Genomic DNA, 57,344 nt, shown 5'->3' on the forward strand with positions numbered 1-57,344 from the left:
ACGGGCGACTCGAACACCTCCGCGGCTCCGCCCTCGGCTTCCGCAACCTCACCCACTACATCGCTCGGTCGCTGCTCGAAGCCGGAGGGTTTAGACCCGCGCTACACCCTCGTTCGTGAAGAGCCCGCCCCGCCCAGTGGAGCGCACTCATCGACCACGCCATCGTAGACGAGGATACGATCCGATTCGTATTTCGCACCGGTGAACAGGTGAGCATGACCCTGCAAGGGTGATATTGTAGCGGTTGACGTGCACGGGTAGACACACCTCCCAGAAATCAAGTAAGGTTAGACTTACCTAATAAGGACGGTGTTTACGTGAACGATAGTGTAACAGATCAGGTTGTTGAAGGCGAGTATGGGTCGGCGAAGGAAAAATCTGTCGCTGGCCAGAACGCGATCCGTCAGCTATCGCAGCCGGTGAAAGGCAAACTGTTCGTCGCGCAGGTCTTAGCGTTCGCCTCCGGGGTGTTGGCCATTGCCCCGTATGTGGCTCTGGTGGAGCTTGGCAGAGAACTTATGCAAGACCAGGTGGACCCGGCGCGGGTGAACTGGATCGTCATACTCCTCGTCAGCGCATACATGGCCCGGTTGAGCTTATATTTTGTTGCATTGGGTGTGACGCATTTTATTGACCTGTCGTTGCGTAACCAGATGCGCCGGCAAATTGCCGCCCGAATGTCGACTGCTCCGCTGTCGTGGTTTACCCGCGAGGGTGAGGGGAAGATCCGCAAGACCATTCAGGATGATACGGCCACGGTGCACACAGTAATCGCGCACGGGCCGATAGAGAAACTGAACGCGATCGTATCCCCGCTCGCCTTGTTGATGTATGCGTTTGTGGTGGATTGGCGACTCGCGTTGCTGTCGATTGCGACGATCCCGCTCTATGTGGGCATGTATGGCATGTCGATGCGTGGGATGAATGAGAAGACCGCGCAAATGGATACCAAGCTCGCTCAGGTTTCGGCAACGATGGCCGAGTTCGTTGCCGGTATCTCAGTGGTGAAAGCGTTCGGCAAGGTCGGCCAAGCACATAAAGCCTATTTAGATGCAGCTAACGAGTTTTCTAAGTTCTACCGGGCGTGGTGTATGCCGCTGGTGTCGATGTCGGTCGCCTCATTTTCGTGGGTGTCGATCCCGGTGTTGTTGATCGTGAACCTTGGCGGTGGCGCGTTGATGATGAACGCCGGTTGGGTGAGCATCTACGAGGTGATAGCGACGACGTTGATTGCCTTGGTGTTGCCGGGCGCATTGATGACGGTCGCAACCATCGCCTGGTCTTACCAGCTTGCGGGATCGGCTGCGGTGCGCCTCGTTGCGGTGATGGAGCTACCGGCATTGAGCCAACCCGATGCACCACAGACACCACACGGTCATGATATCGAGATTCGGGGTGTGTCGTATGCCTATGACGACACCCAGGCATTAGACGAGGTAAGCCTGAGCATTCCGGCAGGCACGGTGACCGCGCTGGTTGGCCCGTCGGGTGCGGGGAAATCGACGTTGGCGAGTTTGATGGCCCGCTTTGATGACCCGGACGCTGGCACGATCACTATCGGCGGGGTTGATCTAAAGAGCATTTCCCAGGATGTGTTGTATTCGACGGTCGCATTCGTCCTGCAAGATGCACAGCTTATTCGCGACACCATCCACAACAACATTGCCCTGGGCGCGCCAGACGCAACCTTGGATCAGGTGCGGCAGGCGGCGAGAGCAGCGCAGATCGACGAGTTCATCATGAGCCTGCCAGATGGTTACGACACCGTGTTGGGGGAGGATACCCACGTTTCGGGCGGGCAGGCAGCCCGTATCGCAATCGCCCGGGCGCTCATGGTTGATGCCCCAGTGTTGGTGCTGGATGAGGCGACGGCGATGGCGGACCCGGAATCGGAATCGAAAATCCAACAAGCTCTCTCGACTCTTGCCAAAGGCAGAACCGTGATTGTGATCGCCCACCGACTGGCCTCGATCAGAGGGGCAGACCAAATCGTCGTCATGGAACGCGGGCGCATTGCTGTGGTCGGTAAACACGACGAGCTGTTGGGTAATGCGCACTATCAGGCACTTCTTGCCCAAGGTGCATGCGAGGAGATGACACGATGAATCAACTATTGCTACCACGCTTTAAGCGTTTGATGGAACCCGCCTCGTGGCGAGACCTCTCGGTCGGTCAAGCGTGGGGTGCGGTCTCAGGACTGTGTCACGGCTTTGCCCTGCTGACTCTGCTTCCCGCAGCAAGTGCCCTAGCAACCGGAATGCCGGTGTGGGGGCTGTCGTTTTCGGGCTGGCTCATCGCCTTGGCGGTAATCGCGATGCTGGGCGTGGGCACGGAGTTTTATGGCATGCGCACCGGCTATATCGGCGCGCTCGGATTCATTCACGACGTCCACCAAGCGGTCGGCAACAAGGTAGCCCGCCTACCGTTGGGAGTGTTCGATTCGGGTAGCTCTGGACGGCTGTCGCGCATGGTCACCCAGGAAATGATGAACCTGGGCGAGTCGGCGGCACATTTCATTTTCTCCCTCGTCCAAAAACTCTCAGCCGTGCTGGTGATCACTGTGGGAACCTGGTTCTGGGATTGGCGACTGGGACTGACCTTGACGATCGCCTTCCCGATCATGCTCGCCTTCCTCCATATCTCCCGCGTGCTTCTTGATAAAGGTAAGCAGGTTTCCGAACCAGCCGAGTCAGAGTTGGCGGCTCGCATGGTCGAATTCGCCACCTGCCAAGGCGCGCTGCGCTCCTGCCATGTCGCCGACGACTACCCGGCCCTTGATCGGGCATTCAAACAGGCTGACCGCAAAAGCCGCAAAGCATTGTGGATCGAAACATTAGCGAACCTGATTAATGGAATGTTCGTCCAAGCGCTCATTGTGGTGATGATCTGGCTGACCGCCCAACTCGCCCTCGGCGGGCAAATGAATGCGCTGAACGCCGTGGTCACAATCGGCATGTGCCTGCGGTTCACCACCATGCTCCAAGACATCGGTGGCTGCATGACCGGGCTGGAAGAACGCCGCCAGCAGATGAACCACGTCGACAAGGTCATGGATGCCCCCGAACTGTCCGAGCCCGATGCCTCCACACCGATAAACGCCCCTGGTGATGTTCGTTTCGAGGACGTCACCTTCAGCTACGATCCGGACACCCCGGTTCTCCGTGATATTTCCTTCCATGTCCCGCAAGGCGGCATGTGTGCCCTGGTTGGTCCATCTGGGTGCGGGAAGACGACGATCGCCCGGTTGGTTGCACGTTTCTGGGATGTGCAGTCCGGCAGCGTGCGCGTTGGCGAAGTGGACGTGCGCGAGCAGACCACCGAAGATTTGATGCGCCAGGTGTCTCTCGTCTTCCAAGACGTCTACTTATTCAACGACACTCTCGAAGCCAACATTCGCCTTGGCAACCCAGAAGCCACCGATGAAGAAATCAGGTGGGCCGCTGACCTGTCGGGCGTGACGGAAATCGTCAACCGGCTCCCAGACGGCTGGAATTCATTGGCGGGTGCTGGCGGGCGTGCACTGTCAGGTGGGGAACGCCAACGAGTGTCCATCGCTCGCGCTTTGGTGAAGAAGGCCCCGATCGTGCTGTTCGATGAGGCCACCAGCGCGTTGGACGCGGAAAATGAAGCCAACATTGTTGCGGCGATGAATGAGCTACGCAAACACTCCACACTGATTGTCATCGCCCACAAACTTGAAACCATTCGCCAAGCTGACCAAATCATTGTGCTCTCCCACGGTGGGCGTATCGCTCAGCGCGGGCCTCACGACGAGCTGGTCAACCAGCCAGGTCAATACCGCGATTTCTGGCAAGAACGCATCAACGCAGCCGGATGGCAACTCGTCTAAACACAGTACGTATAAGCACATGAAAGGAAAAACTATGTCCACACCCACATCTTCGCGCCTCAACGCGCGCGACTTCATCAACATTGGCGTCTTCACCGCCTTGATGTTCGTCATCGTGTTTGCATTCGGAATGCTCGGGTTCATCCCCGCCGCCATGTATGCCGGTTTCTTGCTTTCTATCCTCGTTAACGGCATCGTCTTTGCGCTGTTCACAGCACGCACTCCGAAGATGGGGGCGTTGACAATCATGCTGATTATCATCGAAATCCTCTTTTTCGTGACCGGCCACTGGGTGGGCGGCGTCGCGGTGGCCGCTGTATTCGGCCTGCTCGCCGACCTAGTCATCACCAAGGGACCGAAGAACGTGAAAGTTCGCGTTCCGCTGGCATACGCACTGTTTATTCTGCCGATCTACGTGTCACCGTGGATGCCGCTATTTATGAACCAAGACGCATATATGTCGCAAATCGCCGAACAAATGGGTGCCGAGTATGCCGCCAAGATGGCACAGGTCGTCACGATTCCGATTCTGTTGGGCTTCTTCGTCGTGATGCTCATCGTGGGCTGGCTTGCTGGTCTGTTGGGAACCAGGGTCGCGCGCAAACACTTTGAACGGGCCGGTCTTGTCTAAACTTCCCGACCCGCGCACGATTATCGCAGCGCTCGTCATCGTCTCCACCACGATCTACAGTGCCTACTCGCCGTGGTTCGTGTGTACTCTGGGCGGATTCGCCGCCGTGATGCTGGCGAGCGCTGCAATCAACCCCAACACGCTCGTGCGCCCGAGCTGGGTGGCCGTCTACCTGGCCACGTTTGCGGTCCTCGGCGGGCTCGTCTTCGTGATACCACTGGTGTGGAAGTCAACGGCCAGCGCGTTCCTCATGCTGTTTTTGCAGTGGATGTGGCGATTCAGTGTCAGCGCAGGAATGGGAGCCTACGCGATCGGCGTAATCCGACCCGCCACCTTGCAAAAAGCACTCGCCAGCTCACGGATCCCGACCTGTTTCACGATCCCAATCTCGGTTGCCTTACGTGTGCTGCCCGTGATCGGCCACGAGGTTAAAGCGATCTCAGATGCCATGAAACTACGCGGGATGTCCGTGCTCTCACTGCGTGCGGCGCAATACTTCACAATCCCTCTGCTATCGACCGTGGTACGCAGCGGGGACGAACTGGCATCGGCCGCCCTCGTGCGCGGACTGGGCGGAACCGCAAAGCCCACCTCAGTCACAGTCGTGAAATTCCGAGTGGTCGACGCAGTCATTCTGCTCATCGTTATCGGCTTCGCGATATGGAGAATCGTCCTATGACAATAGCCCAAGCAACTAGGGTCACCTTCACCTATCGAGGAGCAGACCACCCCTCAATCAACGACGCAACCATCACCATCACACCCGGAACCGTCACCTTGCTGTGTGGCGCGTCAGGGTCAGGAAAAACCACCGCACTACGGCTATTTAACGGGCTCATCCCGCACTTCCACGACGGCGACCTTACCGGAAACGTCACAGTCGACGACATTGACGTGGCACAAACAGACCTGCCACGCCTTGCCCACCATTGTTCGACAGTGTTTCAAAACCCGCGCACCCAGTTCTACACCACCCACGTGCGCCAAGAACTCGCCTTCGGCCCAGAAAATCTCGGCCGCGACCCGCAGGAGATCTGTGCCCGCATTGACGAGGTCGCAGCCGAGTTAGGTATCGTCGACCTGTTGGAATCCCGCGTCACACAACTATCAGGCGGACAAATGCAGCGCGTGGCCTGCGCCGTCGCCATGTGCAACAACACGTCGCTGATCGTCTTTGACGAGCCAACCGCGAACTTGTCCGCTGACGTTATCGACCAACTCGCCACACTCATCGCCAGGCTCAAAGCTGATGGACACACCATCATCATTGCTGAACACCGGCTAAGTTTCCTTTCCGGGATCGCTGACCGTGTCTACTGCTTCGATAAAGGCAAGATCGCCCTCACCGCAACCGGCGAAGAGTTCTACGCTACCTCGGATGAGGAGCGCAAACAGCTTGGGCTGCGATCCCTAGTGCCCGTATCCATGCCGAGCCTGCCCGAACCAGAAGGTGAAGGGCTCACGATCGACAACCTCGCCTTTGCCTACCGCCACGGAAACACAGTCCTCAATATTAACCACGTGTTGTTTCCGGCAGGGAAAATCACGGCACTCCTTGGCCCGTGCGGTTCAGGGAAATCAACTCTGGCACGCATTGTTTGCGGACTAGAAAAAGTCAAACATGCATCCATCACACTCGGCGGACAAAAATTCACCAGCCGTGACGCCTACCTTGTGATGCAAGACCCAACCCGGCAGCTATTCTCGGACACAGTCATCGACGAAGTCACGCTCGGCACGACCAAAGCCGAAAAGCAACACATCGATGCCCACGCGATCCTTGCAGAACTCGACCTTGCCGACCACGAGGCTGATCATCCCCAAGCACTCTCTGGCGGGCAACGTCAACGTCTGGTTATTGCTACAGCGCTTGCTGCGAACAAGAAAGTTTACATCTTCGACGAGCCCACATCCGGTGTTGGCTACAAGCACCTTGTCGCGATTTCCCGAGTAATGCGTAAACTCGCTGATACCGGTGCCGTCGTCATCGTCATCACCCACGATGCCGAACTCGTTACCGAGGTCGCCGATCATAGCGTCCGCCTCGATCAAATCAACGCCTGCTAACGCAAACGCTCGCTCAACCGAAAGGGAGGAAAGCGTTTCCGCAGGTCAGAGCTAACGCGCTATACACTCGCTAACGTTTTGACCCCCTTGGGGTGTACTCGCTAACGCAAACGCCTACTTATCATTTTCGACGTCATAGTGGAGCGGGTGACGGGAATCGAACCCGCGCTGTCAGCTTGGGAAGCTGAAGTTCTACCATTGAACTACACCCGCGCGCTCACCTTCCGGTGAGGTGCGGGAGCAGCATACCCTACGCAGGACCCTGTTCTGCAAATGACCGAGAGGCAGCAATGACCATCACGCCCCAGCCCTCCGACCCCCTGTCCTCAGGTCCGGATCCCTTGTCCTCAGGTCCGGATCCCTTGTCCTCAGGCTCGGCCCCGCTGTCCTCTGCGTCCGCCGACGTCAGCGGCGACCAGCTCGGCCAGCTCAACGCCCAGACCTACGGGCAGCCGGCCGCGGGCTACACCGACCCGGCCTACTCCCAGCAGCCTTACGGTCAGCAGGCCTACACGAACCCGGCCTACGCCCAGCAGCCATACGCCCAGAGCGCCCCGGCCTACCAGCAGGGCTACACCCAGCCCGGCTACGTGACCAACCAGAAGTCCAAGCTCGCCGCCGGCCTGCTCGGCATCTTCCTGGGAAGCCTGGGCATCCACAACTTCTACCTCGGTCACACCGGCAGGGGCGTCATCCAGCTGCTCATCTCGCTGATCTCGCTGGGCTTCCTCTCCTGGGTCTCTGCCATCTGGGGCATCGTCGAGGGCATCCTCATCCTCACCGCCCAGCCCGGCGCTCAGCCGTGGGGCGTGGACGCCCGCGGCGTTCCGCTCAAGGAATGACGGCTGCGGCCCGCGAACCTGGTGATCACGCCGGCGCCCCGCTGGCCGCTCTGCCAGCCCCGCTGCTAGGCGAGAGCGCCGACGCAAGCCGCCTGCGCCGTCGTCCCTGACCGTGGCACTGTGCCCGGCCGGGGACGACGGCGTCTTCGCGCCGATTCTCATGCCACATCCAGCCACGGCTGGCACAATCAGCCCCGTGCTGCTCTCCGACCGTGACATCCGTGCCGAGCTCGACGCCGGGCGTGTGCGCCTGGACCCGTATGACCCGGCGATGATCCAGCCCGCGTCCATCGACGTCCGCCTGGACCGCTGGTTCCGCCTGTTCGACAACCACCGTTACCCGGTGATCGACCCCGCCGTCGACCAGCCCGAGCTGACCCACCTGGTGGACGTCGGCCCCGACGAGCCCTTCATCCTCCACCCCGGCGAGTTCGTTCTGGGCGCCACCTACGAGCGCGTCACCCTGCCAGCCGACATCGCCGCGCGCCTGGAGGGCAAGTCGAGCCTGGGCCGCCTGGGTCTGCTCACCCACTCCACCGCCGGCTTCATCGACCCCGGCTTCACCGGGCACGTCACCCTGGAGCTGTCCAACACGGCGACCATGCCGATCAAGCTCTGGCCTGGCATGAAGGTGGGGCAGCTGTGCTTCTTCCGCTTGTCCAGCCCGGCCGAGGCTCCCTACGGCGCCGGCGCCGCGGGCTCGCGCTACCAGGGCCAGCGTGGCCCCACGGCCTCGCGCTCCTACCGCAACTTCCTGCGCACCCGTATTGAGGACCCCGGCCCGCTGGCCGACGGCGTCGCCTCCTTGTCGGACCTGCCCTCCTCGGCGGGTGGCCTCGATGGTGGCGCCGGCGCGCAGGCGAGCCAGGGCCAGGCATGAGCGCCGACGCTGAGCACCGCCCTGACCTGTCCGTCTCTCTGCCCACGGACACCCTGACCTTCTCCGTGGCCGGGATGCTGCCGGTGGGGCGGTTGGAGGAGCGGCACGCCCTCATCCTGGCTGACGACGTCTCGGCCGAGGAGGTGGAGGCGCTCGCGGTCTCGCAGGACGCCCAGGCGGGGTGGGTGGGGGCCTCGCGCCTTCAGCTGCTGCCGGGCGTTGAGCTGCAGGGCCCCTGGCCTCTCGACGGCGAGCTGCGCGCCCTCATGGGGCTGCCCGAGTGGGCGGCCAGCCTCATGATCTTGGAGTGCGAGCCCGAGCGTCGTGGTGCGCTGCCGCCCGAGCTGGCTGGCACCGACCCTGTGGCCGACGCCTTCCCTGTGGCCCAGCCGGCTGGCACGGAGCTGGTGGCCCTGACGCGTCTGCAGGCCATTGCCCGCCGGCTGGCTGGTGCGCTCCTGCTGCGCGCAGACGCGCCGGCGGGGTCGGCAGGCGGTGCTGGAGCCGACGGCGCAAGCGCGCGAGGCGCCGGCGCGGGCAGCCAGAGCATGAGCGTGCTCGTCCAGCCTGACCCGGACGCCAACGTCAACCTCGACGTCTACGCGCCGGTGTGGCTGACCCCGGATGCCTGCCAGGCGGTCCTGGCTGGTGTACTGCCTGGAGCTCGCTCGCAGCTGGACCCGCGCCTGCCCGAGGGGCCCACGGGGCTGGCTGCTATTCCCCAGGCGGAACTGGATCGTCTGACCGAGCTGCTGGGGGCCGACCTCCTGGACCAGGCCTGGACCGCCGCCCGCGAGCGGGAGGAGGCGGCTGCCGCTCTCGCTGCTGAGGCTGCTCAGGCGGGCAGGACGCTGGAGGAGGTGCGCACGGGCTACGCCGTCGTCGCGCCGGTGGACGAGGCGCGGCCCGGGTGGGGGCACGTTGAGGTCCAGGTAGAGGCGGCGGAGTACCTGCCCCTGGCGGTGGCTGGCGAGCCGTGGGCCGTACACGGGGTGGTGGTTCACCAGATCGTGTGGCGGCCGCTGGAACTGGCCGACCGTGACCCCGCGCGGTTGACGCGGACGCGGCGTGGCGAGCGTGCGGAGGCGGCGGCGCTGATCGAGGCAGCCGCACGCGCGCTGGTGGAGGCTACTGGCGGCCGGGCCCTGGATGAGGACGGATTCCTGGTCTCCCTGTAGCCGGCTTGGTCTGCGTTGGCTCCGTGCGCTGGTGTGGCCGGCAGAGTGATGCAGGGGCGCGGCCTTGTGTTGATTGCTGCGTGCTTTGGCCGGTTGGAACGGCTCTTGGTGATTGTGGCGTGCTCTACGGGCCGCGTGCGGCGCTGCGCGGTTGTGGAAGTACGTTCCAATCGGGGTGGCGCTGGTTTGGGGGCGCTTTCTCAGTGGGCGCGCGGCACGCCTGGGCCCGGGCGCCGGGTCAGGCGCTGCTCCTGGGCGCGCGCTGCGGCGTCGTCCCACGACCATCCGCGAAAGGCGGCGGCGTCAGCGAGCGTGCGCGACCACGCCAGCGGCTCCTCGCCGCGCTGCCTACCCACCGCCATGTAGTGGCGCAACAGGCCAGCAGCGGCCTCGGCGTCGTCGAGCGCGCTGTGGTGGCGGCCGATCTCGACGCCGGCCACCTCGCAGCACGTGGTCAGTCGCCGCGAGGGCGTGGTGATGAAGTGCCGTGCCCACTCCATCGTGCACACGCGAGGCACGCGCGCGCCGCGGGCGAGGTGGCCGCGCGTGCCCAGCGCCTGGGTGAGGAAGCCGACGTCGAAGCGCGCGTTGTGCGCCACGACCACCCGACCGGCGAGGTCGCGCACCAGGAGGTCGGCGACGTCGTCGAGGCTGGGTGCGCCGGCAAGGTCGTCGGGTAGCAGCCCGTGGATGAAGGTGGGGCCAACCTCGATCGCGCCGTCAGGCCCTGCGCCGGGGTTGATGAGAGTGGACCAGGTGCGTTGAGGTGTCCCGTCGGGTGCGGTCAGGACCAGGCCGATCTCCAGGATGGCGTCAGTAGCGGGGGACAGTCCCGTGGTCTCCAGATCGACGACGGCGTAGCCGACCTCGCAGGGGTCGGCCGGCTGCGAGGCTGGCGTGGCGGCGGAGTGCAGCACCGAGGCGTTGGCGGACTGCGGCGCTGGGCCGACCGTGGGGAGAGGACCAAAGCTGCGTGAACGACGGTAGAAGGGCATCGCGGACATGCTAACCGGGACTGAGGGCGCCTCCTCTGACCACCCATGCCTCCACCGGCCACCTCTCTGCCGACGGACCACTCATGGCTCGACCGACCACTGCAAATGCGCGAATCCGGTGGTCGGTCGAGGATTAGACGGTCGGTCGGCGCATTGACGGTCGGTGGGCACCGGCACCCGGCACAGGCCTCGCCCAGGGCATCGGCCTCGCACCCGGTGCAGGCTTTGCCCCCGGCGTTAGGCTCGCCTCATGACTGACGCCGCATCCGCACTGCGCACCGCCCCCGAGGCTCCGGTCCTCAACAGCACGATCCGCGCCCAGCTCGCCCACCGCACCATTCGCTCCTACACCGACGAGCCGGTCAGCCCGGAGGTCATGGAGACCCTGCTGGAGGTCGCCCGTCACTCAGCCACCTCCTCCTTCCAGCAGCAGGTGACCATCATCCGCGTCACCGACCCGGCTCTGCGCGAGGAGCTGCGTGAGGTCTCCGGCCAGCCCTACGTGGGCGGGACCAACGGGGAACTGCTGGTCTTCGTCGTCGACCTGCACCGCAACGCCGTCCTGCGCGAGCGTGCCGGCGCGTCCCTGGAGCCGCTGGAGCGCACCACCTTGTTCCTCCAGGGCGTGGAGGACGTGGTGATCGCGGCGCAGAACGTCGTCGTCGCGGCGGAGTCGCTGGGGCTGGGCACCACCTACCTCGGCTCGATCGGCACCGACCCGCGCCGCGTCATCGCCGCCCTCGGCCTGCCCGAGCGCACCTACCCGCTGCTTGGTCTCCTGGTAGGCCACCCCGGCCAGGAACCCCAGTTCAAGCCGCGCCTGCCGCGCGAGATCACGGTGGGCACCAACTCCTACCCGGATCTGGAGGCGCACGAGGAGGCGCTCGCGGTCTATGACGACGCCGTCGAGCAGTACTACGACATGCGCGACACCGGCCGCCGCGTGGACTCCTTCACCACCCAGATCGCGCGTGCCCTGGGCAAGGGCGGGTCCTCGACCTTTCCGGTGGCGGAGGTCCTCCACGAGCAGCGGCTCTGCCTCGACTAGACCTGGAGGCGCGTCCATGACTGTCTCGACCACGCACGACGGTCGTAGCCTGCCGGCGCTGGAGGCCTTCGACTTCCCGGTGGGCCTGGTGCTCACCGGCGACGGCCAGGTGCTTGCCGAGGCCGGCGAGACCGACGAGGTCTTCCCCTTCGCCTCCGTCACCAAGCCGATTGTCGCCTGGAGTGCGCTGGTCGCCGTCGATCGTGGGCTGCTGAGTCTGGACGATCCGGCGACGCCGGCCAGCAGCGGTGACGGTGGCGGTGCCGGCGGCAGTGACGACGGCGGGGCTCGCGCAGGCCACCAGGTTGCGCTGCCTGGGGCCACGATGCGCCACTTGCTATCGCACTCCTCGGGCATCGCCTTTGACTCCGACGCCGTCCTGGCCCCGCCAGCGCGACGACGCGTCTACTCCAACCGCGGCATCGAGATCCTGGGGGAGCGCCTCGTCGAGGCCACGGGCACGCCGCTGGAGGAGTGGGTGGAGACCACCGTGCTGGAGCCGCTGGGGATGGCGAGCGTGAGCGTGCCTGGATCGCCGGCCTACTCCGGCCAGGGCAGTGCCGGGGACCTGTCACTCTTCGCCCGCGAGCTCGCCGCGCCCACGCTCGTCTCGCCGTCGCTGGCCCGGCAGGCCTGCGACGTCGTCCTCCCGGAGCTCGACGGCGTGCTGCCGGGGTACGGGCGCCAGTCTCCCAACGACTTTGGCCTCGGCGTGGAGATTCGCGGCTCCAAGCACCCGCACTGGACGGGGGCGGGCAACAGCCCGCAGACCTTTGGCCACTTTGGCCAGGCCGGCTCCTTCATCTGGGTGGATCCGGTGGCCGGGCGGCAGGCCGTGTTCCTGGGGGCTCGGCCCTTTGGTCGCACGCATGTGGAGGCATGGCCCGCGCTGAGCGACCAGTTGCTGGCGCTGTGACGACGGCGGACGCTCCGGACGGCGGGCTGCGCCGTCGGGCGGGCTGCTGTCACAGCGCGCCATTTGTGTCACGGGGGTCTCCTGCACTCGCAGCATGACCCTCCTGGAGCTGATGTGGCAGGTTCTGGCCACCCTTGCTGTTGCGGCGGTGCTGGCGGCTGCGATCCGCGCGATCATGCCGCAGGTCGGGCTCGTGCGGGCTCTGGGCGTCTCCCTGGTCGTGGTGGTGATGACGATCCCGCTCACGCGCTGGGCCGGCACGCTGCTCGGGATCATCCAGGAAGGGCAGCTGGCCGTGAGTGCCGGTCTGGCCATGGTGGTGGCGGCGCTCGTGCTGGCCTGCGTCGTCGTGGTGGCGATCATGCTGCTCGTGGCGCTGGAGGCGGTAGTGCCCACCGGATCGGTTCCTGGTCCCGTGAGCTTGGCGCGCGAAGGCGTCAAGGCGTGCCGCAGGAGTCTGCGCTACGCTCACCTGGCGTGGATCGTCTCACGCTCGGGCCTCGGGGCAGCGTTGCGGGAGGGGCCACAGTCTCCGGCCTTCGGGCAGGCACTAGTGCGCACGCTCAACCAAGCAGGCGTTACCTTCGTCAAGCTGGGCCAGATTCTGTCCACACGTGCCGACCTGCTGCCGGCCTCACTGACGGAGGCCTTGGAGGAGCTCCAGTCCTCGGCCGCACCGGTGCACGGAAGCCAGGTGCGTGAGCTGCTGACTCAGGAGTGGGGTGCCTCGCCGGACGAGGTGCTGCATCATCTGGAGCCGGAGCCCTTCGCCGCCGCCTCGGTGGCCGAGGGTGCCGAGCGCCTGGGAGCGGAGGAGCGAGGACGCCTGGCGCGCGAGCTGATGACGGCCACCGCCCGCCCGATCCTGGTTGAGGGGTCTTCCACGCGGACCTGCACCCGGGCAACATCATGCTGCTCGACGATGGCCGGCTGGGTCTGCTGGACTTTGGAGCGATCGGCGTCATCGACGCGGAGACGCGACAGCTGCTGGTAGCGCTCGTGTCCGCTGTGGTCGCTGGTGACAACGTCACTGCCACGGCCGCCCTGCTGATGGCCTTTCCTGCCAGCGGCGCGGTGGAGGTAGACCGGGGCAGACTCCAGCGTGAGCTGGGACGCGTCATGACTCTCCTGGCGCACACGGGTCAGGTTGACCCGGCCACGGTCTCGGACCTGTAGGGCATGCTGCGTGACAACGGCATCACGGTGCCGGGCGATGTGGCGGGGGCGGTGCGCACGCTGACGTCCTTGGACGGCACGCTGCGCGCGCTCGACCCTGAGCTGGGGCTCATGCAGGCGGCGCGGGAGGTGGTGCCTGCCCTGGTGGCCGACCTTGCCTCGCCTCGGCGCAACGCCCAGATCGCTGCCCACACCGCGCTGACTGCGGCGTTGGTGGCCCGCCGGCTACCTGAGCGCGTTGAGCGGGTGACGGACCAGCTCTCGCGGGGTGAGCTCACGGTGGGGACCCGGCCCTCGGCGTCGGACCGCGGCTGGATGCGTGGGGTGGTGGACGACGTCGTCACGGGGGCCTTGGCCTGCGTGTGCCTCGCGATGGGGCTGGTCTTCGTACTGGTGCCGGGCGGGGTGCGCCTGATTGCGGTGCTGACCTCGCACCACCTGGCCGCGGCAGGCCTGGTGCGTGTGGGAGTCGGGCTGGGCATGAGGTTCGTCGTGCGTGTGCTGGGGCGGTGGAGTGGCGCAGCCATGAGTTGATTGGAACGTGCTTTGGCAGATGCGGACGGTCATTGGTGATTGGTACGTGCTCTACGGGAGCTGTATGGCGCTGCGCAATCGGGTAGGCACGTTCCAATCGACAAGGCGACGCTCCAAAGGGGGCGTGGCGCCGTGTGGTGCTGTCCGGTGCGCTGCTGGGGCTGGGCTGGCTCGTCCGGCGTGCTGTCCACGGTGCGCTGGCCCACACGCCCCGGCCGCCGTCAGCGGAACTGAGAAGTTACTGGGATGACTGGTGCTGCTACTCATCGAATGAGATGATGAGTTCATGGCTTCAATCACGCTGCAGAACAACCCCGTCACCACCGTTGGTGAGCTCCCCGCCGTCGGCGCCGCCGCCCCCGCCTTCGAGCTCGTGGGCGCGGACCTCACGCCGGTGACCAGCGAGCAGCTGGCCGGCCGCCGCGTCGTCCTGTCCGTCTTCCCCTCCGTTGACACCGGCGTGTGCGCCCAGTCCGTGCGCGAATTCAACAAGCGCGCCGCCGAGCTGGACAACACCACTGTGGTGTGTGTGTCCATGGACCTGCCCTTCGCCCAGGCTCGCTTCTGTGGCGCCGAGGGGCTCGACGGCGTCGTCACCGCCTCCGGCTTCCGCTCCACCTTCGGTGCGGACTACGGCCTGACCATGGCTGACGGTCCGCTTGCCGGCCTGTACTCGCGCGCCGTCGTCGTCATCGGTGCGGACGGCAAGGTTGCCTACACAGAGCAGGTCCCCGAGATCAGCCAGGAGCCCAACTACGAGGCGGCCATCGCCGCGCTGGCCTGAACCGCGGTCGGGCGCGGGCTAGACCCGCGCCCGGCTGGCCAAGGCCCGGGTCTGGCTGGCCTGGGCGCATACCGGCGCCGGCCTGCCCTGGCCCCTGACTAGCCGTCGGGCCGCTCCTACCCCTGGCCGACCGCCGGGCCGCTCCTATCTCGCGCCCGCGCCGCCGCGCCGTCCTTGTCCCACACCCGCGCCGCCGGGCTGAGGCGATCGCCGTCGTCGCCTACCCTTAGAGCGTGATCGCCAACGACTCTCACCGCGCCCGCCTGGCCCAGCTCGTCAACGACCTCGCCGTGGTGCGAGGCAAAGTCACCCTCGCCTCCGGTCTGGAATCGGACTTCTACGTGGACATGCGCCGCGCCACCCTCCACCACGAGGCGGCCCCGCTCATCGGCCACGTCATGCTCGACATGCTCGAGGAGGCAGGCCTGGGCACCGATGAGATCGCGGCCGTCGGCGGCCTGACCATGGGAGCTGACCCGGTGGCCACCGCGATGCTCCACGCCGCCGCCTCGCGTGGGCTTGACCTGGATGCCTTCGTGGTCCGCAAGGCCGCCAAGGACCACGGCATGAAGCGCCGCATCGAGGGGCCGGATGTCGCTGGGCGCGACGTCGTTGTCCTGGAGGACACTTCGACCACGGGAGGCTCGCCTCTGGAGGCGGTCGAGGCCCTGCGTGAGGCTGGGGCCAACGTGCGCGCGGTCGCCGTCATCGTTGATCGAGACACGGGCGCCCGCGAGCGCATCGAGGCTGCCGGCCTTCCCTATTTCGCCGCGCTCGACCTGGACGACCTCGGTCTGCGCTGAGACCCGGTGCCCGGGGCGTGGTCGTGCTGATCGTGTCGAGCCTGAGGCCTGGCCTGGCCGGAGTCTGGCCGCCGGCAGCGGCTCCCGGCCCGTCACCCGCGCCCGCTGAGGGTTGGGCCGGCCAGGCGACGGCAGGTCTTGTGGTCGGCGTGTTGCTTCTCATCGCTGTGGCCTACCTCAGCCTCGTGTGGCGTCATGGCCGCAGGCTGCACGCGGCCGGGGAGATGATTGACCAGTTCTGGCGCGGCCTGGAGGCGGTCCTTATTCGCCACCACCGCGCCGCAGAGGACCTCGTGCGCCAGGCGGACGCGCGCGGCCTGCTGCCGGACGGCGACCGCGAGCGCGCCGAGTCCGCCGTCGCCTTCGCGACCATGACCGGCACACCTTCCCAGCGCGCGCGCCGGGAGGAGAAGCTGCACGAGGCGATGGGCGTCGTCGTCTCCCGCCTGGGACCTGGCGACGACGCCGCCGCGACTGAGCCCGCGCCTCTTGCCAGCGCGGTGGCCGAGTACGTGGCCGCCTGGGATGAGGTCGAGGCTGTGGGGCGACGCTACAGCGAGCTGGCGATGGGGTACAACAGGCTCGTGGCTAGCCCTTTCAACGTCCTGTGGAACCGTCGCCTGGAGCGCCAGCCGGCGCAGGTCTTCACCCCTGAGCACCCCGGCGCGCTGCACGCGGTTGACGTCCTGTGAGCGGCGCTGACTACTGGGCTGGGCTCCCGCCTGAGCAGGACCGCCCGGCGGATGTGCGGGAGGTCGGCGTCGGCCCGTGGCCCGGGGGAGAGGCCGCCTGGCCGACGGACCCGCGCTATGACCGCGAGCTCCTGCGTGACGGCGACCGACGCAACGTCGTCGACCGTTACCGCTACTGGAGCGTCGAGGCGGTGCGAGCGGACCTGGCCTCGCGGGCGCACGGGCTGCACGTGGCGATTGAGAACGTGACGCAGGACCTCAATATCGGCTCGATCGTGCGCACGGCGAACGCCTTTAACGTCGGGGCGGTGCACGTGGTGGGCCGACGCCGGTGGAACAAGCGCGGCGCCATGGTCACCAACCGATACCTCGACGTGCGCCACCACCCTGAGCCGTCGGGCCTGCTGACCTGGGCTGCGGAGGCTGGCTACGAGCCGATCGCGATCGACAACGGACCTGGCTCGCTTCAGCTTGAGCATGCGCAGCTGCCGGAGCGCTGCCTGCTCGTCTTTGGCTCGGAGGGCGAGGGCATCAGCGAGGAGCTGCGCGCCGGCTGCACCCGGCTGCTGAGGATCGGGCAGTACGGGTCGACCCGCTCCATCAATGTGGCGGCCGCGGCGGCGATTGCCATGCACACCTGGGTGCTGCAGCACGCCGGTCCCGCGCCGGACTGAGACGACGGCGCCAGGCGGAGTAAGGCTGCGGCGTCGGCTGGCTGCAGACTGCTGCGTCGGGTGGCGTCGGGGGACCGCGGGCCGGGCTGGGGGTTGCGGGCCGGGCTGCAGGCTGCGCCGTTGGCCGGCTCGGGCTGCGGCGTCGGCCGCGATGAGACATCCAGGACGTTCAGCCGGTTTCCGCTGGCCGTTATCCGTGGGACAATCGGCACTGCACCACTGCACTTTGAATACTCAGGAGGCATCCAGTGGCCATTGCAACCCCGGAGTCCTACGCCGACATGCTCGACCGCGCGAAGGCTGGCGGCTACGCCATCCCCGCGATCAACGTCACCTCGTCGCAGACTCTTTCCGCCGCCCTTCAGGGCTTCGCCGAGGCCGAGTCTGACGGCATCGTCCAGGTCTCCAACGGCGGTGCCGCCTACTGGTCCGGCTCCTCCCGCGCCGACAAGGTCAAGGGCTCCCTGGCCATGTCCGCCTACGCCTACGCCATCGAGGGCCTGTACCCGATCACCTTCGCTCTGCACACCGACCACTGCCCCAAGGGCATGATCGACCCGTGGCTGCGCCCGCTGCTGGAGATCGAGGTTGAGCAGGCCAAGCGCGGTGAGCCCACCGCCTTCCAGTCCCACATGTGGGACGGCTCCGCCGAGACCCTCGAGGACAACATCGCCATCGCCAAGGAGCTGCTGGCCCTGTCCAAGCAGGCTAACACCATCCTTGAGATCGAGATCGGTGCTGTTGGTGGTGAGGAAGACGGCATCAAGGGTGAGGAGAACGCCAACCTCTACACCACCGCTGACGACGCCTGGGCCGCTGTTGAGGCCCTGGGCCTGGGTGAGAACGGCCGTTACACCACCGCTCTGACCTTCGGTAACGTCCACGGCGCCTACAAGCCCGGCCACGTCAAGCTGCGTCCCGAGCTCCTGGGCGAGATCCAGGACGAGGTCGCTCGCCGCCTGGGTGACCGCCTGCAGACCAAGGTCGGGGACAAGAAGTCGCCCTTCGACCTGGTCATGCACGGTGGCTCCGGCTCCACCGCCGAGGAGATCGCCACCGCTGTGCGCAACGGTGTCATCAAGATGAACGTGGACACCGACACCCAGTACGCCTTCACGCGTCCGGTTGTTGACCACATGCTCAAGAACTACGACGGCGTCCTCAAGATCGACGGCGAGGTCGGCAACAAGAAGGCCTACGACCCGCGCTCGTGGGGCAAGGCTGCTGAGAAGGGCATGGCTGCCCGCGTCGTCGAGGCCTGCGAGCGTCTGGGCTCGGTCGGCTCTGCTTCCAAGCACCACTGAGTCGGATCGCGGTCGGGGGCAGCGCTGCCGCTGACCCGCCGCGAACGGTCCGCTCAGGGCGCCTAGCGCGGTGCGGCTAGTGCAGCTAGTCCCGCGCCGTGGTCCGGGATTGCGCCGGACCAGGTAGGTGCCGCGCGTTGGCAACGCCGTCGTCCCACTGTCTTCGGATGGTGGGACGACGGCGTTGCTGCGTCTGTCGGTGGTCGTGCGGAGGCGGTGGGGTGTGACTGTTGGCGGGGCGCCTGTGGTTGGGGCCCTGCGCCCGTGGTGTCGTGTGTGGCCTGTGGGGATGACGGTGTCCGTGGTGTTGTGCGTGGCCTGTGGTGCTGCTTCCTGGCTGCGTCGGTTGAGGTTCTGGGCCGTCGGTCTGGTCTTGGCGCGCTTCCTGGATACGTCGGTTGAGGTGCTGAACCGTTGGGCCGGGGTCGGTGAGACGCTGAGAGGTGTCGGTTTAGGCGCTGGACAGTCGGTTCGGGTGTGGCGGGGATGGGGTTCGACTGTTCAGGGCCTGAAGCGACGGAGACGCGACGGAGACGCGACGGAGATACGGTGGCGTGCGGGCCGGGGCGGGTGGCGTGCGGGGGCGGTGCGATGGGCTTTTGGTGCGTGGGTTGGGTGATTGGTGCGTGCTTTGGTGAATGTGACGGTCTCTAGGGGAGTGCTAGGGCACGTACCAATCGAGGGCGCACGTACGCATCGGGGGAGGCACGTTCCAATGGGGCTGGGGCTGGGGCTCGGCTGGGGGAGCGCGCAGCTATGGGTGAAGGCACGTCCGCATTGGGGAGACACGTACTAACAGGGCTGGCGCCTGGGTAGAGAAGTACGCCACGACGGCTCAAGCATGCGGCCGGCGGGTGGAAGCCCGCCACTACGGCAGAAAGGCGCACGCATCGGGGGATGTGCGTTCGAGTGGGGGTGGTGGGTTTGATGGCTGCGTCGGTTGAGGCCCTGAACCGTCAGTTTGGGGCTGGCGTGTGGCCTAGGAGCGTCGGTTTAGGCGCTTAACAGTCGGTTCGGGTGTGGCGGGGATGGGGATCGACTGTTCAGGGCCTAAAGCGACGGGAAGAGGCGACGGAGATGCGGTGGCGTGCGGGCCGGGGTGGGGGCGACCACGGGCTCTGCGCGCGTGCGGGCCGGAGGCGACTTCCTCCCCTCCCCTGGCCTCCGCAACCGCAGCAACGGCGTGATATGGCCGATGTAACAGACCTTGCATAAGGCTGAGATCGGCCCTGGATGTCAGGGAAGACGGCGGAACCTCAAGGTCAAATCTCTGTAAAGTTCCGTGCAAGGCTTGCAGCAAGGGCCTGTCTCGTGTGTAATGGAGTTGTCAACGCCGCACGTGAGCGCCAGCCCCTCCGGACCGGAGCTCCCCAGCGGTCGTCGCTCTCGAAGCGGGCATCCGCCCGCTCATCCGATGTCCAAAGGAGGACAAGACATGCGACTCATCTCCCGGCGTTCCATGCTCGGCGGCTCTGCGGCCATCGCCCTGGCCGCGACCCTGGCTGCTTGCTCCAACGGCTCCGGTGGCGGCTCGGGCTCAGACTCCGACTCTGCTGAGGGCTCGGTCTACTTCCTCAACTTCAAGCCCGAGGCTGAGGCTGCTTTCAAGACCATCGCCGAGGCCTACAAGGCCAAGACCGGTGTGACCGTCAAGGTCGTCACCGCCGCGTCCGGCACCTACGAGCAGACCCTGCAGTCCGAGGTCGCCAAGTCTGACGCCCCCACGATCTTCAACATCAACGGCCCCGTGGGTCTGGCCACCTGGAAGGACTACGCCCTTGACCTGTCGGACACCGACTTCGTCAAGGCCCTGACCGACTCCTCGATGGCCCTGACCGACGACTCCGGCACGGTCTACGGCTCCCCGCTGGCCACCGAGGGCTACGGCTTGATCTACAACGGCGCCATCCTGGACAAGTACTTCGCCACCGACGGCGCCAAGGCGACCTCCGTCGACGAGATCAAGGGCTTTGACAAGCTCAAGGAGGTTGTCGAGGACATGCAGGCCAAGAAGGCTGACCTCGGCATCGACGGCGTCTTCGCCTCCACCTCGCTGGCTCCCGGCGAGGACTGGCGCTGGCAGACCCACCTGGCCAACTACCCCGTCTACTACGAGTTCCGCGACAAGAAGGTCACGGACACCTCCGATCTTGAGCTGACCTACTCGGACAACTACAAGGACATCTTCGACCTCTACATCAACAACTCCACCATCGCCCCCTCGGAGACCTCGGCGAAGACGGTCTCGGACTCCATGGCTGAGTTCGCGCTCGGCAAGGCCGCCTTCGTCCAGAACGGAAACTGGGCCTGGTCCCAGATCTCCGAGGTCGAGGGCAACACGGTCAAGGAGGAGGACATCCACTTCATGCCGATCTACGTCGGTGTCGAGGGCGAGGATAAGTCCGGCATCGCGCTGGGCACGGAGAACTACCTGTCCGTCAACTCCCAGGTCTCCGAGGCCAGCCAGAAGGCATCCATCGATTTCCTCAACTGGCTGTTCACCGACGCCGAGGGCGCCAAGCTCCTCACGGACAACTCGGTGGTCTCCATGGCCCCCTACTCGGCCTTCACGGACCTCGCCCCGGCCGACCCGCTGGGCAAGGAGGTCGTTGACTACATGAGCAACTCCGAGCTCTACCCGATCAACTGGGTCTTCCAGACCTTCCCGAGCCAGGACTTCAAGGACCAGCTCGGCCAGCACCTGGCCCAGTACGCCGCCGGCTCGGAGGACTGGGACGCGGTCAAGGACTACTTCGTGTCCGAGTGGAAGGCGGAGAAGAGCGCCTGACCCGCGCTCAATCCCTTCCGGGACCCTCAACCTGAGGGCATGACGACGGCGCCCGGCCAGCCGGTCGGGCACCGTCGCCACACCGGGGGTGCGGCGCCGTCGTCGCTCCCCGTCTGTCCAACCCCGCAGCCAGATCCCGTGACTCATCCGAGGCCCACATGACTCAGTCGCTTAAGAAGTATTTCCTCATCTTCACCGGCCCCACGCTGATCGCCTTCCTCATCGCCTTCATCGTGCCTTTCTTCATGGGCCTGTACCTGTCGCTGACCAAGTTCACGACGCTGACCAACACCACCTGGGTGGGTCTGGACAACTACCGCACGGCCCTGGCCGGCGGTACCGGGTTCGTGCGCGCGCTCGGATTCACGGCGCTGGTCTCGGTGATCTCGATCGTGACGGTCAACCTCGGCGCCTTCGCCCTGGCCTACCTGCTCACCCGCAAGCTGCGTGGCACCAATGCTTTCCGCTCGGTGTTCTTCATGCCCAACCTCATCGGTGGCATCGTGCTGGGCTACACCTGGCAGGTCATGCTTAACGCCATCCTGCGCCACTGGAACCAGACCATCGTCAACGACTGGCACCTGGGCATGATCGGCTTGATCCTGCTGGTGAACTGGCAGCTCATGGGCTACATGATGATCATCTACATCGCCGGGCTCCAGAACGTGCCGCCCGAGCTCATCGAGGCGGCCCAGATCGACGGCGCCTCCAAGTGGCGCACGCTGCGCAACGTCACCATCCCGATGGTCATGCCTTCGATCACCATCTGCCTGTTCCTCACCCTGGCCAACACCTTCAAGATGTACGACCAGAACCTGGCGCTGACCAACGGCGCACCGCTCAAGCAGACACAGATGGCGGCCCTCAACATTGTCGACCTCATGTACAAGCAGGTGGGCAAGCAGGGAGTCGCTCAGGCGCAGGCCGTCATCTTCTTCCTCATCGTCTCCGTCATCGCCGTGCTGCAGCTGCGCGCGACCCGTGCCAAGGAGGTGGACGCATGAGCGCCCAGACCCACGCCCCTGCCACCAACCGCAGCGGCGCGACCCAGGATGCCACCAAGGCCCCCGCCACGGTGGCGCGGGCGGCCCGGCCGGCTCGCCGTCGTCAGACCGCCGGCCAGAACGTGCTGACCGGACTGCTGACGGTGCTCTCCCTCATCTGGGTCATCCCGCTGCTGTTCATCCTGCTCAACTCCTTTAAGGGCAAGTTCTACATCTCCGACTCGCCCTTCTCACTGCCCACCGGCGAGACCTTCGCAGGCCTAGACAACTACGTCACGGGTCTGCAGCTGTCCGGCTTCGCGCGGGCGATCGGCTGGTCGCTGTTCATCACCGTGGGCTCCGTGGCCGTGATCGTGCTGCTGACGGCAATGACCGCTTACTACATCACGCGTGTGAAGACCTGGTGGACCTCGCTGATCTACTACCTCTTCGCCTTCTCGATGATCGCCCCCTTCCAGCTGGTCATGTTCCCGACCGTCAAGATCGCGGACACACTGGGGCTGGCCACGCCCTGGGGCATGATCGTGCTCTACCTGGGCTTCGGAGGCGGGCTGAGCGTCTTCCTGTTCGCCGGCTTCATCAAGTCCGTCCCTATGGAGATCGAGGAAGCGGCCTACATGGATGGCTGCTCGCCGCTGCAGAGCTACTTCCGCGTGGTGATGCCGCTGCTCAAGCCGACCTCGGTGACGGTGGCCGTGCTCAACGCCATGTGGGTGTGGAACGACTTCCTCCTGCCCAACCTCGTCATTGGCCAGGACGAGCGCTACAAGACGATCCCGATCGTCATCCAGATGCTCGTGGGCTCCAACGGTAACCGTGACATGGGTGCGCAGATGGCCATGCTGGTGTTGGCGATTATCCCGATCGTCATCTTCTACCTCTTCGGCCAGAAGCACATTGTGGAGGGCGTGGCCGCCGGCGCGGTCAAGGGCTGACCCCGCCTCCTCCCGCCGGCGCCTCTGCCTGGTGTCTGCTCGGCGCCGGGGCTCGCCTGCGCTCGACCTCTCGGCTCGCCTCCGCCGTCGTTTCAGGCCCCGAACAGTCGATTCCCATGCTCCCCGCAACGGAACCGACTGTTCAGGGCCTGAAACGACGGGGGGCTCTCAAGCCACGGCCGGCACCGCAAACGAGGGTTCCGGGCCTGAATTGACGTGCGGGCGGCGTCGGCACGGGCGCGATACTTGCCTTGCACCTTCGCCCTTCCAGGAGCTCGTATGCCCCGACTTATTCGTCTCGACTCGCCCTTCTACCGCGCGTGGTCCTCGGCGGCCGACCTCGTCGTCGTCAACATCCTGACCCTCCTGGCCTGCCTACCGGTGCTCACGGCCGGCGCCGCGCTCACGGCGTGCGCGCGCGTGACGATGGAGATGGCGCGCGAGGAGGACAGCTACACGGTGCGTACCTGGTGGCGGTCCTTCCGCGGCAACCTGGCGCAGTCGCTGGTGTGGTGGCTGCCCGTGCTGGTGCTGGGAGCGCTGGCTGGAGCGATGAACCTGTGGCTTGGTCAGGCTGAGATCGCGGGCGCCTCTGCTGACGGTGCAGGTCTCAGCCCGACCCTCCTGGCGGTCATGCGTGGCCTGGTGATGGCGGGCGGGCTCATCGTGGTGGGCGTGTTGGTGTGGCTCGTGCCGCTGGTGGCCTTCTTTGAGAACACGGTCGGCTCGCACGTGGCCAATGCGGCGCGCCTGGCGGTGGGGCACCTGGGGCGTACGGTGGTGTGCCTGGTGCTGCTTGCTGTGCCGACGGCGGTGCTCGCCCTGCTGCCGGTCTCTCGCCTGGCCCTGGGCTGGTTCATGGTGCTCCTGGGGGTTGCCTTCCTGGGGTACCTCGTGGCTCTGGTGCAGCGCAGGGTGATCGACGCCCTGCGCGAGGCGGCGTGCTAAGAGCCACTGGCTTCTCGCGCTGATTGCCTCCGCGCTGCCCCATGCGTCCGTCGGTTTAGGCCGTGGACAGTCGGTTTGGTTGTGGCGGGGATGGGGATCGACTGTTGAGGGCCTAAAGCGACGGATTGGCGGGGCCGGCGCGTCTGCCAAGGCGGACGAGCATGGGGCTAGAGGACCGTGAAGCCAGCGCGTGCGAAACCAGCGGGCGCCCCAGCCCAAACCTCCGATCCGAACGCGCGGCCCGCCGCTCCGGTAGGCTGATGGGCGGCGTGTTCACACTCGCGCCAACGACAATCCAGGGAGCACATATGCCAGCCGTTGTGGTCGTCGGAACCCAGTGGGGCGACGAAGGCAAGGGAAAGGCGACTGACCAGCTCGGTCAGGACGTCGACTACGTGGTGAAGTTCAACGGCGGCAACAACGCCGGCCACACCGTCGTCATCGACGGGGAGAAGTTCGCCTTCCACCTCCTGCCCGCCGGCGTGCTCACGCCCGGAGTCGTGCCGATCATCGGCAACGGCGTCGTGGTGGACCTGGAGGTCCTCTTCAACGAGATCGCCGAGATCGAGGCGCGCGGTAAGGACGCCTCCAGCCTGCGCATCTCCGCCAACGCCCACATCATCCCCTCCTACAACCGCGTGCTCGACCGCACCACCGAGCGCTTCCTTGGTGCCCGCCAGCTGGGCACCACCGGTCGCGGCATCGGCCCGACCTACGCGGACAAGATGAACCGCGTGGGCATCCGAGTCCAGGACCTGTTCGACGAGTCGATCCTGCGCCAGAAGGTCCACTCAGCCCTCGACCAGAAGAACGGTCTGTTCCTCAAGGTCTTCAACCGCCCGGCTATCGACCCGGACGAGGTCGCTGACGAACTGCTGTCCTATGCCGAGCGCGTGCGTTCCATGGTCATCGATTGCTCTCTGGTTCTCAACGACGCCCTCGACGCCGGCAAGACGGTCCTCTTCGAGGCGGGCCAGGCCACGATGCTGGACATCGACCACGGCACCTACCCCTTCGTCACCTCCTCCAACCCCACTGCCGGCGGCGCCTGCACTGGTACGGGCGTGGGCCCCACGCGCATCGACTCGGTGGTCGGGGTCGTCAAGGCCTACACGACCCGCGTGGGCGAGGGCCCCTTCCCCACCGAGCTGCTGGACGACATGGGCGAGCGCCTGCGCACGGAGGGTGGCGAGTTCGGCGTGACCACCGGCCGCCCGCGTCGCTGCGGCTGGCACGACGCCGTCGTCACCCGCTACGCCTGCCGCGTCAACGGCCTGACGGACCTGGTCATGACCAAGCTCGACGTGCTGACCGGTCACGCGACCATCCCGGTGTGCGTGGCCTACGACGTCGACGGCGAGCGCACCGAGGAGATGCCGCTGACCCAGACCGGCTTCCACCACGCCAAGCCGATCTACGAGGAGCTGCCCGGCTGGAGCGAGGACATCACGGGCGTGCGTGAGTTCTCCGACCTGCCCCAGGCCGCGCAGGACTACGTGCTGCGTATCGAGGAGCTGGCACGCACGCGCATCAGCGCTATCGGTGTGGGCGCGGGTCGCGAGGCCACGATCACGCGCCACAAGCTGCTGGGCTGAGTCCGTCGCTGGGCGGCAGACCAGTGTTGCTGGTCTAGCTTGCTCAGTTCATGACGACGGCGGCCGGGTACCTTTCTCAGGTGCCCGGCCGCCGTCGTGTGCCGGGGGGGGGTGTTGCCTGCGGCGGTGATCCTGCGCGGCGGTCATCGTGCGCGGTGTCTACTGCTACCTCGTTCTGGCGTTCGCCACCTCTTGGTGTTGGTCGCTACCCCGTGGCGCGCGCTGTGGGGGTGCGAAGGGCGTGAAGGGGTAGCGGAGGTGGTGTTGGGGTAGCGAGGGGTGGGTCAGGGGGTGAGGTTTGCGGGGGAGCGCGGCTGTGGGGAACAAAGAGCCAGCGCCCCAGCGCCCCAGCGCCCCAGCGGCCCGACGCCCCGGCGCCCAAGCCCCTGCCCCCCCCCGCACAGCACCTAGCCCCGCAGGGAGATGACACCAAGCCCCCCACAAGTCCCATCAGAGTTGTCAATCTTACCTAGGTAAGGCTAGCCTTCTGGAAGTCATAGTGGGGCCGAGCGCCTCGCGGCCACTGCCTGAAGACTCGCCTTGTTCATTGCCAACCTGCTCATCGCGCTGCGCGAGGGCTTCGAAGCCGCGCTCATCGTCGGCATCATCGCCGCCTACCTGGTTCGCAGCGGCCGCCGCGACGTCTTGCCCAAGATGTGGCTCGGCGTCCTCCTGGCCGCCTGCCTGCCGCTCGCGCTGGGCGCTGTGCTGACCTGGGGCCCCAAGACCCTGACCTTCCAGGCCCAGGAGATCATCGGCGGCAGCCTGTCCCTCCTGGCCGTGGCCATGGTGACCTGGATGATCTTCTGGATGGGTCGCAACGCCCGCATGCTCAAGAAGGGCATCGAGGGTGACCTGGAGGACGCGCTGTCAGACTCCTCCTCCGGCTGGGGCGTGGTGTGGATCGCCATCATCTCCGTCGGCCGCGAGGGCCTGGAGACCGCCCTGTTCATCTGGGCCACGGTCAAGTCCTCGGTGGAGAACCACGTCGCGGCAACCAGCGCCGGTGTGGTGGTGGGCCTGCTCATCGCCATCGTCCTGGGCTGGCTGGTCTACAAGGGTGCGGCCAGCATCAACATGCGCCTGTTCTTCGCTATCACGGGCTACTTCCTCATCTTCGTGGCTGCGGGTGTGGTCTCCTACGCCGTCGCCGACTTCCAGGAGGCTGGCCTCCTGCCCGGCATCATGAACCACGCCTGGGACATCTCCGCCTACCTGCCGGGCCAGACCTCGCCGATCCACTGGCTCTACATCGTGGCCAAGGCGATGTTCCAGGTGGAGGTCCAGCCCACGGTGGCCCAGGTCATCGGGTGGTGGCTCTACCTCGTGCCCACCCTCGTCCTGTTCACCCGCCAGGTCCGTGGCTCGGCCAGGCGCGCGGCCGGCGCAGCGCCCGCCGCGCAGGACGACGACGCAGCCAGCTCTCGCTCGGCCGTCGCCTCAGCCTGAGCCCCCAGGCCTCCTTGACGCCTTGTCGCTACCGACCACTTGACTACCGACCACCCAGTTCCCAACCACACCCACAGGAGAATCACGTGACCACTTCCGCCCGCCCCGCTCTGCGTGGCACCACTCGCCGTACCGCGCTCACGCTGCCGCTGCTGGCCCTGGCTGGCTTCGGCCTGGCCGGCTGCGTGGACAACAAGCCCGCCTCCTCCGGCGCGTCCGCCGGCGCGTCCGCCGGTGCCTCCGCGGGCGCCACCGAGGTCACCGTCACGATCACCGACGACGGCCTGGAGCTGTCCACCACCACCTTCCCCTCCGGCGTGGTCACCTTCACCATGACCAACAACGGCACGGTGGCCAACGAGTTCGAGATCTTGACGGAGAACAAGCTGCAGATCGTCTCCGAGCAGGAGAACATCGGCCCCGGCACCACCGCCTCGCTGACCACGGCACTGTCCGAGGGCACGTACTACGCGGCCTGCAAGCCGAATATGGTGGGCGAGCTCAAGGGCGTCACCGAGCTGACGATCACCAAGGGCGCCGCCGTGGAGGTCTCCGAGGACGTGGCCGAGCTGGAGAAGCAGGCCGTCACCAACTACACCGCCTACGTGCGTGACCAGGTGGGCCAGCTGCTGGAGGCTACCAAGACCTTCACCGAGGCATACCTCGGCGGGGACGCGGACAAGGCCAAGGAGCTCTACCCGCTGGCCCGCCAGCACTACGAGCGCATCGAGCCCACCGCCGAGTCCTTCGGCATCGAGGCTGCTGGTGACCTGGATGAGGCCCTGGACCTGCGTATCCAGGACCTGGCTGCTGACGCCGGCGTGGAGACCACGGACGCCTCCGTGATCGGCACCTGGACCGGCTGGCACCGCATTGAGGCGGACCTGTGGGACGGCGGGGAGGGCTCGCCCTTCGCCTTCGCTGACGACGCCGCCCGCAAGGCAGTGGCCGACAAGCTGGTGGAGGACACCCAGAAGCTCTACGACCTTGTCTACGGCAACATCGAGGGCCCCTCGGGCACCTACGAGCTGACCCTGACCGACGTGGCCACGGGCGCTGCCTCGCTGCTGGAGGAGGTCGCCCTGTCCAAGATCGTGGGCGAGGAGGAGACCTTCTCCCACACCGACCTCTACGACTTCAAGGCCAACGTCGAGGGCGCCGAGGTCGCCTACGGCAACGTCCAGGCCATCGTCGAGAAGAATGACGCGGACCTGGCTACCAAGATCGACGAGGGCCTGAAGAAGGTCAATGACCTCATTGCCGCTCACGAGGACGGCACCACGGCCGACGGCGCCACGAAGTATGTGGACTACTCCACCATCGCCGAGGTGCAGGTCAACGCCGGTGAGGCTCCCTCGGACACCGACTACACCGATGTCCAGCGCGAGTTCTCCGACGCCGTCAACGCCTTGAGCGAGTCCCTGTCCCAGGTTGCCGGCACCGTCCTGCACTGAGAGGCGGCAGACGATGACGCAGTCGAGAGCATCTGAGCACGAGTCGGAGACTAGGGGCACAGCCGAGCAGGCTGGGGCCGCCGGACCGGCGCAGGCCGCCGCACCCACCGAGCCGACGGCGCCCGCGGCGCCCGCGGGGTCCGGTCCGGACCGGCCGCGGGTGAGCCGGCGTGCTGCCTTCACCGCGGCGGGCTTCGGCGCGGCGATGGCAGGACTGGCCGGATTCGGGGCTGGGCGTGCCACTGCCGCCGAGCCGGTGGAGCACACGGCACTGGCCTACGACTTCCGCGGCGAGCACCAGGCCGGGATCCTCACCCCCGCCCAGGACACGCTCTACGTGGCGGCCTTTGACGTCAGCACGGATGACGCCCAGGAGCTCAAGGAGCTCATCGCGGCCTGGACGGTGGCTGCTGAGCAGATGTGTGCCGGCGAGCTCGTTGGCGGGGAACCGGACGCTAACGAGCAGCTGCCGCCCAAGGACACGGGCGAGGCCTGGGGCTACCCGGTCTCGGGGCTGACCATCACCTTCGGTGTGGGCAAGTCCTTGTTCGTGGACGCTGATGGCAACGACCGTTTTGGTCTCAAGGACAAGATGCCGGCGATCCTGGATGAGGGCATGCCGAGCTTCCGGGGCGACCAGCTGCGTGAGGCTGACTCGGACGGCGACCTGCTCATCCAGGTCTGCTCCGACGACGCCCAGGTCTCGGTCCACGCGATCCGCAACCTCACGCGCATCGCCTTCGGCACGGCCACCATGCGCTGGAGCCAGATTGGTTACGGACGCACCTCCTCCACCTCCACGGACCAGGAGACGCCTCGCAACCTCTTTGGTTTCAAGGACGGGACGAACAACGTCAAGGCGCAGGACTCCGCTGACGAGCTCGCCGAGCACCTGTGGGTCCAGCCGGGCGACGACGACGCAGCCTCCTGGATGGAGGGCGGCACCTACTTCGTGGCGCGCAAGATCCGCATGTACTCCGAGGTCTGGGACCGCATCCGGCTCATCGAGCAGGAGCAGGTCTTCGGTCGGGACAAGCGCTACGGGGCGCCGCTGAGTGTCACGGATCCGACCTCCTCCAAGGACGAGTTCACCGCGGTGGACTACGAGGCCACGGATGCTGAGGGAGAGCCGCTGGTGCCGGCGGACTCCCACATCTCCATCGTCGCGCCTGAGCGCAACTCGGGGCGGCGGATGCTGCGCCGCGGCTACAACTACACCGAGGGCAACGACTCGTTGGGGCAGCTGCAGACGGGTCTGTTCTTCATCGCCTTCGTGCGTGACCCGCGCACGAACTTCTATCCGATCCTGGACAAGATGACGAAGAACGACGCTCTGCAGGAGTACCTGCAGCACCGTAGTGCGGCGTTGTTCGCGGTGCCGCGTGGGGTGGCGAAGTCGGACACGACCTGGGCGCAGGCGCTGTTCGCCTGACGACGGACCACCTATGTGCTGACCGACCACGTGATGCGCGATGGACCCCTGGAATCACGCAATTCCAGGGGTCCATCGCGCATCACGTGGTCGGTGGTGGATCAGGAGGTCGGAGTCTGGGGCGTCGACGGCGGGATCGGCTGCTCGGGGGCCTGACCGTAGCCAGGGGCAGAGGCTGCCGAGGGCTGGCCGGGGGTGAGGGGCTGCGTCGGAGGAACCGGCTGGCTCGGCTGAGCCGGCTGGCCGAACGGGGGCTGAGCCGGCTGGCTCGGCTGGGGTGCCGGGAAACCTGTGGGGGCCTGACCGTAGCCGGGGGCAGAGGCTGCCGAGGGCTGGCCGGGGGTCAGGGGCTGCGTCGGAGGAGCCGGCTGACCGTACGGGGCCTGAGTGGGCTGACCGGGCTGGGGCACCGGGAAGCCGGCAGCTGCCTGGGTGCCCGGCTGGCCGTAGAGCGGGGCGGGGGCAGCCTGCGACTTCTTCTTCTGGCGGATGATCACCACCGCCACCACGGCACCGATAGCGGCGAGCAGCACGACGCCGCCCACCACCCACAGCAGCAGGGAACCAGTACCGCCGCCAGCGTCCTCAGCGACCGCGTGCAGGTTCTCGGTCTCCTTGGTCAGGTCCCAGGACACGGTGTTGCCGTCGATGGTCGCGTTGCCGGAGGCCTCAGTGACCTTTCCGGGGAAGGTGATGGAGTAGGTGAACTCCTCCAGGTAGGCCGAGGCTGAGCTCATGTCGCTCATCGGCATGTCGAAGACGTACTTGCCGTCAGTGTGGACGAGTCCGTCACCACTATCGGTCACGTCCCCCATGGTCAGGCCGGAGGCCGTGATGAGGCAGGCGGGGTTGCCGTTGTGCTCGGTGAAGGTGTACTCGGCAGTGGCGCCGTCGGGCAGCTCAGAGGTGTAGTCGGCCAGGTCGCTGGCATTGCAGTCCGACTCGGTCAGCGTGCCCGTGGAGTCCCACATGAGGAAGGCCATGTCAGCGGTGTCGTCGCTGTGGATCGTGATGTCAGCGCGCAGGCCGCAGGCGCTGAGCAGCATGACCAGTGGGACGAGCGCCAAGGCGCCGAGCCGTCGTAGGGAACGGGAGTGTGAGGTGGTACTCATGTGCTGAGCATACGGAACAGGGTCCTCGCCCTGCGGCCCCAACGCGCCCAGGGTTCCTGGTTAGTGACGGAGTGTTTACCTCCCGGTTAAGTCGGTCTAGTTGGGGCTTACGGTCTGCTGACCGCGCTGGCCCTGGTGCGCCCGCCACCACCACGTGCCACCGGCTCCCGCCAGGATGACGACGACGCCGACCACCATCCACAGCCAGGGTGAGCCTGCGGAGCTGGTCTCCTCCTGCGCGCGCACGGCGACGGGGGGGGGGCGGTGCGTCGAGGTCCTCGGCCACGGTGGTCGGGGCTGCCTCGATGGGCTCCTCGCTGGCCACCGAGGGGGATGAGACCGAGGGGGAGGCCGTGGCCACACCGGCCACCATGATGTCGCCGATCTCCTCCAGGAGGTTGTCATCCCAGATGGCGACGTTGTCCTCAAAGCGGAGCATGCGCCCTGAGGAGGCCATGAACTCGCCGGGGAAGGTCACCGTGAGGTCGACCTTGGGCTCGGGATCCACCTGCCTGGCCCGGCTCATGAGCTCAGCGTCCTCAATGGTGGTGCGAGGGATATAGAGCTCGAACAGGTCGCCACGCGGCGTGATCCTGGCGCCCTTGTTCGCCGCGTTGTAGGCCTCGAAGGAGTCGTAGGTGGCGGTCACCTGGCAGGCAGGCCGTTGCCGGCCGGCGCCGGCCAGCGGGCTGCGCGCCTGGGACCTTAAGACCGTGCACCGCGGCGCGAGCGCCGCCAGCGCCAGACAGCGGCCACGCCCAGCAGCACCCCGGCACCGCCCACGCAGGCGATGAGGGTGGTGGCGTGACGCTCCCACCAGCTCAGTCCCTCGTTGGTGGTGGCGTGCCCGGTGGCGCGCACCCCGGCCGTCAGGGCGCTGGTGTCCGTCCAGGTGACGGTGGAGCCGTGGACGCTCCCGCCTCCGGCGTCGACGACGGCGCCGGGGAAGGTGATGGAGACGCGGGCGTCGACGACGCCGGCTAGCGAGTCCGTCGGGGAGCTCGTCGCCTGCGGGGCGGCCTGCTCTGCCGCGCTCGTGCCGGGGGAGGGGGTGGCAGGGGCGCTGGCTGCGTCGTCGGGCTCCTGGGTGGGGGCGGCCGGGTCCGCGCCTCCGGTGACGGAGGCGGCCAGCCCGGTGAGGTCGACGACGTAGAGGTCGCCGTCGCGGGTGACCAGGGCTGCGGTGCCAGTAGCCTCAGAGGACTGACTTACCTCCACCCCACGGATGGTGACGCGGCAGCCTGGCCCGGCGTCGTCGTCGGCCGATCCGATGCTCTCGGCGCTTACGGTCCCGGAGGAGGAGCCGACCAAGGAAGGATCGGCCAGGCTCGAGCAGTCGGTGTCTGCGGACAGGACCGTGCCGGTGGTGTCCCGCATCTCCAGGGTGACGTCGTAGGTGCCGGAAGGCGAGATTGTCATGTCCATATGCGCTGTGCAGCTGGCGAGGGCGAGCATGAGCGGGACCATGGTCGCAGTAGCGGCGAGGCGACGGCGTCGCCCCTGCGGCCGGCGTCGAGCAGGGTGGTGGGCGAGGCGGTGGTCGTGCAGCACGGCATGACGCTAACCCAGGCTGCTTCACTCGTGGCGGAATGCGGTGCGCCGGGTCTGTGAAGCAGGTGAAAGCCTGCGATGTGGCGGAAATCACCAGCGAGGCGGGAATGGGGTTGGGACTTTGGGACCTAAGGGGACGTGCCCTGGGCGCGGGGTTGAGAGAGGATAGGTCCGACAACCAAAGTCACACGAACCCATGAAAGGGACTCCCATGACTGTGTCTGCGCAGGATGTCCGCGCCGCGGCCCCCGCAAATGCCCCTGAGGACGTCATCGACTTCGCCATCCGCCTGGCGGAGCTCGGCAAGCCCGAGAACGTCTACTTCTGCGACGGTTCCCAGGAGGAGTGGGACCGCCTGACCTCTGAGATGGTCGAGTCGGGCATGTTCACCCGCCTCAACCCGGAGAAGCGTCCCAACTCCTTCCTTGCTCGCTCGCTGCCCTCGGACGTCGCCCGTGTGGAGTCCCGCACCTTCATCTGCTCCGAGAAGGAGGAGGACGCGGGTCCGACCAACCACTGGTACGACCCGGCCGAGATGAAGAAGATCCTCAACGAGAAGTTCGACGGCACCTACGCCGGCCGCACGATGTACGTCATCCCCTTCTCCATGGGTCCGCTCGGCGGTCCGATCTCCCAGCTGGGTATCGAGATCACCGACTCCCCCTACGTTGTGGTCTCCATGCGCATCATGGCCCGCATCGGCACCAAGGCCATGGACCTCATCAACGAGGGCCGCACCTGGGTCCCGGCCGCGCACTCCGTGGGTGCCCCGCTGGCCCCGGGTCAGAAGGACACCACCTGGCCGTGTAACGAGGAGAAGTACATTACGCACTTCCCCGAGACCAACGAGATCTGGTCCTACGGCTCCGGCTACGGCGGCAACGCCCTGCTGGGCAAGAAGTGCTACGCGCTGCGTATCGCCTCCACCATGGCCCGCCGCGACGGCTGGATGGCCGAGCACATGCTCATCCTGCGCCTGACCGACGAGAAGTCCGGCAAGCAGTACCACGTCACCGCTGCCTTCCCGAGCGCCTGCGGTAAGACCAACCTCGCCATGCTCGAGCCCACCATCGCTGGCTACAAGGTTGAGACCGTCGGTGACGACATCGCGTGGATGCGTCCTGGCGAGGACGGCCGCCTGCGCGCCATCAACCCCGAGGCCGGCTTCTTCGGTGTTGCCCCGGGTACGTCCTACAAGACCAACCCGATGGCCATGGACACCATGAAGGCCAACACCATCTTCACCAACGTCGCTCTGACCGACGATGGCGACGTGTGGTGGGAGGGCATCGACGGCGAGCAGCCCGAGCACCTCATTGACTGGCAGGGCAACGACTTCACCAAGGCCGACTCTGAGGCTGGCAAGAAGGCCGCGCACCCGAACTCGCGCTTCACCACGCCTGCTTCGCAGTGCCCGATCATCTGCCCCGACTGGGAGGCTCCCGAGGGCGTCGCGATCGACGCCATCCTCTTCGGTGGCCGCCGCGCCTCCAACGTGCCGCTCGTTGCCGAGCAGTACGAGGGCGCCCACGGCGTGTTCATCGGCGCCTCCGTGGCCTCTGAGGTCACCGCTGCCGCTACCGACGTCAAGGCCGGCTCGCTGCGCCATGACCCCTTCGCCATGCTGCCCTTCTGCGGCTACAACATGGCCGACTACTGGGGTCACTGGCTGGAGATGCAGGCCAAGCTGGGTGACAAGTTCCCGAAGATCTACCAGGTCAACTGGTTCCGCAAGGACGAGAACGGCAAGTTCCTGTGGCCGGGCTTCGGGGACAACGCCCGTGTCCTGGACTGGATCGTGCGCCGTTCCTCCGGCGAGGTCGAGGGCATCGAGGGTGTCACGGGCATCTACCCCAAGTTCGAGGACTTCAACCTCGAGGGCGTGGACGTGGACAAGGCTGCCTGGGACAAGATGTACGACATCGACCCCGACGCCTGGGCTGCCGAGATGGACGACACCGAGGAGTACTTCAAGCAGTTCGGTGACAAGGTCCCGGCCGAGATCACCGCGCAGCTGGCGAAGTTCCGCGAGCGTATCGCTGCGGCGAAGGCCTGAGTGCTGGCTCACGCCGCGGCGAAGTCTGGTGGTAGACATCGCCACGTGCAGATTCTACCGACGGCGTAGTGCGGTCAGACGGTGCGCGAACACCGTTCATTGATCATTCACAGACAACTGGCGCCTCCGACTTTGGTCGGGGGTGCCAGTTGCTGTCTGGAGTGTTGCTAGGGCGAGGAAAAAGGAGGGTGAGGCATTCTCTGATAGGTCTCCATGATCCGTCTGATTGGGCGGTATTTCGCGGTTTTCTCTATGGGATACGACACCGTATCCGCTCCTTGACCCCCTGGATAAAGGCCTCGTAACGTCACGCCGTCCCACCCTGCGGACGAGGAGTGAAGTCCCTGCACAGGTTTCCCTCAGGGGTGACCGAGGCGGCAGTCCGCGAGACCTCGAACAGAGAGAGAACACTTGACTGATCTGAAAGGTCACCCGACTGAGGGTGGCGAGCTGCTCCCCAAGAAGAACCTGCTTGGCGCCTCGATGCGCCGCTTCAGCTTGGTGACCACCTCGGTCGCCACCGTCGCGCTGGTGCTTGGAAGTGGCATCGGTGGCGGCACGGCTTTCGCGGTGGACGCTCCGGCAGCGGCCTCGGCGGCCACCGCACCTGTGGTGCAGGGTGAGTCCGTCACCGTCAGCACGGCGCAGGAGTTCATTGACGCGCTCACGAAGGGCACGGCCCCCATCATCAAGATCGGCGCGAACATCGACCTCAACGACGTGCCGGGCGGATCGAAGACCGTTCAGAACGCGATCAACAACGCGGCGAGCAAGCGGAGCGTCCTCATTGAGTCCGCTGAGGGCGGCCGCTACACCCTCGACTTCGGCACCTACGCCTTCAACATGGGCACGGGCACGACGACCAGCCAGAACGTCACCGTCACCATGAAGAACCTGGACCTCTACGGCCAGAACTACTTCTCGATGATCTCCAACGCGGGTACCTACAACTTCGAGAACGTGACCTACACGGGCTCGCAGATGGTGTATGCCACCAAGGGTGACATCAACTACTACGGCAACGTCAAGGCCAAGTCGGTCGTCAGCTTCACCAACGCGGCGACGGGCAAGACCTACGACACCGCCAGCAGCGGCAACCAGCAGGTCATTCAGGGAGGCATGGCGATCTTCAAGGCCGGCAGACGTCACCCTGGCCACTGAGGCCGGCAACGTCCTTGAGATCGCGAGCGGCGGCTCCGGCGTCATCGTCGAAGAGGGCGCCAACGTCGCCATCGCCCCGCGCTCCAAGGTGCTGGCTGAGAATCCCACGAGCGGGGTTTCCTACGGTATCGACCTCAACGGCTCGAACCTCGTCGTCCAGCCGGGCGGGACCCTGAACGTCGACGCCAAGAACGTGGGCACCTACGGCGGCCGCATCATCAACCTCGGCACCGGCGCCACGATCAACGCCAACCCGTACTCGGCCTTCACGGTGGCCGTCCAGGGCGCAGGCAACCTCTCCGCCATCACCGTTGGCAGCGGCGCGACGCTAAACGTCAACCAGCCCGAGCTCTTCGACATCAACCTCACCCAGAACACCGGCACGAACACCTGGCTCGTCTCGAGCGGCACGGTGAACGTCAACAACTCGCGCCAGCAGTTCGACAGCGGCCAGTGGTCCGAGCCGATCAACGAGATGACGATCGGCTACACGCGCGGCCAGGCCAAGGTGAGCTCGCTCGAGTCCACGACCCAGGACGCCGAGAACGCCATCAAGGCCAACACCGACGGCAAGACCGCGAACCGTCTGACCTTCTCGAAGGCCGACGGCGCGGTGGACATCGTCGACGATGAGCTCGCGCTCTCCGACGACAACAAGCTCACCGGCCGGGTCACGGTCGACGACGGCTCCAAGGACACCCTCGACAACCAGACCGACGGCAGCCCGCAGGACGTCTACATCAGCGTCACGGTCAACACGCAGCAGGCGGCCAACAAGGTTGATCCCCGCCCGTACTGGCGTCAGGAGACCACGAATTACCAGGTGAAGACCGGTGCTGACGGCACGTTCTCCGTTGACCTGTCCCAGTTCGCCACGCTTCTCGAGGATGGCAAGACCACCATCGCCATCACGGCGACCAAGGACTTCATCGGCGACACCGCCTCCAAGACGGTCGTTGAACTGCGCGCGTAGAACAAGAAGTACGAGCCTATCGACGCGGACACCACGGTTGAGGCCGGCCAGAGCAAGCAGGTGTCGCCGACCTTCCAGAAGGACGGGCAGCCCTTTGTGGGCATCCCGACTGGCGCCTCTTTCGCCTTCGGTGGCGTGCAGACTCGTGCGGCCGGCGATGCAGTGCCGAGCTGGGTGAGTATCGACTCCACGACGGGAACGATCACGACTGCTCCTGGAGCAAACGACGTGGCGGACGACCCGTACACGGTGCCGGTCACCGTGACCTATAGCGACGGCACGATCGATAACGTCGACGCCAAGATCGCCGTCACCGAGAAGGCTGCCACCGACAAGGCTGGTCTTGCTGCGGAGATCGCCAAGGAGTCCGAGGTCAAGGGCGCCGACGGTTTCAAGAACGCCTCTCAGGAGAAGAAGCAGGCCTACAAGGACGCTCTGGCTAAGGCCGACGAGGTTCTCAAGGACTCTGACGCCACCCAGGCTGAGGTCGACGCCGCCAAGGACCGTCTCGCCAACGCCGCGGATGCGCTGAACGGCGAGGCCACGCACTTCGACGGCCTGATCAACGCCATCACGGACGCCAACACGGCCAAGGGAACCGACGCCTACAAGAACGCGTCCGATGACGCGAAGAAGGCGCTCGACGAGGCACTGGCCGAGGCCGAGGCCGTTCGCGACAACCCGAAGGCCACCCAGGCCGAGGTCGACGCCGCCAAGGAGAAGCTGGAGAACGCCCAGAAGGTGCTCGACGGCAAGGAGACGGACAAGTCTGGTCTCCAGTCCTCGATCAGCGACGCCAACGGTGCTCGTGGCGCCGACTCCTACAAGAACGCCACTGACGGGGCCAAGCAGGCTCTCTAGGAGGCTCTGAAGGAGGCTGCCGAGGTCAACGCGAACCCCAACGCCACCCAGGCTGAGGTCGACGCCGCGCTCAAGGCCCTCAATGACGCTTCCAGCGCCCTTGATGGCAAGACGACGGCGGACGGCAAGTCCGGTGAGAAGTCGGTGGGTGCTCAGCTGCGCAAGCTGGCCAAGACCGGTGCGCAGACCAGCTGGCTCTGGCTCTCGGCGCTGCTGGCCGGTTCCGGCGCGGTGCTGGTGAGCAAGCGTCGCCGCAAGGACGAGCAGGACGCCTGAGTCTGACCACTCCACAGGTCGTGAGCTGAGGGCTCGCGGCTAGACAGGGAGGCCACCCCGGATGGGGCGGCCTCCCTTCGTTGTGTCCTATTTCTTGTTGTGGATCTGTGCCGCCATCGTGCGGCAAGAGTGGGGTGTGGGGAGGGGTGCTACAGGGACTTCAGATGGGCCCGCTGTCGTGAGCCTTGGGGCATACTGTGAGATGCCGGACGTCGGCGATGACGCTTATATGAGCCTTTCGGCCTATTTTCCGGGGCGACACGCCGATGTGAGACCTGAGCCTCAGTTTTCACACCAGTAACAACTAGCGCTGCGGTACCACGTCTTGCTCAGTTTTACCTGAGCACGCACCCAGCGTGACCTATCCCTTCGTTCGTGCTCTGGTGCGGGAGGAACCTCCTCATCACGATCGTGAGGGACTCTCACTGTCAAGGAGAATTCACATAGCACACTCCAAGTCCATCGGGGCGGCCGCCGCTGCCGCCGCCCTTCTCATCGGGGGGCGAGCACCGCTGCTGCTGACGTCGACCCCGTCAACCTCTGCGACGCTCTGACCGTCGACGCCCCGGCTTCGGGTGAGGACGACCGGATCGGGAAGGTCCATCAGTATGTGGGTGACGTGGCCGAGGTAGAGGTCGCGGGCATCCCGGGCCGGACGAGCAACACCGAGATTGGCGGTTTCAGGCTTCCGCTCACGGCTTTCGACTACAGTGTCACGGTTACTGACATCATTGACCTTAGCCTGGTCGGTAAGGTAGCCAACTGCTCTGTTGAGGCTGTTGAGCAGATCAACTGGATCAACGTCGACTCGGTTCGCCCCGACTTCGATGAGGTTGCGCGTGGTCCGATCACCTTCCCGGCGGTCGACGATGGCGCCACCGTGGTCTACCGCATCATCGACAAGGTGAATGGCAGGGTCCTCCCCGGTTTCAAGGACACCTACAACGAGGGCGAGGTCGTTGAGGCTCCCAGCTCCCAGTTCGTCGTTACCGCTCAGGTGACTGGCCCGGAGAACGCCTTCTTCGAGGGATCCCAGGGTCAGCGCGGCCACCAGCCCTGGTGGGCGTTCCGGGGCCCCGAGTTCCAGCAGCTCGAGGAGGCGAAACCCGGCGTCACGTTCAGTGACGAGGACAACAGCGTGGCCCTCGACGCCGTTGAGGGCGCGGATGACTTCCTCGTCAAGGATGGCGAGACGCGCACCCTGATCGACCCTGCCGGCTACAAGTGGTCGGTTGAGTCTGGCGAGGTTCAGGTTGTGGCTGTTCCCAAGGATGGCTTCTACCTGCGTGACGCCGCCGGCAACACTGTTGAGGAGCTGACCTGGACGCACGTCTTCAAGGGTGAGGCTGAGCCGGCCCTGGGCGACTCCGAGTCCCCCAAGGGCGAGGAGACCAAGGACGCCGACAAGAAGGCTGACGAGAAGAAGGACGACGCTAAGAGGTCCGGCAAGAAGACCCTCGCCAAGACTGGTGCCGGCCTCGGCATCGCCGTCCTGGCCTCCGGTCTGGTCGGTTCCGGTGCGGTGCTCGCCCGTCGCCGCAACGCCTGATTCAGGCTTCTGTCACCTGTGACAGAACACCGTGAATAGGGCTCGGGGCCGGTAGGAAGACCTACCGGCCCCGAGCCCATTCTTTTCCCGTTCCAAGGAGACTCGCATGACTGAACCCCTACCTCCTTCTGCGTCCCCCGATGTCTCCGACGTCGAGGCTGACCACAGTCTTGCCGCTGAGACTGAGTCTGAGACTCCCAGCAAGCCGAGGTCTTGGCTGCTTATCTGGGGCATCGTGGCCCTGGTTGGCGCCGTCCTCCTCGCGGTATCGCTCGGATATCTCATCGTGGCTGGCAACGACACCCCGACGGTCTCCTCGGCTCCTGCTGCGGACGCCACGTCCATGACTGGCATCGGGACTGGGGCCATCTAGGCATTCGATGTGTGTCGGCCCCACCTGTTTCGCCGTCCGTGCGCCCAACCCCGCTACCCTGACCCTGTGAAGATCCTCCTTCTGGGCTCCGGCGCCCGCGAACACGCCCTCGCCCGTGCCCTCGCCGCAGACCCGCAGACCACCGAGCTCATTGCCGTCCCCGGAAACCCCGGCATCGCCGCCGTCGCCACCAACATCAAGGCGGACCCCACCTCGCCCACCGAGGTCACCCAGCTCGCCGTCGAGATGCAGGCCGACCTCGTCGTCGTCGGTCCCGAGGCGCCGCTGGTGGCAGGCGTGGCCGACGCCCTGCGCGAGGCCGGCATCCCCGTCTTCGGCCCCGGCGCCGAGGCAGCCCGCCTCGAGGGATCCAAGGCCTTCGCCAAGGAGGTGATGCAGGCCGCCGGCGTTCCCACCGCCGAAGCTGCCGTATGCACCACCCAGGCTGAGCTTGAGGCCGCCTTCGACCGCTTCGGCGCCCCCTACGTTGTCAAGGATGACGGGCTCGCCGCCGGCAAGGGTGTTGTGGTCACCGAGGACCGCGCCGCCGCCCTCGCCCACGGACTGGCCTGCCTGGCCAAGGAGGGTGGGCGCGTCGTCGTCGAGGACTACCTCGACGGTCCTGAGGTCTCCCTCTTCTGCGTCTGCGACGGCGCCACCGTCCGCCCCCTCGCCCCCGCCCAGGACTTCAAGCGCCTGGCAGACGGCGACGCAGGCCCCAACACCGGTGGCATGGGCTCCTACACTCCGCTCACCTGGGCGCCCGCGGACCTGACCGAGCAGGTCGTCGCCGAGGTCGCCCAGCCCGTGGTCGACGAGATGGCCCGTCGCGGCACCGCCTTCTCCGGCCTGCTCTACTGCGGCCTGGCCCTGACCAGCCGCGGCCTGCGCGTGGTGGAGTTCAACGTCCGCTTCGGCGACCCCGAGACCCAGGCCGTGCTCGCGCGCCTGACCTCCTCGCTGCCCCAGCTGCTCCTCGCCTCCGCCACGGGTACCCTCCACGAGGTCCCCGCCCCCACCTGGTCCGAGCAGGCCGCCGTCGACGTGGTCCTGGCCGCCCCGGGCTACCCCGGCACCGTCACCACCGGCGGGCGGATTACCGGGATCGAGGAGGCCGAGGCGCAGCCCGGCGTCCACGTCCTGCACGCCGGCACCGGACTGGATGACGACGGCGAGCTCGTCGCCACCGGCGGGCGCGTGCTGTCCGTCGTCGCCCTGGGGGACACGGTGGAGCACGCGCGCGCTCGTGCCTACGAGGCGCTGTCCCATATCCACCTCGACGGCGCCCAGTACCGCACCGATATCGCACTGGGCCGCTGATCCAGCACTGTCCGGTCTCACGAACTACGACGCCGTCGCCCGCCTCCTGCAAGGCGAGCGGCGGCGTCCGTGGCTTCCACCGGCTGCTTGTCGATCGTGCCGGGTTTGTGTCGGAGGGGCACTCTAGGATGGCCCTATGAGCGCGACCAAGCCTGTTATCCCCGCTGCCCCCGCCCTGCCTGGTTGGCAGCACCTGTCCTCCGGCAAGGTCCGGGACGTCTACGTCCCGGCGGATAACGGCCCCTGGGCGGGGAAGGACGTTCTCCTCGTCGTCGCCTCAGACCGCATCAGCGCCTATGACTACATCCTGTCCACCCCCGTCCCGGACAAGGGCAAGGTCCTTACCGCTCTATCTGCCTGGTGGTTCGAGCAGCTGGCGGACATCATTCCCAACCACCTGGTGTCTCTTGAGGTACCGGAGCAGGTCGCTGGGCGCGCCATGATCTGCCAGCGCCTGGAGATGTACCCGGTCGAGTGCGTGGCTCGTGGGTATCTCACCGGCTCGGGACTGGCCGAGTATCGCGCGGGAGGGGCGGTGTGCGGCGTCCCCCTGCCTGAGGGGCTGACCGAGGCCTCGCGCCTGCCGGAGCCGGTCTTCACGCCGGCCGTCAAGGCTGAGCTCGGCGATCATGACGAGAACGTGAGCTTCGAGCGTGTGGCTGAGATGGTGGGTGAGTCGGCCGCCTCCTCGCTGCGCGAGGTCACGCTGCGTCTGTACAGCGCCGCCGCGGACATCGCGCGCGAGCGCGGCATCATCCTGGCGGACACCAAGTTCGAGCTTGGTCGCGACGCCAGCGGCCAGATGGTTCTGGGAGACGAGGTCCTCACCCCCGACTCCTCTCGCTTCTGGCCGGCTGACGAGTGGGTGCCTGGGCAGGTCACACCGTCCTTTGACAAGCAGTTCGTGCGGGACTGGCTTACCGGACCTGACTCCGGGTGGGACCGCTCTAGCGGCCAGCAGCCCCCGGCGCTTCCGGACGACGTCATTGAGCGCACCCGTGCCCGCTACCTCGAGGCCTACGAGCGCCTGACCGGCCACGCCCTCGCCCTGTAACCCAGGACCGGCGGGCGGTGGTCACCGCCGCCCGCCGCGCTGCCCGCGGAGCTGGTGAGGCGGCGGGCGAAGGCGGGCGCCGTCGTCGCTGCTGCTGGTGCCCCGCTGGCTGGGCCTGCCGTGACCTGGCCGGGTAGGCTGGGCCCGGACCCTCTTCCGCCCACCCGCACCCAGGAGAACCGATGGGACGTATCGTCGTCGAGGTCATGCCCAAGCCCGAGATTCTTGACCCCCAGGGCAAGGCCGTAGTTGGGAGCCTGCCGCGGCTCGGATTCGACCAGTTCACCGCAGTGCGCCAGGGGCGTCGCTTCGAGCTGACGGTTGACGGCCCGGTCACGCAGGCTCACCTGGACGCCGCGGCCGAGGCGGCCGAGAAGCTGCTGTCCAACCCCATCATCGAGGACGTCGTCTCCGTTCGCGCTGAGGACGAGGGGGCCCAGGCGTGACCCGCATCGGCGTCATCACCTTCCCCGGCACGCTCGACGACGTCGACGCGCTGCGGGCCGTGCGTCTGGCCGGCGCAGAGCCGGTCTCCCTGTGGCACAAGGACGCTGACCTCCACGGCGTCGACGCCGTTGTGGTGCCCGGCGGATTCTCCTACGGCGACTACCTGCGCTGCGGTGCCATCGCGCGCTTCGCTCCGGTCATGGACGAGGTTATCGAGGCAACCGGCAAGGGCATGCCCGTGCTTGGCATCTGCAACGGCTTCCAGATCCTGGCCGAGGCGCACCTGCTGCCCGGCGCCCTGATTCGTAACGACCACCAGAAGTTCATCTGCCGCGAGCAGGGGCTGCGGGTCGAGTCCACTACAACAGCGTGGACCAACCTCTTCGAGGCTGGCGACGAGATCACCATCCCCATGAAGAACGGTGAGGGCAACTTCATTGCCTCGCCCGAGGAGCTGGACCGGCTGGAGGGGGAGGGCCTGGTGGTCTTCCGCTACACCGGCTCCAACCCCAATGGTTCGGCGCGTGACATCGCCGGCGTGCGCAACGAGCGCGGCAACGTCGTCGGCCTCATGCCTCACCCCGAGCACGCCGTCGAGCCGGGCTTCGGACCGGACTCTGCGGCGGGTCCGCGCACGGGTGTGGATGGTCTGAAGATCTTCCAGTCGGCCATCAGCGCGCTGGTCGGGGCCTGAGAGGTCTGCTGCGCCGCGCTTTGGCGATTGGTGCGTGTATCTGCGATTGGGGCGTGCTTCCCGGGCTCTGGGAGGCACGCCCCAATCGTGGAAGGCTGTTCTCAGAGGAGTGGCGCTTGGTCATTGCGCCTGGGGACTGCGCCGTCGTCCTCAGGCAGCAGCCTGGTCATTGCGCCGTGGGGAGGGAACCTAGCCACCGGCAGGGCCGCAGACGCAGCTTGTGATCGTGGGGGAGGCGCTGCAGGAGGTTGGCCACGATCTGCTCGGGGCGGCGCAGTTCCTCGGACCGCACGCGCATCACATCCCAACCGGCGCGGTGCAGCGCGTCTTGACGCTTCTTCTCCCCGTAGAGCACGTCAGCGTTCTCGCCGTCATACTTCATCTTGCCGTCGAACTCGATAGCGAGCATGAGGCCAGGCAGGGCGATGTCAATGAAGTAGAACCGCCCGTCAGCCTCGATCTGCTTCTGTAGGACGGGCTCGGGGAATCCGGCTGTGAGGAGGATGAACCGCAGCTCGCTCTCTCCCCAGGACTCTGCGAGCGGATTCAGTAGCCGCAGGAGCCGGCGCGCGCGAGCCTTACCGGGGCGGCGAGCCAGGCGTCTGAGGCGTTCGTCAAGCTCAACGCGTCTGATGTTCCACCTCTGCGTCGCCTCCTCCTCGTGGAAGCGCTGGGCGTCCACCATGATCCGGGCGAGCGAGTCGCCGATCGCCAGGGCGTCAATCGGGCGCAGGTCCAGCAGGCAGTCCAGCAGGGTGCTGCTGATGTCGGTCACTGGCAGGCCGGCAATATGGGTGACCGAGACGTCGTCGAGGCTGGTCTGCAGGCGGCGATGTAGACGGACGGGGCCGCTGTCCACTTCGTTGCTGGTCAGGCGGGTGCCGCTGCGGGGCGCCGAGCGCGTGCGTTTGCCGCCGTAGATGACGTCAGGCATGACGACGGTGCTGCGGTGCTGATGCGTGGTCTGGATCGTATGGATGTCAGGCTCGTGGCTTCGCAGGACGGCGCCGTGGAGGAGCGCGGCCGACTCATGAGACAAGGCGATGGTGCTGGGGTAGCGATCGACGACGGCGGCCAAGCGAGCCAGGGTCATCTCGCGACGTTGCTTCCACACAGGTGGGTCGGCGACGGGGAGGAGGTAGAAGCCCCGGGTGATGCGCACCGCCTCCGGTGGCGGCGAAGACGCCCATGCGGAGGTGGGCATGACGGCGGGCAGCGTGCTGGTGGTGAGAGGCGGCATGAGAGGTGTCCTGTCCGGTTGTGGTGGAGCCGCCTGCAGCATGCCCATGGTCGCCGGCACGACGCATCTGGGCCTGGCGAGGTCTGTGGATGACCCTGTCACGGGAGCCGCCTGTGGAGCCCGGGCGCATGGGAGGGGAGGGTGTGTGGTGAGGTTGGCGTTGAGGATGTGGGCGGTCAGCCTGGGCCAATGGGTGGGGAGGGTGCTCCTGCCGGATGTGGGACGTTCGGGCGTGCGTGTCGGGCTGGTGGGGTGGTGATTGTGGTGTGCTGTGGGTGATGTGTGCGTGGGGTTCTGATTGTGGCGTGCTCCTGGAGGCCTGGTGGGCGCTTGGCGGTCGTGGAAACACGTACCAATGGGCGCAGGGCTGGTCCTGCGGGGGATGCGTGGGTTGTTGGCGGTGGGGTGTCGGGGCCTCGGATCGGTTGGGTCCTTTGGGCGGGCCGCCGACGTGCGCTGAGCAGAAGACCGGGGATACCCGGCCTCTTGCACTTAGTTAAGTAACTAAGGAAAGATTGCGCCTGGACGCACCGCCACTCTCGCTGACCTCGTCTCCGCCACGCCCGGCTTCTCGCCGCACCCGCTTCTTACCATCCCATTTCTTCTCGCCCACCACGCACCTGGCAAGGAGTCCCCATGCTCACCTCGACCACCCTCGACTCCGGCTGGCAGCTCAGCCTCCTGGACGGCCCGGTCCCTGCCGACCTCGCCGCCCGCCTCCGCCTGCCCGCCACCGTCCCGGCCACGGTCCCCGGCTGCGTCCACACCGACCTGCTGGACGCCGGCCTCATCCCCGATCCTCTGGACGGGGACAACGAGGAGCGGCTGAAGTGGATGTGGCGCTGCGACTGGCGCTACGCCACCACCTTCGACGCCGCCGCGCTGGCAGCGGGCGAGCACGCTGAGCTGGCCTTCGACGGGCTGGACACGATCGCCGTCGTCGCCTTCAACGGCACCGAGCTGGGACGCACGGACAACCAGTTCCGCTCCTACCGCTTCGACGTCACCCACCTGCTGCGCGAGGAGGGCAACGAGCTCGTCATCGCTTTCACCTCAGCCCTCAACGTCGCCGAGGAGCGCACCCGCCGCTACGGCGACTACCCCACCGCCTACCCCGTCCCCTTCTCTATGGTGCGTAAGGCCTCCTGCTCCTTCGGGTGGGACTGGGGGCCGATCACGATCACCGCGGGCATCTGGAAGCCGGTGCGCCTGGAGCGCTGGACCGGCTCGCGCCTGCGTGAGGTACGCCTGGGCGTCGACCTGCTGGGCGCCGGCGGTGAGCCGCTGGCTGCCCCGGTGACGCCCGGCCAGGCCGGGCTGGTCGGTGTGGCCCGCCTGACCGCCCAGGTCGAGCGGGCCGAGGGCGAGGCCCCCACGCAGCTCAGCTACGCCGTCGGCGGCCAGACGGTCACGGCCAGCGTGAGCGAGCCGGGCCTGAGCGAGGTGGTCCTGGAGGCGCGCGTAGCCGGGCCGCAGGCGTGGTGGCCGCGCGGCTACGGCGAGCAGCCGCTGTACGACTCGGTCCTGAGCGTCGGCGGCGAGCCGGCCTGGAGTCGCAAGGTCGGCTTCCGCCACATGGGGATCGACCTGAGCCCTGACGAGGTCGGCGCGCCCCTGCGCCTGCTGGTCAACGGCGAGCTGATCCTCGCCAAGGGCGTCAACTGGATCCCTGACGACGTCTTCTTCACTCGCGTGACCGCTGCCGACTACCGCCGGGCGCTGACCGACGCCGTGGACGGCGGCTGCAACCTCGTGCGCATCTGGGGTGGCGGCCTGTACGAGTCCGAGGACTTCTATGACGCCACTGACGAGCTCGGCCTGCTCGTGTGGCAGGACTTCGCCTTCGCCTGCGCCGCCTACGCCGAGGAGGACTGGCTGCGCGAGACCGTCCTCGTCGAGGCCCGCCAGGCGGTGGGGCGCCTGGGCGGCCGCGCGAGCCTGGCCCTGTGGTGCGGCAACAACGAGAACGAGACCGGCTACCAGAGCTGGGGCTGGAAGGAGCGTCTGGGGGATCGCGCCTGGGGGCTGGGCTACTACCGCGAGCTGCTGCCGGCGATCGTGGCTGAGCTCGACCCCACCACGCCCTACATCCCCGCCAGTCCTTTCTGCCCCGACCCGGCGGCCGAGGCCAACAACGACGCCGACGGTGACACTCACGTGTGGGACGTGTGGAACGATCTGGACTACCTCCACTACGCCGACCACGCCCCGCGCTTCGCCTCCGAGTTCGGCTTCGGTGGGCCCATGGCCTACTCGACCCTGCGTGCCGCAGTGCACGACGAGCCTCTCTCACGCGACGGCGCCCAGCTGGTCGTCCACCAGAAGGCGGACAACGGCTTCGGCAAGCTGCAGCGCGGCATCGACAACCACTTTCCTGAGCCGGTGGACTTCCGTCACTGGCACTGGGCTACCCAGCTCAACCAGACCCGGGCCTTCCACTTTGGCATCAGTCACTTCCGCTCCCTCCAGCCGCTGTGCACCGGATCGGTGATCTGGCAGCTCAACGACTGCTGGCCGGTCATCTCCTGGGCCGTGGTGGACAGCGCGGGCGTGCGTAAGCCCGGCTGGTACGCCATGCGTCACGCCCACGAGGACCGGATGCTCGTGCTCCAGCCAGCAGGAGAGGGTAAGGCTCGCCTGGCGGCGGTCAACAACCTGCGCGAGCCCTGGCACACGCGAGTTCGGCTCGGGCGAGGGCTGCGTCATGGCGGCGAGGTGACCTGGGAGACGCTTGACCTCAGCGTGGAGCCGGCCTCCTCGACGGCGGTTGAGGTGGCGCTGCCGCTGGAGGCGGACAGCTTCCTTCTCGCCGAGGCCGACGGCGTGCGTCGGGCCGTGTGGTTCACCTCCACCGACCGCGAGGCCGGGCTTCCGGCGCCCCAGGCGCAGGTCTCGGTGGACCGGGTGGAAGGCGGCTACCGGGTCCAGGTCACGGCGCAGGTCCTCCTGCGTGACCTCGCGCTGACGGCTGATGAGGTGATGCCCGGCGCCGTCGTCGACGACATGTTGGTGACCCTCCTGCCTGGCGAGACGGCGACCTTCACCGTCCGAGGTCCGGAGCTGGCCGATCCTTCGGTGCTCGCCTCCTGGCCGGTCCTGCGCAGCGCCAACGACCTGGCCAACTGAGCCGGCTGAGGCGCTGAGCCGGCCGGCTGCGGAGCCGGCTGGGCTACCTGGGCCGGTCGGCGCCGCGGGAGGGCGAGGCGGACAACGCCGTCCTCACCGCGGCGCCGACCGGCGCCACCGAGGCTCTCGCCAGCCACTGCCGTTGCGGGTGCGGCAGGCGGACCGGGGCCTCGCCGTCGTCCATGCGCAGCAGTGCCTGGGCGATGAGGCGGCCGAGCTCGTGGGAGTTGTCCGTCAGCGCGGCCACGGGCGGGTGCGCTAGGCGGCAGGACAGCGAGTCGTCCCAGACGGCGACGCTCAGCTGCTCGGGGACCGAGACTCCCATCTCGCGCGCGGTGGCGATGCCGGCCAGGACCATGGCGTCGTTGTCGTAGATGATGGCGGTGGGCCGCGGATCACGCTGCAGCAGGGCGAGAGTTGCCTCGCGTCCCGAGGCGGCGGAGTAGTCGCCCTCCAGCGTCGTCAGCTCCACGTCGTGCTCGATGGCGAAGCTGCGGGCGGCATCGCTGCGCACGCGGGTGTGAGCCAGCCTCGCCGGGCCGCTCACGCGCGCAATGCGGCGGTGCCCGGCCTGGACTAGAGGGGTGAGCACGCTGCGGGTCCACTCGACGTTCTCGCTCGTCAGCGCGCTCGCGCCCGACGGTGGAGTGTCGGCTCCGGCGTACAGGGTGCGCAGGCCCAGGCGCTCCAGCAACGCCGGGCGAGGGTCGTCGTCGAGCAGGTCCACGATAATGACCCCGTCCACGAAGCGCTCGCGGGCCCAGCGCTCGTAGGTAGCGACTTCTTCCTCCATGCTGGAGACCTGGTGGAGGAAGAGGATCACGGCGCTGCCTCGCAGGACCTCCTCGATGCCGTCGGTGACCTCGGCGTAGTAGGACTCGGCGGTGTACAGGCTGCGAGGCCGGTCCAGCACCATGCCCCAGCGGTGGGTCACGGTCGCCATGGGTGCTCCTTGGGCGTCGAGGGTGCGAGCAGGGCCTGATGAGTGCGATCCTTGCACTACAGCGGGCGCCCAGTCAGTCTAGAGCGCGCTGTGCCGTTGCGGAGGACGTGCCGGCGGCGGGATGGGCGTTGGGCGTCGGGACTTGACACGAAGACCCACGGACATGATGAGGGAGAGACGATGGCCAGGGGTGTGGACACCAAGGCGCTCGTCTTTGACCTCGTGCGCGCCTCAGGGCGGGCCTCGCGTGCCGGCCTGGCTGAGCGCACCGGCCTGACCGGCGCCACCATCTCGACCCTCGTGCGCCAGCTGATGGAGGAAGGGCTGGTCGAGGAGAGCGGCCGCGCGCGCTCGACGGGCGGCAAGCCCCGCACCTTCGTCCAGGTTGTGCCTGACGCGCGCTACGCCATCGGCATCCACCTCACGCGGTGCGACATGGTGCTGGTCCTCGCTAACCTCTTGGGGGCGGTGGTCGCGCGCACGCGCCGCCCGTGCGATCTGGGAAGCCACCAGTGGTCGCAGGCACTGACGCAGGCGGTGGACGAGCTGGTCATGGGGGCCGGGGTGCCGCGCGAGCGGGTGTTGGGTGCCGGCGTCGTCGGCTCGGACTCGGTGCGCGCGGAGATCCTGGCGAGCCAGCAGGCGCGTGACATCAGCCTGCTGGGGCGGCCCGTCCTGTTTGACAACGACGCCTCAGCGGCGGCGCTGGGGGAGTGGTGGGTCTCGCCGGCCGGCAGCACGGATGATGCGCTCGTGGTCTACCTGGGGGCCGGGATCGGCGGCGGCTACCTGGCTGGCGGCCGGCTGCATCGGGGAGTCAATCAGGGCGAGGGCGAGCTCGGCCACGTGTGCGTGGACATGGCGGGGCCAGTGTGCTCGTGCGGCGCACGCGGATGCCTGGAGGCCGTGGGTGGGCCGGAGTCCGTGGTCAGGCGCGCCGTCGGCCAGGAGGACCTGGCACGTGCGGCCGGGCTCGGGCCGCAGCCCGGCGCGCGGGGGAGCGTGGAAGCGGACTTTGCGGCTGTGGCGCGGGTGGCTCAGGCGGGAGACCTGGCGGCGCAGAGGCTGCTGGCTGAGTCGGCGCGGGCACTCGCGGTGGCGGTGCGATCGGTGGTCAACGTCCTGGACGTGGCGACGGTGGTGCTCACTGGGCCGAGCGCTGGTGCTGCGGGTGCCTTCTACCTGCCGGTGCTGGAGGAGGAGCTGGCGCTGCGTTTTGGGGCGGGGTCTCGTGGGCTGATGGAGATCCGGCTGTCGCCCAGCTCGGGGACTGCTGCAGCGCTGGGCGCGGCGTCTCTGGTTCTCGACACGGCCGTGCGGGCGACTACGTAGCGGTGGTAGCGGTGCCACAGTGGACCGTCCACAGTCAGCCACATGTGCTGTGGGAAAGTCCTCAGCACCGACGGTGTACGGCAGGTGAAGAGACGATCGTCCTGGGAGGTTCCAGGGGTGCGGGGATCTTGGCGTCGTTGCAAGGATCGAGAATCGCCAGCGCGGACGATGGCGATGTGCTATGAAGCGCTTGACTGAGGGAAACCGCGTTATTTCAACGATTTGACATGGTTGAGAATCGTGGGTACTGGCGGCCTGGGTGAGGTGTGCGGTGCGCCCGACGGCGCCTCCAGGTGCGACGGGGCGGGTAATCGGCAGGTAACCACAGGACGAGTGGCGTGATTTCCCCGCTCTGGGGATTCTGTGCACAAGGCTGTGGACAGAATCTGTGGATAAGTGCGTCGGTGATGGTGTGTGGCTGGGCGGGCTGGCTGGGTCTGGCCGGGGCTGGCTGCCCTCTCCTCTCGCTTTAGGTCGTGGACAGTCGGTTTGGTTGTGGCGGGGGTGGGGTTCGACTGTTGTGGGCCTAAGGCGACGGTGGTGGAGGTGCGCGCCGGCGTCGGTTTAGGTCGTGGACAGCCGGTTTGAGGTCTCCGGGGTGGCCTGCTCCGTCGTCTCAGACCTAGAGCCACAAGTCGCGGACCGGGCGCGCGTTGCGCACGACGTCGGCAGGGAACAGCGACGTCAGACGCGCAGCGAGCTCGTGTGGCTTCTTGATCTCTGACCACTCGAAGCGTTCGATGCGCCACCCGTCGCGGCGCAGCCGCATCTCACGAGACTTCTCAGCGCGGAGGTCCTCGGATCCGCCGTACTTGACGTATCCGTCAAACTCCAGGCCTAGCTTGCGCGCCTCCCAACCAAGATCGAGGAAGAAGGTCGACGAGTCTTCCCGACTCTGCCAGCACAACTGAGGGACGGCCTCGGGCAAGCCGGCCGCGTGCACCGCCCAGCGCAAGATGCTCTCACCGGGGGATTCTGAGAATGGGCTCGCGATGGCGAGGACCGCACGTGCGCGGCGAAGTCCCGGCCGCCGTGGGTAACGCTCGAGCATGGCCAGAAGTGTGGCGCGCAGTTCCTCGGGTGTCGGGCCGAGGCAATTGCGTGTGAACCGGTCCGCCTCGCAGGTCTTGCAGAAGATGGAGTCAACGATGCAGATCGCCTCGCGCGCGGGCAGGTCGTAGGCGCAGTCCACCGCGGTCTGGAGTGGGTTGGTCACCCTGAGGCCGTCGACGACGTCGACCTCCTCCGAGCGAGGAAGCCGGGTGCTTCGCACGAGCGAGACCTTCCGTCCGCGGAACGTGTGGCCGTCCTCGGCGGTGTACGTCAACGTCGGCAAGGGGCGGCGACCGCCGGTGGGAACCTTCGGGACGGCGATATGAATGTCTGGCTCGGTCGGCAGGCAGGTGTATCCATGCGCAATCGCTGCGGCCTCGTGAGTCAGGCATACGGCAGACGGATGTGTGTGCAGCGCTGCGGCCGCTCGCGCAAGCGTTGCCTCGCGGAGCTGTTCCCACGGGGCGAGCCTCTGGGCGGGTTGGAGGTAGACGCCGCGCATGATCTTCACTGCGCCGGCCTCGACCATTGCTCGCGCGTCGTCGCGCAGGGTGGTCAGGGTCAGCCGCGGCACTGCTGGAGGAGGTGGAAAGGTGCTCATGCGTCCCAGCGTGCAGCGCGGTGGGGTGCGGAGGCCACAGCGCATGGTGAGGGCTGTGGATTGGGGTGTCACGGGAGGCGCCTGTGGAGCCCGAGCGCGTGTGTGGGTGAGGGGCGAGGGGTGAGGGGCGAGGCCGACGTCGGTTGAGGCCGGGAACAGTCGGTTTGGGTGTGGCGGGGATGGGGTTCGACTGTTAAGGGCCTAAGGCGACGGGGGTGTGGAGGTTCTGGGCTTACCTTGCGCGTCGGTTGAGGCCGGGAACAGTCGGTTCGGGTGTGGCGGGGATGGGATTCGACTGTTAAGGGCCTAAGGCGACGGTGGTGGAGGTGCGCGCCGGCGTCGGTTTAGGTCGTGGACAGCCGGCTGAGGGTGTGGCTGGTCGGGTTTGGTCGGGGCTGGCTGCCCTCTCCCCTCGCTTTAGGTCCTGGACAGTCGGTTTGGTTGTGGCGGGGATGGGATTCGACTGTTAAGGGCCTGAAGCGACGGGGTGGGCGGGGCTGGTTGGGTGGGTGTGGCCGGTTAAGGGCCTCAAGCGACGAGGGCAAGCCTCAGACTGCGGCCTGAGCGATGACGTTGAGAACCTCAATGAGGTGACGGTCGGGCAGGTAGTCCCGGCGCACCGCCTCGTGTGCCACCTCGCCCATCTCACGCGCCCGCTCGCTGAGCAGCAGCAGGTCGCGCACAGCCTCGGCCCACCCAGCGGCGTCGTCAGCAGCCACCAGCACGCCAGAGACCCCGTCCTCGATCTGGTCCTGGATGCCGCCAACCGCGCTGCCCACCACGGCAGCCTTCTTCCACATCGCCTCAGCCACCGTCAGCCCAAAGGCCTCCACGCGCGAGCGCTGCGTGACCACGGCGCTGACCCGCTGCAAGGCGTTGACGATCGTCGCGTTGACCTCGCGGTCAGAGGCTGGGATCGCCAGCACGTGGATCCGGCAGGCCACGGACTCCGGCAGGGTGGAGACCCGTTCCGTGATCTCCTCCAGGGTCCGTGCGGCTCCGGGCTCGCGCGCAGGATCGGGCGTGGGCCCGGCCAGGACGAGGTGCGCGTCACTCGGCAGGGCCTCGATCTGGGAGGCAAAGGCCTCAACGAGCTCCAGGCCGCCCTTGAGCGGGTCCCAGCGCTGGACCTGGGTCACCACCCTGGCGCCCTCGGGCACGGGCGTGCCGGCGGCGGGCGCGCTCGGGGCATCGTCGCCCAGGCCTCGGAAGGCGTCTGGCCGGCCGTCCTCGCGGATGAAGGGGACGGCGTCGAAGGGCGGCTGCCCGTCAAAGAACCCGGTCAGGCGCACCACCGAGGCGGCCTCGTCCATGTCAAGGACGCGGTTCTTGGGGGAGTCGGGGTTGATCGAGGGGGCGACGACGGCGCAGCGCTCCTCCTCGGCGTAGGGCGGCAGGTACTCCGCGCGCGAGGCGACGAGGAGGTCGGCGTCCTCGAGATAGCGGTCGAGGAAGGCCCAGGCCCGCTGCCCCTCCTCCCCAGCGTCGGTCGCGCCCACGTGGCACCGCCAGATGACGGTGGCTCCGGCCTGGCTGAAGGCGCGGGCGAGCCCAGCGGTGGCCGGGTCGTGAAGGATGACGACGTCCCCCTCGCGCACGTCCTCCACCACGTTCTCCGCGTTGGAGGCCAGGACGTGCTCGTAGAGGTCCCGCTGCTTGTCGGCCAGCTTGCCCCCGTCGCCGTGAGAGCCGTGGAGGGCGGCGTTGAGCCGCGCGGTGACGGCCAGGAACTCGGCTGGGGCGTCGAGGGTGAGCCACCGGGCGTCGATGCCCAGCCCGCGCGCGTAGCCGACCAGCGGGGCCACGGTCTGGGCCGGTCCGGCCTCCGCAGCGGCCGACGGCGTCACGGTCCACACGGTGCGGCCGTCCAGCAGTCCGTGGGCTGCGGCGACGCCGTCGTGCAGACGGCGGATGGCGACCTCGTCGAGGTGGCTCTCCAGGTCCGACAGGGGCAGGGGTGCGACGTCGATGCTTCTCATGTCCCGATCCTGCCCCTCTTTTGTGTGACTCGCAGCACTTACGGGGAGTGTGTCGCAAGTTGCCTTACGGTGGATTTATCTGGCTCTCGTCATGATCTCTTCCGCGAGTGGCGCAGTGGCGCCACCTGGGTGGCTCCTGTGGCTGATGGGCAGCTCCCAGCTGTCTGGCCCGCTCGTGTCCCATGACCTGATCCCGATCGATCAAAGGAATCTTCATGACTCAGACCCTCGACTCTCAGCAGGTACCTGTCCAGCAGGCCGTCGCTCCGAAGAAGTCGAGGAACACGGCCGCACTGCTCGCCTTCTTCCTTGGCGGGGTGGAAGCCCACAGCTTCTACCTCGGTCAGCAAAAGAGGGCAGGGGTGCACATCCTGCTCGCGATCCTGGGCTTCGGCTTGATCCTCATTGGCGCCCTCAATGCTGGCGCGGGCGTCAATGAGTACGGCCAGGTCATCAACTCTGACGCCGTGAGCACGGGAGGTGCCCAGGTGATGGGCGGTCAAGTCGTCCTTGCTGCCAACTCGGTCTATTCCTTCGTGGAGTTCATCCTCATCCTCATCAACAAGGACCGGTCCCTGAGCTGAGTGACATTGGCCTGGCGGCGCGTGGCAGGTTCGCACTCATATCTGCCACGCGCCGTCGCTGAGACCTACGAAGGAAATCCACTCGCATGACGCAGAGCCCTTCCTCCCTACGCTCCTCCCTGGCTGGCGACCTGGCGTCGTGGCCGGCGCAGCGGCCGCACTCGGACGACGGCGCCCAGCAGCCCGCTGCCCAGCCGGTCTACGGCCAGCCCCACGCCGGCCAGGATCAGCTGCCCTACCCCGGCCAGGCACAGCCGCCCTCGGTGCAGCAGTACTACGGCCAGCCGATCTATGCCCAGCCGCAGCCCGGTGCCTACACCCCGCCCGTCCAGGCCGGCGAGCCCAAGTCCAAGTCCGTGGCGGCTGCGCTCGCCTTCTTCCTGGGATGGACCGGCGCGCACAGCTTCTACCGAGGCCAGCAGACTCGTGGCCGCATCCATGTGGTGCTGGCTGGGGCGTGCGGCGTCATGCTCTTGTTCGGCATCTACGTGATCGCGACGCAGACGGACGCCTACGGCGAGCTCCCCCCCGGGTGAGCGCTTCAACGCCGGAATGGCCCTCATGACGGTCGGCCTGCTTGGTGCCGTCAACGTCCTGTACGGTTTTGCTGAGTTCATCGAGATCCTCTTCAGTCAAGACGGTTCTCTGCGCTGAGATGACTCGCGGCACCACGGCCGCTCCACCACCAACTGCCCTTAAGACAACCGAAGAGGAAGGCCTCTCCGTGGCACAGACCCCTTACCCCCACAACTCCTCCCAGCCCTACGACCAGCAGGGCTACGGCCAGCCTCAGCAGCCATACGGCCAGCAGCAGCCTTACGGTCAGCCGGGCTACCCGCAGCCCTATGGCCAGCAGCCCTACAACCCGAACGCCAAGTCCAAGACCACAGCGGCGCTGCTCGCCTTCTTCCTGGGCGGGTTCGGCGCGCACAGCTTCTACCGGGGCCAGATGAAGCGAGGTGCTGGTCACCTTGCTCTCATGGTCCTGACGGTTCTGCTGTTCATCGTCGGCGTGGTCATGGCTGCCTCGCACACCGACGCCTACGGTCAGATCGCCGACTCCGGGACGGTCCAGGTCGGCGACGCCGTCATCATGGCCAACCTGGTCGCCGGCGCCAACAGTCTGTGGGCCTTCGTCGAGTTCATCATGATCCTCGTGTCCAAGGACGGCTCGCTGCGCTGAGCCGCCCGCTCGCCGTCGTGAGGACGACGGCGGTGCCTGGCTGCGTCCCGCACCTCGCCTACCAACCCGCGTCAGCAGGCTGGTAGGCGAGGTGCTGTGTGCGGGGGTATCGACGTCGTCGGGCCTGGCGGAGGAGACGGAAGGCCGCCTCGAGGGCGCCGGCGAGCGAGGTGTGGCCGGCGGCAGGTATCCTCAGCCTTGGTCCATTCACCTCCTCGACCCCAGGAGCAGCCGCATGGCAACCGTGTCGTCCGAGTCCACCGTCCCCACCCCCGAGTCGGGCCTGGCCCCGCGGCCGGTCGAGCACCCTGACACCATTCAGGACGCCGCGGCGACCCCGGACCAGGAGATGCCCTACCGCGAGCTCGGCCTCAAGGACGAGGAGTACGCCTCCATCAAGGAGCTGCTGGGGCGCCGTCCCACCAACGCCGAGCTCGCCATGTACTCGGTCATGTGGTCCGAGCACTGCTCCTACAAGAGCTCCAAGATCCACTTGAAGCAGTTCGGTACCAAGGTCACGCCCCAGATGAAGGAGCACCTGCTGGTGGGCATGGGCGAGAACGCCGGCGTGGTGGACATCGGTGACGGCTGGGCCGTGACCTACAAGGTCGAGTCCCACAACCACCCCAGCTTCGTTGAGCCCTACCAGGGGGCGGCCACCGGCGTGGGCGGCATCGTGCGCGACATCATCTCCATGGGAGCGCGTCCCGTGGCCGTCATGGACCAGCTGCGCTTCGGCGCGGTGGACCACCCGGACACCGCACGCGTGGTCCACGGCGTGGTGGCCGGCGTGGGCGGCTACGGCAACTGCCTGGGACTGCCCAACATCGGCGGCGAGACCGAGTTCGACTCCTCCTACCAGGAGAACCCGCTGGTCAACGCTCTGTGCGTGGGCGTGCTGCGCCACGACGACATCCACCTGGCCAACGCCTCGGGCGCAGGCAACAAGGTGGTCCTCTTCGGTGCGCGCACCGGTGGGGACGGCATCGGCGGTGCCTCGATCCTCGCCTCGGAGTCCTTCGAGGACGGTATGCCGGCTAAGCGCCCCAGTGTCCAGGTGGGTGACCCCTTCATGGAGAAGGTCCTCATCGAGTGCTGCCTGGACCTGTTCGCCCAGGACCTGGTCCTCGGCATCCAGGACCTCGGCGCCGCCGGTATCTCCTGCGCCACGAGCGAGCTGGCCTCCAACGGCGACGGCGGCATGCACGTGGACCTGGAGAACGTGCTGCTGCGTGACCCCACGCTGACCGCTGGTGAGATCCTCATGAGCGAGTCCCAGGAGCGCATGATGGCGGTCGTGGCTCCTGACAAGCTCGAGGCCTTCATGGAGGTCATCGCCAAGTGGGACGTTGAGGCCGCGGTCATCGGTGAGGTCAACGGCTCGGGCCGCCTGACCATCGACCACTTCGGCGAGCGGATCGTGGACGTCGACCCGCGCACCGTCGCCCACGAGGGCCCCACCTACGACCGTCCCTACGCCCGCCCGGCATGGCAGGACGACCTCAACGCGGACACCTCCGAGCGCCTGGCACGCCCCGCCTCCGCCTCCGAGCTCGCGGACCAGGTGCGCGCCGTCGTCACGAGCGTCAACCAGGCCTCGACCTCCTGGGTCACCAGCCAGTATGACCGCTTTGTGCGCGGTGGCACCGCCCTGGCTCAGCCGGACGACGCCGGCGTCATCCGCGTGGACGAGGCCACCGGCCGGGGCGTGGCGATCTCCACTGACGCCAACGGCCGCTTCACCAAGCTCGACCCGGCCACCGGCGCCGCCCAGGCCTTGGCCGAGTCCTACCGTAACGTGTGCACCGTGGGCGCCACGCCGCTGGCCGTCACCGACTGCCTCAACTTCGGTTCCCCGGAGGACCCCGACGCCATGTGGCAGCTGGTCGAGGCCATC

51 protein-coding genes, 1 tRNA gene and 1 pseudogene (1 of these 53 running past the window's edge) are annotated in these 57,344 nt (G+C 67.0%); 44 read left to right on the plus strand and 9 right to left on the minus strand.

Annotated elements, in window-relative coordinates; genetic code table 11:
- The first annotated feature begins 317 nt into the window (after positions 1 to 317).
- The 5 genes from CYJ26_RS09080 to CYJ26_RS09100 are packed head-to-tail and all read left to right on the plus strand — an operon-like array spanning position 318 to position 6,548.
- Positions 318 to 2,105 (plus strand): ABC transporter ATP-binding protein, encoded by a 1,788-nt coding sequence (locus CYJ26_RS09080; RefSeq protein ID WP_040319486.1) that lies wholly within the window; start codon positions 318 to 320, stop codon positions 2,103 to 2,105.
- Positions 2,102 to 3,850, plus strand: a complete 1,749-nt coding sequence (locus CYJ26_RS09085; RefSeq protein WP_040319487.1) for an ABC transporter ATP-binding protein — start codon at positions 2,102 to 2,104, stop codon at positions 3,848 to 3,850. Before CYJ26_RS09080 ends, CYJ26_RS09085 begins: the two co-directional genes overlap by 4 nt.
- Positions 3,851 to 3,884: 34 nt before the next feature.
- Positions 3,885 to 4,481: an MptD family putative ECF transporter S component gene (locus CYJ26_RS09090; RefSeq protein ID WP_006548065.1), complete on the plus strand. Its 597-nt coding sequence runs from the start codon at positions 3,885 to 3,887 to the stop codon at positions 4,479 to 4,481.
- Complete coding sequence (locus CYJ26_RS09095) at positions 4,474 to 5,160, plus strand: energy-coupling factor transporter transmembrane component T family protein (protein WP_006548066.1); 687 nt, start codon at positions 4,474 to 4,476, stop codon at positions 5,158 to 5,160. The genes CYJ26_RS09090 and CYJ26_RS09095 overlap by 8 nt, the downstream gene beginning before the upstream one ends.
- On the plus strand, positions 5,157 to 6,548 hold the full coding sequence (locus CYJ26_RS09100; RefSeq protein WP_006548067.1) for an ABC transporter ATP-binding protein: 1,392 nt from the start codon (positions 5,157 to 5,159) through the stop codon (positions 6,546 to 6,548). The genes CYJ26_RS09095 and CYJ26_RS09100 overlap by 4 nt, the downstream gene beginning before the upstream one ends.
- 139 nt (positions 6,549 to 6,687) lie before the next feature.
- On the opposite strand, the gene CYJ26_RS09105 is transcribed toward CYJ26_RS09100, so the two are convergent.
- Positions 6,688 to 6,761 (minus strand) — tRNA-Gly (locus tag CYJ26_RS09105).
- Positions 6,762 to 6,838: 77 nt separating this feature from the next.
- On the opposite strand from CYJ26_RS09105, the gene CYJ26_RS09110 reads away from it, so the two are divergent.
- The 3 genes from CYJ26_RS09110 (at position 6,839) to CYJ26_RS09120 (ending at position 9,448) form a co-directional block, all read left to right on the plus strand.
- The gene (locus tag CYJ26_RS09110; RefSeq protein ID WP_101638310.1) at positions 6,839 to 7,390 is read left to right on the plus strand and encodes a TM2 domain-containing protein; all 552 of its coding nucleotides are present in this window, start codon (positions 6,839 to 6,841) and stop codon (positions 7,388 to 7,390) included.
- 196 nt (positions 7,391 to 7,586) lie between these two features.
- Positions 7,587 to 8,270: a dCTP deaminase gene (gene dcd / locus CYJ26_RS09115; RefSeq protein WP_006548069.1), complete on the plus strand. Its 684-nt coding sequence runs from the start codon at positions 7,587 to 7,589 to the stop codon at positions 8,268 to 8,270.
- Positions 8,267 to 9,448, plus strand: coding sequence for a hypothetical protein (locus CYJ26_RS09120; RefSeq protein ID WP_034235923.1), 1,182 nt, complete (start codon positions 8,267 to 8,269; stop codon positions 9,446 to 9,448). The genes dcd and CYJ26_RS09120 overlap by 4 nt, the downstream gene beginning before the upstream one ends.
- 200 nt (positions 9,449 to 9,648) lie before the next feature.
- Here CYJ26_RS09120 and CYJ26_RS09125 read toward each other — a convergent pair whose 3' ends face one another.
- The gene (locus tag CYJ26_RS09125; RefSeq protein WP_034236016.1) at positions 9,649 to 10,443 is read right to left on the minus strand and encodes a 3'-5' exonuclease; all 795 of its coding nucleotides are present in this window, start codon (positions 10,441 to 10,443) and stop codon (positions 9,649 to 9,651) included.
- A 250-nt stretch (positions 10,444 to 10,693) separates the two neighbouring features.
- Here CYJ26_RS09125 and CYJ26_RS09130 point away from each other — a divergent pair, with 250 nt between their 5' ends.
- The 18 genes from CYJ26_RS09130 to efeB all read left to right on the plus strand — a co-directional run bounded on the left by CYJ26_RS09130 (position 10,694) and on the right by efeB (position 29,979).
- Positions 10,694 to 11,491, plus strand: a complete 798-nt coding sequence (locus CYJ26_RS09130) for an NADPH-dependent oxidoreductase (protein WP_048780421.1) — start codon at positions 10,694 to 10,696, stop codon at positions 11,489 to 11,491.
- A 16-nt stretch (positions 11,492 to 11,507) separates the two neighbouring features.
- The gene (locus CYJ26_RS09135; RefSeq protein WP_006548073.1) at positions 11,508 to 12,407 is read left to right on the plus strand and encodes a serine hydrolase domain-containing protein; all 900 of its coding nucleotides are present in this window, start codon (positions 11,508 to 11,510) and stop codon (positions 12,405 to 12,407) included.
- 94 nt (positions 12,408 to 12,501) lie between these two features.
- Positions 12,502 to 13,401, plus strand: coding sequence for an AarF/UbiB family protein (locus CYJ26_RS09140; protein ID WP_145990783.1), 900 nt, complete (start codon positions 12,502 to 12,504; stop codon positions 13,399 to 13,401).
- Positions 13,317 to 13,583 carry a hypothetical protein gene (locus tag CYJ26_RS10615; RefSeq protein ID WP_161800699.1) on the plus strand — a complete coding sequence of 89 codons (267 nt, stop codon included), beginning with the start codon at positions 13,317 to 13,319 and terminating at the stop codon, positions 13,581 to 13,583. Before CYJ26_RS09140 ends, CYJ26_RS10615 begins: the two co-directional genes overlap by 85 nt.
- Before the next feature lie 3 nt (positions 13,584 to 13,586).
- Positions 13,587 to 14,117, plus strand: coding sequence for a hypothetical protein (locus CYJ26_RS09145; RefSeq protein WP_048780423.1), 531 nt, complete (start codon positions 13,587 to 13,589; stop codon positions 14,115 to 14,117).
- 286 nt (positions 14,118 to 14,403) lie between these two features.
- Positions 14,404 to 14,901, plus strand: coding sequence for a thiol peroxidase (tpx, locus tag CYJ26_RS09150; protein WP_006548077.1), 498 nt, complete (start codon positions 14,404 to 14,406; stop codon positions 14,899 to 14,901).
- 233 nt (positions 14,902 to 15,134) lie between these two features.
- Positions 15,135 to 15,704, plus strand: a complete 570-nt coding sequence (gene pyrE, locus CYJ26_RS09155; RefSeq protein WP_006548078.1) for an orotate phosphoribosyltransferase — start codon at positions 15,135 to 15,137, stop codon at positions 15,702 to 15,704.
- A 149-nt stretch (positions 15,705 to 15,853) separates the two neighbouring features.
- Positions 15,854 to 16,396 (plus strand): hypothetical protein, encoded by a 543-nt coding sequence (locus CYJ26_RS09160; RefSeq protein WP_141560448.1) that lies wholly within the window; start codon positions 15,854 to 15,856, stop codon positions 16,394 to 16,396.
- Positions 16,393 to 17,070, plus strand: a complete 678-nt coding sequence (locus tag CYJ26_RS09165; RefSeq protein ID WP_006548080.1) for a TrmH family RNA methyltransferase — start codon at positions 16,393 to 16,395, stop codon at positions 17,068 to 17,070. The genes CYJ26_RS09160 and CYJ26_RS09165 overlap by 4 nt, the downstream gene beginning before the upstream one ends.
- A gap of 248 nt (positions 17,071 to 17,318) precedes the next feature.
- Entirely contained in the window at positions 17,319 to 18,374 is a 1,056-nt protein-coding gene (fbaA, locus tag CYJ26_RS09170) for a class II fructose-bisphosphate aldolase (protein WP_006548081.1), read from the plus strand.
- A 1,435-nt stretch (positions 18,375 to 19,809) separates the two neighbouring features.
- Positions 19,810 to 21,162: an ABC transporter substrate-binding protein gene (locus CYJ26_RS09175; RefSeq protein ID WP_006548083.1), complete on the plus strand. Its 1,353-nt coding sequence runs from the start codon at positions 19,810 to 19,812 to the stop codon at positions 21,160 to 21,162.
- A 158-nt stretch (positions 21,163 to 21,320) separates the two neighbouring features.
- Complete coding sequence (locus CYJ26_RS09180; protein WP_006548084.1) at positions 21,321 to 22,166, plus strand: carbohydrate ABC transporter permease; 846 nt, start codon at positions 21,321 to 21,323, stop codon at positions 22,164 to 22,166.
- Positions 22,163 to 23,101 (plus strand): carbohydrate ABC transporter permease, encoded by a 939-nt coding sequence (locus tag CYJ26_RS09185; protein ID WP_034236392.1) that lies wholly within the window; start codon positions 22,163 to 22,165, stop codon positions 23,099 to 23,101. Before CYJ26_RS09180 ends, CYJ26_RS09185 begins: the two co-directional genes overlap by 4 nt.
- A 279-nt stretch (positions 23,102 to 23,380) precedes the next feature.
- A complete protein-coding gene (locus CYJ26_RS09190; protein ID WP_006548086.1) occupies positions 23,381 to 24,049 on the plus strand; it encodes a MusI family membrane protein in 669 nt (222 codons plus the stop codon).
- 308 nt (positions 24,050 to 24,357) lie between these two features.
- Positions 24,358 to 25,644 carry an adenylosuccinate synthase gene (locus tag CYJ26_RS09195; RefSeq protein WP_006548087.1) on the plus strand — a complete coding sequence of 429 codons (1,287 nt, stop codon included), beginning with the start codon at positions 24,358 to 24,360 and terminating at the stop codon, positions 25,642 to 25,644.
- Between the two features lie 540 nt (positions 25,645 to 26,184).
- Positions 26,185 to 27,093 (plus strand): iron uptake transporter permease EfeU, encoded by a 909-nt coding sequence (efeU, locus tag CYJ26_RS09200; protein WP_006548090.1) that lies wholly within the window; start codon positions 26,185 to 26,187, stop codon positions 27,091 to 27,093.
- An 86-nt stretch (positions 27,094 to 27,179) separates the two neighbouring features.
- Positions 27,180 to 28,547, plus strand: a complete 1,368-nt coding sequence (gene efeO, locus CYJ26_RS09205; protein ID WP_006548091.1) for an iron uptake system protein EfeO — start codon at positions 27,180 to 27,182, stop codon at positions 28,545 to 28,547.
- A gap of 160 nt (positions 28,548 to 28,707) precedes the next feature.
- Positions 28,708 to 29,979: an iron uptake transporter deferrochelatase/peroxidase subunit gene (efeB, locus tag CYJ26_RS09210; protein WP_244902060.1), complete on the plus strand. Its 1,272-nt coding sequence runs from the start codon at positions 28,708 to 28,710 to the stop codon at positions 29,977 to 29,979.
- A gap of 101 nt (positions 29,980 to 30,080) precedes the next feature.
- On the opposite strand, the gene CYJ26_RS09215 is transcribed toward efeB, so the two are convergent.
- The 3 genes from CYJ26_RS09215 to CYJ26_RS09225 form a co-directional block, all read right to left on the minus strand.
- Positions 30,081 to 31,091 (minus strand): LppM family (lipo)protein, encoded by a 1,011-nt coding sequence (locus tag CYJ26_RS09215; RefSeq protein ID WP_101638311.1) that lies wholly within the window; start codon positions 31,089 to 31,091, stop codon positions 30,081 to 30,083.
- A 96-nt stretch (positions 31,092 to 31,187) separates the two neighbouring features.
- Positions 31,188 to 31,337: a flagellar basal body-associated FliL family protein gene (locus CYJ26_RS10760; RefSeq protein ID WP_180950881.1), complete on the minus strand. Its 150-nt coding sequence runs from the start codon at positions 31,335 to 31,337 to the stop codon at positions 31,188 to 31,190.
- A 459-nt stretch (positions 31,338 to 31,796) separates the two neighbouring features.
- A complete protein-coding gene (locus tag CYJ26_RS09225; protein WP_244902061.1) occupies positions 31,797 to 32,510 on the minus strand; it encodes an LppM family (lipo)protein in 714 nt (237 codons plus the stop codon).
- 343 nt (positions 32,511 to 32,853) lie between these two features.
- On the opposite strand from CYJ26_RS09225, the gene CYJ26_RS09230 reads away from it, so the two are divergent.
- The 12 genes and pseudogenes from CYJ26_RS09230 to purQ all read left to right on the plus strand — a co-directional run bounded on the left by CYJ26_RS09230 (position 32,854) and on the right by purQ (position 43,406).
- Positions 32,854 to 34,698, plus strand: coding sequence for a phosphoenolpyruvate carboxykinase (GTP) (locus tag CYJ26_RS09230; protein ID WP_006548096.1), 1,845 nt, complete (start codon positions 32,854 to 32,856; stop codon positions 34,696 to 34,698).
- Between the two features lie 411 nt (positions 34,699 to 35,109).
- The gene (locus CYJ26_RS09235; RefSeq protein WP_006548097.1) at positions 35,110 to 35,859 is read left to right on the plus strand and encodes a pectate lyase-like adhesive domain-containing protein; all 750 of its coding nucleotides are present in this window, start codon (positions 35,110 to 35,112) and stop codon (positions 35,857 to 35,859) included.
- 88 nt (positions 35,860 to 35,947) lie between these two features.
- Entirely contained in the window at positions 35,948 to 36,832 is an 885-nt protein-coding gene (locus CYJ26_RS09240; protein WP_006548098.1) for a hypothetical protein, read from the plus strand.
- A gap of 15 nt (positions 36,833 to 36,847) precedes the next feature.
- Positions 36,848 to 37,354, plus strand: a pseudogene (locus CYJ26_RS11200) (Rib/alpha-like domain-containing protein); the annotation flags it as partial.
- 39 nt (positions 37,355 to 37,393) lie between these two features.
- On the plus strand, positions 37,394 to 37,693 hold the full coding sequence (locus CYJ26_RS11205; RefSeq protein ID WP_316083638.1) for a hypothetical protein: 300 nt from the start codon (positions 37,394 to 37,396) through the stop codon (positions 37,691 to 37,693).
- 144 nt (positions 37,694 to 37,837) lie between these two features.
- Positions 37,838 to 37,969 (plus strand): LPXTG cell wall anchor domain-containing protein, encoded by a 132-nt coding sequence (locus CYJ26_RS10765; protein WP_006548100.1) that lies wholly within the window; start codon positions 37,838 to 37,840, stop codon positions 37,967 to 37,969.
- A 610-nt stretch (positions 37,970 to 38,579) separates the two neighbouring features.
- Complete coding sequence (locus tag CYJ26_RS09255; RefSeq protein WP_034236385.1) at positions 38,580 to 39,518, plus strand: hypothetical protein; 939 nt, start codon at positions 38,580 to 38,582, stop codon at positions 39,516 to 39,518.
- Between the two features lie 106 nt (positions 39,519 to 39,624).
- Positions 39,625 to 39,891, plus strand: coding sequence for a hypothetical protein (locus tag CYJ26_RS09260; protein ID WP_024035119.1), 267 nt, complete (start codon positions 39,625 to 39,627; stop codon positions 39,889 to 39,891).
- Positions 39,892 to 39,957: 66 nt separating this feature from the next.
- Positions 39,958 to 41,211, plus strand: a complete 1,254-nt coding sequence (purD, locus tag CYJ26_RS09265; protein ID WP_006548104.1) for a phosphoribosylamine--glycine ligase — start codon at positions 39,958 to 39,960, stop codon at positions 41,209 to 41,211.
- A gap of 136 nt (positions 41,212 to 41,347) precedes the next feature.
- Positions 41,348 to 42,265 carry a phosphoribosylaminoimidazolesuccinocarboxamide synthase gene (locus tag CYJ26_RS09270; protein WP_006548105.1) on the plus strand — a complete coding sequence of 306 codons (918 nt, stop codon included), beginning with the start codon at positions 41,348 to 41,350 and terminating at the stop codon, positions 42,263 to 42,265.
- 182 nt (positions 42,266 to 42,447) lie between these two features.
- Positions 42,448 to 42,711 carry a phosphoribosylformylglycinamidine synthase subunit PurS gene (gene purS / locus CYJ26_RS09275; protein WP_006548106.1) on the plus strand — a complete coding sequence of 88 codons (264 nt, stop codon included), beginning with the start codon at positions 42,448 to 42,450 and terminating at the stop codon, positions 42,709 to 42,711.
- Entirely contained in the window at positions 42,708 to 43,406 is a 699-nt protein-coding gene (purQ, locus tag CYJ26_RS09280) for a phosphoribosylformylglycinamidine synthase subunit PurQ (RefSeq protein ID WP_006548107.1), read from the plus strand. The genes purS and purQ overlap by 4 nt, the downstream gene beginning before the upstream one ends.
- Before the next feature lie 166 nt (positions 43,407 to 43,572).
- Here purQ and CYJ26_RS09285 read toward each other — a convergent pair whose 3' ends face one another.
- Positions 43,573 to 44,646, minus strand: a complete 1,074-nt coding sequence (locus CYJ26_RS09285; RefSeq protein ID WP_034236712.1) for a DUF559 domain-containing protein — start codon at positions 44,644 to 44,646, stop codon at positions 43,573 to 43,575.
- Between the two features lie 636 nt (positions 44,647 to 45,282).
- Between CYJ26_RS09285 and CYJ26_RS09290 the strand changes: the two genes are divergently transcribed.
- On the plus strand, positions 45,283 to 47,772 hold the full coding sequence (locus tag CYJ26_RS09290) for a glycoside hydrolase family 2 protein (protein ID WP_034236711.1): 2,490 nt from the start codon (positions 45,283 to 45,285) through the stop codon (positions 47,770 to 47,772).
- A 43-nt stretch (positions 47,773 to 47,815) separates the two neighbouring features.
- Here the strand turns inward: CYJ26_RS09290 and CYJ26_RS09295 are convergent, their stop codons facing one another.
- Positions 47,816 to 48,715 (minus strand): LacI family DNA-binding transcriptional regulator, encoded by a 900-nt coding sequence (locus CYJ26_RS09295; protein ID WP_006548112.1) that lies wholly within the window; start codon positions 48,713 to 48,715, stop codon positions 47,816 to 47,818.
- Positions 48,716 to 48,895: 180 nt separating this feature from the next.
- On the opposite strand from CYJ26_RS09295, the gene CYJ26_RS09300 reads away from it, so the two are divergent.
- Positions 48,896 to 50,047, plus strand: a complete 1,152-nt coding sequence (locus tag CYJ26_RS09300; RefSeq protein ID WP_024036712.1) for an ROK family transcriptional regulator — start codon at positions 48,896 to 48,898, stop codon at positions 50,045 to 50,047.
- A gap of 622 nt (positions 50,048 to 50,669) precedes the next feature.
- Here CYJ26_RS09300 and CYJ26_RS09305 read toward each other — a convergent pair.
- Positions 50,670 to 51,701 carry a hypothetical protein gene (locus CYJ26_RS09305; RefSeq protein WP_145990785.1) on the minus strand — a complete coding sequence of 344 codons (1,032 nt, stop codon included), beginning with the start codon at positions 51,699 to 51,701 and terminating at the stop codon, positions 50,670 to 50,672.
- 548 nt (positions 51,702 to 52,249) lie between these two features.
- Positions 52,250 to 53,680: a glycosyltransferase gene (locus CYJ26_RS09310; RefSeq protein WP_101638315.1), complete on the minus strand. Its 1,431-nt coding sequence runs from the start codon at positions 53,678 to 53,680 to the stop codon at positions 52,250 to 52,252.
- 215 nt (positions 53,681 to 53,895) lie between these two features.
- On the opposite strand from CYJ26_RS09310, the gene CYJ26_RS09315 reads away from it, so the two are divergent.
- The 4 genes from CYJ26_RS09315 to purL all read left to right on the plus strand — a co-directional run.
- On the plus strand, positions 53,896 to 54,264 hold the full coding sequence (locus CYJ26_RS09315; protein WP_101638316.1) for an NINE protein: 369 nt from the start codon (positions 53,896 to 53,898) through the stop codon (positions 54,262 to 54,264).
- Between the two features lie 86 nt (positions 54,265 to 54,350).
- On the plus strand, positions 54,351 to 54,800 hold the full coding sequence (locus CYJ26_RS09320; protein ID WP_101638317.1) for a TM2 domain-containing protein: 450 nt from the start codon (positions 54,351 to 54,353) through the stop codon (positions 54,798 to 54,800).
- A 188-nt stretch (positions 54,801 to 54,988) separates the two neighbouring features.
- Positions 54,989 to 55,447, plus strand: a complete 459-nt coding sequence (locus CYJ26_RS09325) for a TM2 domain-containing protein (RefSeq protein WP_244902062.1) — start codon at positions 54,989 to 54,991, stop codon at positions 55,445 to 55,447.
- Positions 55,448 to 55,682: 235 nt separating this feature from the next.
- Positions 55,683 to 57,344: the 5' portion of a phosphoribosylformylglycinamidine synthase subunit PurL gene (gene purL / locus CYJ26_RS09330; protein ID WP_101638319.1), read on the plus strand. Its footprint extends 741 nt past the window's final position; the window shows 1,662 of its 2,403 coding nt (coding positions 1-1,662); it begins with the start codon at positions 55,683 to 55,685; its stop codon lies beyond the right edge, outside the window.

Origin of the sequence: Actinomyces urogenitalis (assembly GCF_002861525.1) — a bacterium.
Taxonomy (GTDB): domain Bacteria; phylum Actinomycetota; class Actinomycetes; order Actinomycetales; family Actinomycetaceae; genus Actinomyces; species Actinomyces urogenitalis.

Excerpts from the sequence above, each read along its gene's own strand:
- CYJ26_RS09085 (WP_040319487.1), top strand. The coding sequence starts at position 2,102 with ATGAATCAACTATTGCTACCACGCTTTAAGCGTTTGATGGAACCCGCC.
- CYJ26_RS09290 (WP_034236711.1), top strand. The coding sequence starts at position 45,283 with ATGCTCACCTCGACCACCCTCGACTCCGGCTGGCAGCTCAGCCTCCTG.
- CYJ26_RS09230 (WP_006548096.1), top strand. The coding sequence starts at position 32,854 with ATGACTGTGTCTGCGCAGGATGTCCGCGCCGCGGCCCCCGCAAATGCC.
- CYJ26_RS09310 (WP_101638315.1), bottom strand. The coding sequence starts at position 53,680 with ATGAGAAGCATCGACGTCGCACCCCTGCCCCTGTCGGACCTGGAGAGC.
- CYJ26_RS09120 (WP_034235923.1), top strand. The coding sequence starts at position 8,267 with ATGAGCGCCGACGCTGAGCACCGCCCTGACCTGTCCGTCTCTCTGCCC.
- CYJ26_RS09305 (WP_145990785.1), bottom strand. The coding sequence starts at position 51,701 with ATGAGCACCTTTCCACCTCCTCCAGCAGTGCCGCGGCTGACCCTGACC.
- CYJ26_RS09100 (WP_006548067.1), top strand. The coding sequence starts at position 5,157 with ATGACAATAGCCCAAGCAACTAGGGTCACCTTCACCTATCGAGGAGCA.
- CYJ26_RS09090 (WP_006548065.1), top strand. The coding sequence starts at position 3,885 with ATGTCCACACCCACATCTTCGCGCCTCAACGCGCGCGACTTCATCAAC.
- CYJ26_RS09295 (WP_006548112.1), bottom strand. The coding sequence starts at position 48,715 with ATGGCGACCGTGACCCACCGCTGGGGCATGGTGCTGGACCGGCCTCGC.
- CYJ26_RS09315 (WP_101638316.1), top strand. The coding sequence starts at position 53,896 with ATGACTCAGACCCTCGACTCTCAGCAGGTACCTGTCCAGCAGGCCGTC.
- CYJ26_RS09285 (WP_034236712.1), bottom strand. The coding sequence starts at position 44,646 with ATGCCGCCTCTCACCACCAGCACGCTGCCCGCCGTCATGCCCACCTCC.
- tpx (WP_006548077.1), top strand. The coding sequence starts at position 14,404 with ATGGCTTCAATCACGCTGCAGAACAACCCCGTCACCACCGTTGGTGAG.
- CYJ26_RS10615 (WP_161800699.1), top strand. The coding sequence starts at position 13,317 with ATGCTGCTCGACGATGGCCGGCTGGGTCTGCTGGACTTTGGAGCGATC.
- CYJ26_RS09300 (WP_024036712.1), top strand. The coding sequence starts at position 48,896 with ATGGCCAGGGGTGTGGACACCAAGGCGCTCGTCTTTGACCTCGTGCGC.
- CYJ26_RS09110 (WP_101638310.1), top strand. The coding sequence starts at position 6,839 with ATGACCATCACGCCCCAGCCCTCCGACCCCCTGTCCTCAGGTCCGGAT.
- CYJ26_RS09145 (WP_048780423.1), top strand. The coding sequence starts at position 13,587 with ATGCTGCGTGACAACGGCATCACGGTGCCGGGCGATGTGGCGGGGGCG.
- CYJ26_RS09125 (WP_034236016.1), bottom strand. The coding sequence starts at position 10,443 with ATGCCCTTCTACCGTCGTTCACGCAGCTTTGGTCCTCTCCCCACGGTC.
- CYJ26_RS09195 (WP_006548087.1), top strand. The coding sequence starts at position 24,358 with ATGCCAGCCGTTGTGGTCGTCGGAACCCAGTGGGGCGACGAAGGCAAG.
- CYJ26_RS09215 (WP_101638311.1), bottom strand. The coding sequence starts at position 31,091 with ATGAGTACCACCTCACACTCCCGTTCCCTACGACGGCTCGGCGCCTTG.
- CYJ26_RS09260 (WP_024035119.1), top strand. The coding sequence starts at position 39,625 with ATGACTGAACCCCTACCTCCTTCTGCGTCCCCCGATGTCTCCGACGTC.
- CYJ26_RS09135 (WP_006548073.1), top strand. The coding sequence starts at position 11,508 with ATGACTGTCTCGACCACGCACGACGGTCGTAGCCTGCCGGCGCTGGAG.
- CYJ26_RS09180 (WP_006548084.1), top strand. The coding sequence starts at position 21,321 with ATGACTCAGTCGCTTAAGAAGTATTTCCTCATCTTCACCGGCCCCACG.
- CYJ26_RS09140 (WP_145990783.1), top strand. The coding sequence starts at position 12,502 with ATGACCCTCCTGGAGCTGATGTGGCAGGTTCTGGCCACCCTTGCTGTT.
- CYJ26_RS09175 (WP_006548083.1), top strand. The coding sequence starts at position 19,810 with ATGCGACTCATCTCCCGGCGTTCCATGCTCGGCGGCTCTGCGGCCATC.
- CYJ26_RS09190 (WP_006548086.1), top strand. The coding sequence starts at position 23,381 with ATGCCCCGACTTATTCGTCTCGACTCGCCCTTCTACCGCGCGTGGTCC.
- purS (WP_006548106.1), top strand. The coding sequence starts at position 42,448 with ATGGGACGTATCGTCGTCGAGGTCATGCCCAAGCCCGAGATTCTTGAC.
- CYJ26_RS09225 (WP_244902061.1), bottom strand. The coding sequence starts at position 32,510 with ATGACAATCTCGCCTTCCGGCACCTACGACGTCACCCTGGAGATGCGG.
- CYJ26_RS09270 (WP_006548105.1), top strand. The coding sequence starts at position 41,348 with ATGAGCGCGACCAAGCCTGTTATCCCCGCTGCCCCCGCCCTGCCTGGT.
- CYJ26_RS09130 (WP_048780421.1), top strand. The coding sequence starts at position 10,694 with ATGACTGACGCCGCATCCGCACTGCGCACCGCCCCCGAGGCTCCGGTC.
- CYJ26_RS09185 (WP_034236392.1), top strand. The coding sequence starts at position 22,163 with ATGAGCGCCCAGACCCACGCCCCTGCCACCAACCGCAGCGGCGCGACC.
- CYJ26_RS09320 (WP_101638317.1), top strand. The coding sequence starts at position 54,351 with ATGACGCAGAGCCCTTCCTCCCTACGCTCCTCCCTGGCTGGCGACCTG.